Annotated in this window: 43 protein-coding genes (1 of these 43 running past the window's edge); 24 read left to right on the forward strand and 19 right to left on the reverse strand. The window is 52.9% G+C overall.

Annotation, left to right across the window (positions count from 1 at the left end):
• Positions 1–59: 59 nt before the first annotated feature.
• Positions 60–1,301, forward strand: a complete 1,242-nt coding sequence (locus IK012_RS07700; protein ID WP_290952716.1) for an exonuclease SbcCD subunit D — start codon at positions 60–62, stop codon at positions 1,299–1,301.
• Positions 1,298–4,117, forward strand: coding sequence for an SMC family ATPase (locus IK012_RS07705; protein WP_290952719.1), 2,820 nt, complete (start codon positions 1,298–1,300; stop codon positions 4,115–4,117). Before IK012_RS07700 ends, IK012_RS07705 begins: the two co-directional genes overlap by 4 nt.
• A 6-nt stretch (positions 4,118–4,123) precedes the next feature.
• Here the strand turns inward: IK012_RS07705 and IK012_RS07710 are convergent, their stop codons facing one another.
• Both IK012_RS07710 and IK012_RS07715 read right to left on the reverse strand, forming a co-directional pair.
• Positions 4,124–4,447 carry a DUF3392 family protein gene (locus tag IK012_RS07710; RefSeq protein ID WP_173379159.1) on the reverse strand — a complete coding sequence of 108 codons (324 nt, stop codon included), beginning with the start codon at positions 4,445–4,447 and terminating at the stop codon, positions 4,124–4,126.
• An 18-nt stretch (positions 4,448–4,465) separates the two neighbouring features.
• Positions 4,466–5,680 carry an SGNH/GDSL hydrolase family protein gene (locus IK012_RS07715; RefSeq protein WP_290952721.1) on the reverse strand — a complete coding sequence of 405 codons (1,215 nt, stop codon included), beginning with the start codon at positions 5,678–5,680 and terminating at the stop codon, positions 4,466–4,468.
• Positions 5,681–5,726: 46 nt separating this feature from the next.
• On the opposite strand from IK012_RS07715, the gene IK012_RS07720 reads away from it, so the two are divergent.
• Positions 5,727–6,392, forward strand: coding sequence for an AraC family transcriptional regulator (locus IK012_RS07720; RefSeq protein WP_290952724.1), 666 nt, complete (start codon positions 5,727–5,729; stop codon positions 6,390–6,392).
• Between the two features lie 13 nt (positions 6,393–6,405).
• Here the strand turns inward: IK012_RS07720 and IK012_RS07725 are convergent, their stop codons facing one another.
• Entirely contained in the window at positions 6,406–6,795 is a 390-nt protein-coding gene (locus tag IK012_RS07725) for a cupin domain-containing protein (protein WP_290952726.1), read from the reverse strand.
• A gap of 181 nt (positions 6,796–6,976) precedes the next feature.
• Here IK012_RS07725 and IK012_RS07730 point away from each other — a divergent pair, with 181 nt between their 5' ends.
• Both IK012_RS07730 and IK012_RS07735 read left to right on the forward strand, forming a co-directional pair.
• On the forward strand, positions 6,977–7,168 hold the full coding sequence (locus tag IK012_RS07730) for a hypothetical protein (protein WP_173379154.1): 192 nt from the start codon (positions 6,977–6,979) through the stop codon (positions 7,166–7,168).
• Between the two features lie 118 nt (positions 7,169–7,286).
• Positions 7,287–8,048: a hypothetical protein gene (locus tag IK012_RS07735; RefSeq protein WP_290952729.1), complete on the forward strand. Its 762-nt coding sequence runs from the start codon at positions 7,287–7,289 to the stop codon at positions 8,046–8,048.
• A 12-nt stretch (positions 8,049–8,060) separates the two neighbouring features.
• On the opposite strand, the gene IK012_RS07740 is transcribed toward IK012_RS07735, so the two are convergent.
• From IK012_RS07740 to rpe, 6 genes are all read right to left on the reverse strand, one after another.
• Positions 8,061–8,537 (reverse strand): hypothetical protein, encoded by a 477-nt coding sequence (locus tag IK012_RS07740; RefSeq protein WP_290952733.1) that lies wholly within the window; start codon positions 8,535–8,537, stop codon positions 8,061–8,063.
• An 861-nt stretch (positions 8,538–9,398) separates the two neighbouring features.
• Positions 9,399–10,859: an adenosylhomocysteinase gene (ahcY, locus tag IK012_RS07745; RefSeq protein ID WP_290952736.1), complete on the reverse strand. Its 1,461-nt coding sequence runs from the start codon at positions 10,857–10,859 to the stop codon at positions 9,399–9,401.
• Positions 10,860–11,028: 169 nt separating this feature from the next.
• Positions 11,029–12,780 (reverse strand): DUF4153 domain-containing protein, encoded by a 1,752-nt coding sequence (locus IK012_RS07750; RefSeq protein WP_290952739.1) that lies wholly within the window; start codon positions 12,778–12,780, stop codon positions 11,029–11,031.
• Between the two features lie 68 nt (positions 12,781–12,848).
• Positions 12,849–14,654 (reverse strand): DUF4153 domain-containing protein, encoded by a 1,806-nt coding sequence (locus IK012_RS07755; protein WP_290952742.1) that lies wholly within the window; start codon positions 14,652–14,654, stop codon positions 12,849–12,851.
• Positions 14,655–14,711: 57 nt separating this feature from the next.
• Positions 14,712–16,799, reverse strand: coding sequence for an FISUMP domain-containing protein (locus IK012_RS07760; protein WP_290952745.1), 2,088 nt, complete (start codon positions 16,797–16,799; stop codon positions 14,712–14,714).
• Positions 16,800–16,874: 75 nt separating this feature from the next.
• On the reverse strand, positions 16,875–17,522 hold the full coding sequence (rpe, locus tag IK012_RS07765; RefSeq protein WP_290952748.1) for a ribulose-phosphate 3-epimerase: 648 nt from the start codon (positions 17,520–17,522) through the stop codon (positions 16,875–16,877).
• 140 nt (positions 17,523–17,662) lie between these two features.
• On the opposite strand from rpe, the gene IK012_RS07770 reads away from it, so the two are divergent.
• The 5 genes from IK012_RS07770 to IK012_RS07790 all read left to right on the forward strand — a co-directional run bounded on the left by IK012_RS07770 (position 17,663) and on the right by IK012_RS07790 (position 23,524).
• Positions 17,663–18,058: a glycogen-binding domain-containing protein gene (locus IK012_RS07770; RefSeq protein WP_173380266.1), complete on the forward strand. Its 396-nt coding sequence runs from the start codon at positions 17,663–17,665 to the stop codon at positions 18,056–18,058.
• A gap of 157 nt (positions 18,059–18,215) precedes the next feature.
• Complete coding sequence (gene lysA, locus IK012_RS07775; RefSeq protein WP_290952752.1) at positions 18,216–19,475, forward strand: diaminopimelate decarboxylase; 1,260 nt, start codon at positions 18,216–18,218, stop codon at positions 19,473–19,475.
• Positions 19,476–19,712: 237 nt separating this feature from the next.
• Positions 19,713–21,191: an amidophosphoribosyltransferase gene (locus tag IK012_RS07780; protein WP_290952755.1), complete on the forward strand. Its 1,479-nt coding sequence runs from the start codon at positions 19,713–19,715 to the stop codon at positions 21,189–21,191.
• 152 nt (positions 21,192–21,343) lie between these two features.
• Positions 21,344–21,664: a nucleotidyltransferase domain-containing protein gene (locus tag IK012_RS07785; protein ID WP_173379745.1), complete on the forward strand. Its 321-nt coding sequence runs from the start codon at positions 21,344–21,346 to the stop codon at positions 21,662–21,664.
• 6 nt (positions 21,665–21,670) lie between these two features.
• On the forward strand, positions 21,671–23,524 hold the full coding sequence (locus IK012_RS07790) for a penicillin-binding protein activator (RefSeq protein WP_290952758.1): 1,854 nt from the start codon (positions 21,671–21,673) through the stop codon (positions 23,522–23,524).
• A gap of 10 nt (positions 23,525–23,534) precedes the next feature.
• Here IK012_RS07790 and IK012_RS07795 read toward each other — a convergent pair whose 3' ends face one another.
• On the reverse strand, positions 23,535–23,774 hold the full coding sequence (locus tag IK012_RS07795; protein ID WP_173379743.1) for a hypothetical protein: 240 nt from the start codon (positions 23,772–23,774) through the stop codon (positions 23,535–23,537).
• A gap of 410 nt (positions 23,775–24,184) precedes the next feature.
• On the opposite strand from IK012_RS07795, the gene IK012_RS07800 reads away from it, so the two are divergent.
• Positions 24,185–25,126 carry a lipopolysaccharide assembly protein LapB gene (locus tag IK012_RS07800; RefSeq protein WP_290952770.1) on the forward strand — a complete coding sequence of 314 codons (942 nt, stop codon included), beginning with the start codon at positions 24,185–24,187 and terminating at the stop codon, positions 25,124–25,126.
• Between the two features lie 93 nt (positions 25,127–25,219).
• Positions 25,220–25,831, forward strand: a complete 612-nt coding sequence (locus tag IK012_RS07805; protein WP_173379742.1) for an NYN domain-containing protein — start codon at positions 25,220–25,222, stop codon at positions 25,829–25,831.
• 352 nt (positions 25,832–26,183) lie between these two features.
• Here IK012_RS07805 and IK012_RS07810 read toward each other — a convergent pair whose 3' ends face one another.
• The gene (locus tag IK012_RS07810; protein ID WP_290952773.1) at positions 26,184–27,038 is read right to left on the reverse strand and encodes a hypothetical protein; all 855 of its coding nucleotides are present in this window, start codon (positions 27,036–27,038) and stop codon (positions 26,184–26,186) included.
• Between the two features lie 236 nt (positions 27,039–27,274).
• On the opposite strand from IK012_RS07810, the gene IK012_RS07815 reads away from it, so the two are divergent.
• The 10 genes from IK012_RS07815 (at position 27,275) to IK012_RS07860 (ending at position 47,613) form a co-directional block, all read left to right on the forward strand.
• Complete coding sequence (locus IK012_RS07815) at positions 27,275–28,411, forward strand: ABC transporter substrate-binding protein (RefSeq protein ID WP_290952776.1); 1,137 nt, start codon at positions 27,275–27,277, stop codon at positions 28,409–28,411.
• Positions 28,408–29,211, forward strand: a complete 804-nt coding sequence (locus IK012_RS07820; RefSeq protein WP_290952779.1) for a cyclic nucleotide-binding domain-containing protein — start codon at positions 28,408–28,410, stop codon at positions 29,209–29,211. The genes IK012_RS07815 and IK012_RS07820 overlap by 4 nt, the downstream gene beginning before the upstream one ends.
• Positions 29,212–29,250: 39 nt before the next feature.
• On the forward strand, positions 29,251–30,276 hold the full coding sequence (purM, locus tag IK012_RS07825) for a phosphoribosylformylglycinamidine cyclo-ligase (protein ID WP_173384640.1): 1,026 nt from the start codon (positions 29,251–29,253) through the stop codon (positions 30,274–30,276).
• Positions 30,277–30,476: 200 nt separating this feature from the next.
• A complete protein-coding gene (locus tag IK012_RS07830; RefSeq protein WP_290952784.1) occupies positions 30,477–31,835 on the forward strand; it encodes a glycosyl hydrolase family 5 in 1,359 nt (452 codons plus the stop codon).
• 9 nt (positions 31,836–31,844) lie between these two features.
• Entirely contained in the window at positions 31,845–33,230 is a 1,386-nt protein-coding gene (locus tag IK012_RS07835; protein WP_290952787.1) for a glycosyl hydrolase family 5, read from the forward strand.
• Positions 33,231–33,361: 131 nt separating this feature from the next.
• Positions 33,362–33,718: a hypothetical protein gene (locus IK012_RS07840; protein ID WP_290952790.1), complete on the forward strand. Its 357-nt coding sequence runs from the start codon at positions 33,362–33,364 to the stop codon at positions 33,716–33,718.
• An 85-nt stretch (positions 33,719–33,803) separates the two neighbouring features.
• Positions 33,804–34,724, forward strand: a complete 921-nt coding sequence (locus IK012_RS07845; protein WP_290952792.1) for a hypothetical protein — start codon at positions 33,804–33,806, stop codon at positions 34,722–34,724.
• A 346-nt stretch (positions 34,725–35,070) separates the two neighbouring features.
• Positions 35,071–35,952 (forward strand): hypothetical protein, encoded by an 882-nt coding sequence (locus IK012_RS07850; RefSeq protein WP_290952795.1) that lies wholly within the window; start codon positions 35,071–35,073, stop codon positions 35,950–35,952.
• A 21-nt stretch (positions 35,953–35,973) separates the two neighbouring features.
• Positions 35,974–46,929 carry a LamG-like jellyroll fold domain-containing protein gene (locus IK012_RS07855; RefSeq protein WP_290952797.1) on the forward strand — a complete coding sequence of 3,652 codons (10,956 nt, stop codon included), beginning with the start codon at positions 35,974–35,976 and terminating at the stop codon, positions 46,927–46,929.
• 15 nt (positions 46,930–46,944) lie between these two features.
• Complete coding sequence (locus IK012_RS07860; RefSeq protein WP_290952800.1) at positions 46,945–47,613, forward strand: hypothetical protein; 669 nt, start codon at positions 46,945–46,947, stop codon at positions 47,611–47,613.
• Positions 47,614–47,617: 4 nt separating this feature from the next.
• Here the strand turns inward: IK012_RS07860 and murJ are convergent, their stop codons facing one another.
• From murJ to IK012_RS07880, 4 genes are read right to left on the reverse strand one after another with little or no spacing between them, the layout of a single operon-like run.
• Positions 47,618–49,210 (reverse strand): murein biosynthesis integral membrane protein MurJ, encoded by a 1,593-nt coding sequence (murJ, locus tag IK012_RS07865; protein WP_290952803.1) that lies wholly within the window; start codon positions 49,208–49,210, stop codon positions 47,618–47,620.
• 42 nt (positions 49,211–49,252) lie between these two features.
• Positions 49,253–50,638: a hypothetical protein gene (locus tag IK012_RS07870; protein ID WP_290952805.1), complete on the reverse strand. Its 1,386-nt coding sequence runs from the start codon at positions 50,636–50,638 to the stop codon at positions 49,253–49,255.
• Between the two features lie 35 nt (positions 50,639–50,673).
• The gene (locus IK012_RS07875; protein ID WP_290952808.1) at positions 50,674–52,008 is read right to left on the reverse strand and encodes a glycosyltransferase; all 1,335 of its coding nucleotides are present in this window, start codon (positions 52,006–52,008) and stop codon (positions 50,674–50,676) included.
• 1 nt (position 52,009) lies between these two features.
• Positions 52,010–52,510 carry a hypothetical protein gene (locus IK012_RS07880; protein WP_290952811.1) on the reverse strand — a complete coding sequence of 167 codons (501 nt, stop codon included), beginning with the start codon at positions 52,508–52,510 and terminating at the stop codon, positions 52,010–52,012.
• A 58-nt stretch (positions 52,511–52,568) separates the two neighbouring features.
• Here IK012_RS07880 and IK012_RS07885 point away from each other — a divergent pair, with 58 nt between their 5' ends.
• Both IK012_RS07885 and IK012_RS07890 read left to right on the forward strand, forming a co-directional pair.
• Positions 52,569–54,413, forward strand: coding sequence for a DUF4954 family protein (locus IK012_RS07885; protein ID WP_290952814.1), 1,845 nt, complete (start codon positions 52,569–52,571; stop codon positions 54,411–54,413).
• A 9-nt stretch (positions 54,414–54,422) separates the two neighbouring features.
• A complete protein-coding gene (locus IK012_RS07890; protein WP_290952817.1) occupies positions 54,423–54,971 on the forward strand; it encodes a M48 family metalloprotease in 549 nt (182 codons plus the stop codon).
• Positions 54,972–55,048: 77 nt separating this feature from the next.
• Here IK012_RS07890 and IK012_RS07895 read toward each other — a convergent pair whose 3' ends face one another.
• The 4 genes from IK012_RS07895 to IK012_RS07905 all read right to left on the reverse strand — a co-directional run.
• Positions 55,049–56,485, reverse strand: a complete 1,437-nt coding sequence (locus tag IK012_RS07895; protein WP_290952820.1) for a hypothetical protein — start codon at positions 56,483–56,485, stop codon at positions 55,049–55,051.
• Between the two features lie 66 nt (positions 56,486–56,551).
• The gene (locus IK012_RS13600; protein ID WP_367273784.1) at positions 56,552–56,788 is read right to left on the reverse strand and encodes a winged helix-turn-helix transcriptional regulator; all 237 of its coding nucleotides are present in this window, start codon (positions 56,786–56,788) and stop codon (positions 56,552–56,554) included.
• 153 nt (positions 56,789–56,941) lie between these two features.
• Positions 56,942–57,658 (reverse strand): hypothetical protein, encoded by a 717-nt coding sequence (locus IK012_RS07900; RefSeq protein ID WP_290952823.1) that lies wholly within the window; start codon positions 57,656–57,658, stop codon positions 56,942–56,944.
• Positions 57,648–57,671 carry the final stretch of an ATP/GTP-binding protein gene (locus IK012_RS07905; RefSeq protein ID WP_290952825.1) on the reverse strand. 1,350 nt of this gene lie beyond the right edge of the window, so only the last 24 of its 1,374 coding nucleotides appear in the window; the start codon falls outside the window, past its right edge; its stop codon occupies positions 57,648–57,650. The genes IK012_RS07900 and IK012_RS07905 overlap by 11 nt, the downstream gene beginning before the upstream one ends.

Below are 57,671 nucleotides of genomic sequence, written 5' to 3' on the forward strand. Positions count from 1 at the left end.
ACCGCCACTTTGCCGCGAATGTGGGTGCGGCGTTCTATCTGTAGTAGGCGTTTGTACCGATGAAATTCATCCATACTGCCGACTTGCACATTGGTAAAATAGTGTGCGAGCATTCGATGCTTGATGAGCAGAGGCATATATTGGCGCGCATCCTGGAGGCTGTCGACAGCGAGAAGCCCGATGCGGTGCTCATCGCGGGTGACGTTTACGACAAGCCGGTGCCTTCGGCCGAGGCGGTCGCGGTGCTCGATGATTTTCTGGTGGAACTTGCCGCGAGAAAGGTGCGCACGTTCGTATTGAGCGGGAACCACGATTCGGCGGAGCGTATCGCCTTCGGCGGGAGGCTCATGGAAAAGAGCGGCGTGCACGTGTCCCTGGTTTACGACGGGAAATTCGCGCCGGTCACGCTCAGCGACGGTGAAGGCGAAGTGGACGTTTGGATGCTCCCCTTCGTGCGGCCGGTGAATGTCAGGGCCTGCCTCGCGGGCGACGACGAGCGCGACGCGGTGAAGGATTACACGTCGGCCGTGAAGGCGGCCATCGCGCAGATGCATTTTACGCCGGGGCGCAGGAACGTGCTGATCGCCCACCAGTTCGTGACGGGCGCGGAACGCAGCGAGTCCGAGGAAAACGTGGGCGGGCTCGACAATGTGGACGCTACGGTTTTTGCCGCGTTCGATTACGTGGCGCTCGGGCATATACACAAGCCGCAGAATGTACTGAAGGGCGACGACGGTACGGTGCGTGCGCGTTACAGCGGCACCCCGCTCAAGTATTCGCTTTCGGAGGCGGTGCACAAGAAGTCGCTCACGGTGGTGGAACTGGGCGCATCCGCGAATGCGGTCGATGTTGCTGGTGACTTGTTTGCTGGAAAAGCTTTTGCGGACGGTGGAATGCGCGCGGCCTTGCAGATCCGTGAAATCCCGCTGGTGCCGTTGCACGACGTGCGCGAAATCCGCGGGACATTTGCCGAAATCGTTTCTCCGGAATTCCGGAATGCGCAGGTTGCCGCGGGCAACAAACTTGACGATTTCGTGTACGTAAAGCTCACCGACGAAAACGACGTGCCCGACGCGGCGCAGAAGCTGCGCGGCATTTACCCGAATTTGATGATGCTCGCCTACGACAACGAGCGCACGCGCAACCAGGCGGATGTCGGCATTGCGGAAGCTGTCGACGAAAAGAAACCGATGGAGCTGTTCGGCGAGTTTTTCGAGGGCCGCAACGGGCGCGCGATGAATGCGGAAGAAACCGAATTCGTCCAGGATTTGATCAACGGCATCTGGGGGGACAACGGATGAGACCTACCAGGCTTGTGATTTCCGCATTCGGCCCGTATGCCGAAAAGACCGTGATAGAGCTGGACAAGCTCGGGACGAGCGGACTCTTCTTGATTTCGGGCGATACGGGTGCCGGCAAGACGACGATTTTCGATGCGATTGCTTTTGCGCTTTTCGGGACGGCGAGCGGGAGCAGCCGCAATGCGAGCGGTGACTACGCCAAGCATTTCCGTTGCCTGAACGCGACGCCCGATACCCCGACATTCGTGGACCTGACTTTCGCCTATGCGGGCAGGGAATACCGCGTGGTGCGCAATCCCGAATACGAACGCCCCAAGATGCGCGGCGAGGGCATGACGAAGGAAAGCGCGTCGGCGACTTTCTATTACCCCGAGGCCACCGGCAAGGTGGGGCCCGCGAGCCGTACGGTAAGCGGCGACAAGGCGGTGACGGAAGCGGTATACAGTATCATCAGGGTGACCGGCGAGCAGTTCTCGCAGATCGCGATGATTGCGCAGGGCGACTTTTTGAAGTTGCTGCTCACGACGACGGACGAGCGTATCGATATTTTCCGCCAGCTTTTCAAGACGGACAAGTTCGAGAAATTGCAGATTGAACTCAAGAGGCAGGCGCTTGAACTGAAAAACAAGTGCGGCGAAAGCGAGTCGCGTGCCTGCATAGAAGTTTCGCATGTGGCATGCGACGAGAAGTCCGTTTTCGCCTCCGACATCGAGGGTGCCAAGAATCTCGCTGCGGAAAGGCGCGTTGCCGACTGGAACGAACTTTGTGAATTGCTCGAGAAGGTCGTGAACGAGGATTCCTCCGCGGTCGATGCGATGAAGGAAACTCTCGACAAGTGTGCGGCGCGTATGACCGCGATGAACCAGGAACTCGGCAAGGCGCGGGGCATAGAAACTGCACGCAAATCACTTGACGAGGCGAAGCAGAAGCACGCTAAGCTTTTGCCGGAACTTGAGCCGCTTGCGGCAGCGCTGGCGGCGGCCGAGGCGCGTAAACCCGAATGCGAAAAGTTGCAGGAAGAGGTCACGACCTTAAGGAACTTGTTGCCGGAATACGGCCGGCTCGAAGAAGCCCGCGGTATCATAAACGGCAAGGAACGCGAACTTGCGAGGGACAAGGAATCGCTTGAATCCAGAAAGAGGGATTTCGAAAAAAGGAACGGCGAAATCCAGAAGCTCGAAGAGGAATTCAAGGGTCTCTCCGATGCGGGCGAGAACAAGGCGAAACTCGACGCGCAACGGGAATCTCTCGATGCGCGCAAGAAGCAGCTCGTGCTGGTGGGCAACACGGTAAAGGAACTCGATACCGCCGAAGATGCTCTCCGCAAGGCGCAGGACGAATACCTCGTTGCCGATAGCAAGTATAGACAAAGTAACGATATTTACGAAGCGAAAAATCGCGCGTTCCTGAACGAGCAGGCGGGCATTCTGGCCGAAACGCTCGAAGAGGGCTCCCCCTGCCCGGTTTGCGGGTCTACGGCGCACCCGCATAAGGCTTGCAAGTCGGTAGAAGCGCCGACGCAGGCGGAGCTCGAAGAACTCAAGCGCAATGTCGCGGGCCTTCTTGAATCATGGAACGCCAAGGCGGGTATAGCCTCCAGGGCGAAAGCCGCGCGCGATGCCAAACGCGAAGAACTCGAGAAAAAACTTGTGGAACTTTTCGGTGAATGCACTGTGGAAGAATGCAAGGAAAAAATCCGCAGTGAATTCGACAGCGTGAAATCGCAGTTGATCGAAGTCGTGGCGAAACTCAATGCCGAGAATGTTCGCGCGGCTCGCAAGGCCGAGCTGGAAAAATCGCTCCCCGAAATCAAGGAACAGCACGAGAAGTGCCGTACCGAAAACGAGAACCTTGCGAAGGATGTCGCGGCGGCCGAGGCGGAACTTGTAACGCAGAAAAAGCATGCCGAAGATGCGGCGAAAAAGCTCCCGTATGCGGGCAAGGCCGACGCCGAGAAGGTCATTCGCGAAAAGCAGGCGGCGGTCACCAAGCTGCAGGGCGATATCAAACTCGCCACTGAAAAGCTGAACGCGTGCAAGGAAAACCTGAAGGAACTCGAAGGCCGCGTGAAATCGCTCGAAGGCCAACTGAAAGATGCTCCGCAGTACAACCTCGAGGAACTGGAAACCAAGTGCAGGGCGCTCGCGGATGAACAGCAGGCGCTCACGCAATCCTGGAAAACTGCTTCGGGAAGGCTCGAGCAGAACAGGCGCTCGCTCAAGGAAATCCGAGGGATTGCCGAAAGCCTGGGCGTGCTCCTGAAGAAGCGCATGTGGGTCGAGAACCTCTCCGATACGGTGAACGGAACGCTCTCCGGCAAGGACAAGATGATGCTCGAGACCTACGTGCAGGGCGCATACCTGGACCGCATTTTGCGCAAGGCGAACACGCGATTCTTGCGACTTTCCAACGGGAAATACGAGCTGGTGCGTCGCGAGCAGGCTTCCAATAAGCGCAGCCAGAGCGGGCTCGACCTGAACGTGATCGACCATACCTGCGGCAAGCAGCGCGAAGTGAAAACGCTCAGCGGCGGCGAGAGTTTTTTGGCGTCGTTATCGCTGGCGCTCGGCCTCGCCGACGAGGTGCAGAGTTCTGCTGGCGGAATCGAACTTGACACGATGTTTATCGACGAAGGTTTCGGTTCGCTCGACGAAGAAATCCTGAGGGTCGCCATCGACACGCTGCAGAACTTGGCGGGCAGCAACCGCCTTGTGGGCATCATCAGCCACGTGGAAGGTCTCGAGAACAGGATAGACAAGAACGTGCGCGTGCAGAAAGACGCGAACAATATCAGCCGCGTGAAAATCGACGTGTAGCGGAGTCTAGATGTCCTTGCCGCTGCGGGCGCAGAATGCGAGCACTATGAACGCCGCCGCGATAATCCCGATGAGCGCCAGGTCGGCCTGCCCGTGCAGAAAGTACTTGATCAGCTTCACCAGCTGCGATGACAGGAACGCGTAACCCGCGCTGCACAGCAGCACGAAAAGTGCGAACCGCCCGAGGAAGGGGATGCTCTTCGTAATCTTCTTGAAGTAGCCGTTGATGTGCTCGCCGTAGATGATGAGCAATGTGGCGACAAGCCCCACCGAGATGGAATCCATGTGGAGGCGCAAGAAGTTTGCGAATTGGTGAATGTAGGGCTGCATGGGAGAAATATAAATAGTTTACTGGAGCAGATTTTCGGGGACGCATTCGGCCATGGCCTCGTACGCCTTGGCGCTTGGGTGCAGGTGGTCTCCCGAGTCGAAACCGCCCGCGAATCGTTTCGGGTCGTCGTGCCCGCGCACGGCCATGTCGAAATCTACGCAGCCGTCGAATTCCGGCGAGGTCCGCAGCCATGTATTGAATGCGATTCGGATGATGTCGCGGTTTTCGTTGTAGGTGCGCCAGCCGTATATGGGCAGGAGCGTGCCGCTGTATACCTTGAGCCCGAGCTTGCGCGCATGCTGAATGTAGAGCGTGCGCACCCCGTTGATGAGGTCATCTGCGGTGGGCATGTCGCTCCAGGGGCGGAACTTGTTGACTTCGACGCCGACCGGATGGATGATGTCGTTGATGCCGTGCTGCACGATTACAGTGCGGGCACCGGCGACGTTCATTTCGATGGGGAATCGCGTGGCGCCCTTGAGGCCGTATGCCGCGTACGTGATGCAGCTGTATTCGCGGAGGATGCGCGTGCCGCTTACCGCGCGGCGGATGATGGCGACGTTGTCGAAACCTTCTCGGGCGCAACGCAGCGTGAGGTAGTCGGGCCAGTCCTGAGCCGTGATGGAATCGCCGAAGCACACGAGCGCGAAGTTCTTCTCTTCGGTAAGGATGTCGACGGTATTGAGGAAGTAAATCCAGTTCGTTTTGCGCGTGAGGTCGTCGGGAAGGCTTGCCGCCTTCGCGAAGTTGCCGTAGCTGTACTTGCCACCGGAAAGCGGGCCCGTGATTGCCGTGCCTGCGTTCATCTGCGTGAAGTCTGCGAAGTAGAGGCTCACGTTGAAAGTTTCACCCGCGGTTACGTCGAATGCGATTTCGTCGCTCAGGATTTCTTCGCCCGCGGGGATTGTCCCGGAAGCGCTGCCGTTGAATGTGATGGCGGTCGGCGCATCTTGAGTCGGCGCATTTTTAGCCAGCGCAGCGCCTGTTTCGCCGGCAGCGGACTGCGCGCCGTTTATAGACTGCGCGGCATCTTTAGCGATATACGCCTCGCTGATGGTCACGGGTTCCGTGCCGGTGAGGTTCGAAAAATGGAACCGCAGCTTGTTGCCCGAAAAGCATGCGCGTATCGGGTAGCGCAGCGTTAAATCTTTTGCGTAGGTCGCTTCCTTGCGGTCGGTGATGGAGGTGGCGTTACCCCAGCAGGCCACCCATTTCGAAAACTTTTCTGGCATGGCTAAAAAATAACTAATTTGGAACCGCTTTTCTAGATGGTGGTAAATGTCCGAGATTTCGTACAGCAAGAAGAACGACAGGATTGAATGCGTCCGCTACAAGGACTGGCGAAAATCGTACCCGCCGCACACGCATACGGGGCACTTGACCGTAGGCTACATCGAAGAGGGTTCGATTTGCCTGGTGATGAATGGCGTCACAGAAATCTACGGTGCTGGCGACAAGTTCCAGATTCCGCCCGACGTGCTTCACGAAATCAGGATGGTCGACGGCCAAAGTTATTCGATGGTCGTGTTGTGCATCGCGGTGGATGACGCTGCCAGCGGCGGTGCATTATCTGGTGCGCTGTCCGGCGCATTCGAAAGGGAATACGAAGATGCTGTCGCGCGCCTGAGCGAACTGCGCAAGAGCATCCTCGAAAATCCCGAGAACATTTACCTGATAGAACAGATGGCGCATGACGCGTGCATCAGCCCGTTCCACATGATTCGCGAATTCAAGAAGGCCTTCGGCCTCACGCCGCACCAGTTCCAGATGCAGTGCAAGGTCCGCAAGGCCCAAAAGCTGCTCGCCGAAAGGAGCGCGTCCGAAGTGACATTCGATGCCGGGTTTTACGACCAGAGCCACATGGACAGGTGCTTCAAAAAAGTAGTCGGGCTTTCGCCCAAAGAATACAAGAAGGCCGTAAAGCCGGCGACGGATCCCGATTGATGATGCGCTGTTTTTAGCATAGTGCCGGGATGAATTTTGCGAACAGGTAAAGCCCGTCTTCACCCGCGTTGACCTCGTGCGGGACCTTCGCGGGCATAATCGAAATTACGCCGGGAACGTATTCGATTTTGGCTCCGTCGTTCACGCATGTTCCGCTGCCCGCGATGACTTCGTGCGTCTCGAACTGCGTTTCGTGAATGTGGTTCCTGATGCTTTTGTTCGGAGCGATTCGGACGAGGTGGTAGCTGAACGTGCCGCCGGTCTCTTTCGAGGTGATGATGTGCTTGAGTTCGACGCCTTCGAAAGTCGGGTGCTTGTTCCAGGCGAGGTCCTTGAATGCCTTTGCGTTGCCGGGGAGCCTGAGTTCGCCATTGTTGAATTTTTCGAAAAGTTCCTTAGTCATTGTATAACTCCTTATATGTTTTGTGCACCGCAGAATGCGCTGCGCTTGCACCCGAATTCTATATAGAAGGAGCTTTTAAAAATTGGATAAAATTGCGAAAAAAGACTCGAAAATGTCCGCATGGCGGCAAAATAATGTATTTTATAGTTAGTTCGTAATTCTCTTGCCGGAGGTAGTGAATATGATGGATTCATCTAATGAAAAGCAAGGTGTCGAAAAACAAGATGCTGAATTGCAGGCGAAAAAAGCGCGGGCCGAGCGCATAAAGAAAATGCGAGGCTGGCTTTCACCGCGCGATTCCGTGGCGGACGATTTTTCCGCCGAAGACGAGGCGCTCTATTACGGCAGCGGACACTCGGGGTGGAATCGGTAATATTCGATAAATATTTTTTTTTCAAAAAATATATCAAAGTAGTGGTTTGGTTTGCGGCATGATTTGTATCTTGTCGTCATTGTGATTTATACATAATGGTTAGAGGGGATACCTTAATATGTTCAAAAAAATCATTCTTGCAAGCATGCTTGCAGTCGTTTCGTCATTTGCCGATGAGGATGAGTACAAAGTTCTTGAAGCCCATAAAGGCCGAGTTTCGTTCGGAACGAGTTATCGTACATACGAAGTCAGAGATGTAAATTACCATTTAGTCGATATAGGAGTTAACGCTCGATATACTGTAATTCAGAATTTGGAACTTGCGCTCGATATTCCGTATAGAGTGTTTAACTATTGGAGTGGAAATGATGATTATATGGTAGGGTTTGGAAACCTGTCTTTTTCAGCAGCTTACCAATTTATCTCCAAAATGAATGTTTTCGCTGGTGTATCTGCCCCTGTAGAAGATTTATCCAATGATGCATGGACATTCAACGCTGGCCTGCGATTTTCAACGGAGATTAACCGATTGATAGATTTTGGAGCGCTACTCGGAGTTGTCTCTGCTACTAAAGGCAAAGATGATTATGTGCCTGTAGTAGGAGTTGCTGATGCGAAGCTGTTTTTTAACGTCACACCGCAATTTACTCCGTTTGTAGGAATGACTTTTAATTTCCAAGAACAAATTCCTGTTTACGATTCCAAGCGTTTACACAGCAGAGAATCTATTTACTTTGGGTCTAGCGTTGGAGCGGATTATAAATTTAACGACGTTGTGGGTATTAATGCTACGGTGGGATTACACAGATATTTTGGCTTAGGCGATCTTCCCAGTTTTTTTATAGCTGATGCAGCCTTCCACGTTTTCGTTTATTTCTAAAACAGCCTTAAATCAGGTAAGGTTTTTCCACTTGAAAAATAGAGTCTTCAATTTCTGGGCGTAGAGTTTGGTCTCTTCTGGGTTTACAAAGAACGTCGCGGCGCAAACTACGAAGAACGGATTGAAAATCATGCCGAGAACCGCACCCCATACATAATATGTGCCGAACATGTTTTCGCGGACATAATCCCAGGTGCTCCATGAAATATAGACGAACGCTATTATGGAATAGATTTTCAAGACTAGCGTGTTCTTCTTGACGAGGGCGAATGTTCCCGCTGCGATGGGAATGAGGATCATGACGATGATGTCTGCGGAGAGAGAAAAATTCAATATCGTTTCGATCAGGTTGTTTGCGGCATTGACCAAAAAGTATGCAGTGCAGAACCGGAACAGGCTCGATGAGATAAAAAATGCGGCAATATAGACGACAAGAAGTGGGTTCACGAAAATGTTGGTGAGCGCTTCAAGGAGGTGATGGTATCCCATGCCTAAAGGTAAAAGATATTTGAAGAAGTGTACGGCATAAGAAATGGCGCCAATAGGAATCATGATTATTGCAACAACCGCAAAGATTTTCAAAAGTCGCGGACTCTTTTTTACGAGTGCGATTGTCGCCGCAATAATGCAAATACTACTTAATAGAATTTGTGGTCCATAATTGGAAAAGAAAGGTTCGTCTTCTGTTTCTAGGGTGAAGAATGGTAATAACGTACACGCGAGGCTGTCCAATCCGTTAACGATCAGCACAATGGCGCAAATTCTGAGCAAGGCAAGATTCATATTGCAATCAAAATAAAAAATTTTGTATATTAGGAACAGCCGGTTAAGTTGCCGAGGATAAAGGCTGGGCAAGCGAACAGGAAATGATTTCCGATTTGGCCAAGTTCAGACGCTTTAGGAAGAGGGGCTGTCGCTAACGTTTTTTCTTAAATCGAAAAGAAATCTTTTTGTGAGCGCTATTGTCGTACTTCGCTATGGCGTATAACCATGCCGCCATATAAATAATTAGGCAAATGATGGCATTTAAAGCTAATATATCATCGTCATTTGAGCCGAGATATTTTTCTATTGCTAGGATTGCATACATGGAAAACAAAAAACATAGCCATACCACTATTTTTGACAATTCATGAACAATTTTATTCTTGTTCTCTAGCTTGTACATCCATCCCATTAAAACGATTAGGAGAAACGACACTAAAAAAGTGTAAATGTACAAGATAAGTATCGATAAAAATATCATTTGGATTCTCCGAATAAAATAATACAAAAAACTCCCCCGGCGATGCCGAGGGAGTTTTGCTATAAGGTGGCCCCGGCACTATGGCCGGGGTGACAAATCAGGGATTAGTAGCGGTAGTGTTCAGCCTTGTACGGGCCTTCCACGGGCACGCCGATGTAGTCGGCCTGGGCCTTGGTGAGGGTCGTCAGGTGAACGCCGAGCTTTTCCAGGTGGAGGCGAGCGACCTTTTCGTCGAGGATCTTCGGGAGCGTGTACACGACGCCGCTTTCGTACTTGATGCCTGCGACAGTCTGCTTGCCCTGAGCGTTGAGCCAGAGGTCGATCTGAGCGATGGTCTGGTTCGTGAAGCTTGCACTCATCACGAAGCTCGGGTGACCGGTAGCGCAGCCGAGGTTCAAGAGGCGGCCTTCGGCGAGCACGAGGATGCTGTGGCCGTCGGCGAAAATCCATTCGTCGTACTGCGGCTTGATTTCGTTACGCTTGATGCCCGGAATCTTCTTGAGGCCAGCCATGTCGATTTCGTTGTCGAAGTGACCGATGTTGCCGACGATGGCGCGGTTCTTCATCTTTTCCATCTGGGCGGCGGAGATGATCATGGTGTTGCCGGTGGTGGTCACGAAGATGTCGGCCATGCTCACGACTTCGTCGAGGGTCTTGACTTCGTAGCCTTCCATGGCAGCCTGCAGAGCGCAAATCGGGTCGATTTCGGTGATGATCACGCGAGCGCCCTGACCGCGGAGGGACTGGGCGCAGCCCTTACCCACGTCGCCGTAGCCGCACACGACTGCAACCTTGCCGGCCATCATCACGTCGGAGGCGCGGTTGATGCCGTCGATCAGAGAGTGGCGGCAACCGTAAAGGTTGTCGAACTTGGACTTGGTCACGGAATCGTTCACGTTGATGGCCGGGAACTTGAGACGGCCAGCCTGGGCCATCTGGTACAGGCGATGCACGCCGGTAGTGGTTTCTTCGGAAACGCCGCGGAGAGCTTCGCGGGCGCGGGTCCACTGCTTGGGATCCTTTTCGAAAATCTTCTTGCAGGTGGCGAGGAATACGCCCCATTCTTCGCTGTCGGTGGCCGGGTTGAACTCGGGAACCTTGCCGGCATCTTCGAATTCTGCACCGCAGGTCACGAGCATGGTGGCGTCGCCGCCGTCATCCACGATGAGGTCGGCGGTCTTGCCGTCGGGCCACACGAGGGCGCGGGCGGTGTTTTCCCAATATTCTTCGAGGGTTTCGCCCTTCCAGGCGAACACGGGCACGCCCTGCGGATTTTCCACAGTGCCCTTCTTGCCGACCACGACGGCGGCGGCGGCGTTGTCCTGCGTGCTGAAGATGTTGCAGCTGACCCAGCGCACGTCGGCACCGAGGTCGGTAAGCGTTTCAATCAGGATGGCGGTCTGCACGGTCATGTGGAGGCTACCCATAATGCGGGCGCCAGCCAGCGGCTTCTTGCCGGCATATTCCTTGCGGAGAGCCATGAGGCCCGGCATTTCGGTTTCGGCGAGGTCGAGTTCCTTGCGGCCTTCGATCGCAAGGTTGATATCCTTGATTTTGTATTCCATAAAAAAATTCCTTATTTATGCACAAATATAGTTATATGCATATTTCGCGTCAACTCGCACGTTGTCATCTTTGCGAAGTATGGATCCTATCGTGATTCTATCGCTACGCTCCAGAATGACAGTGCTAACCAACAATTAATGACTACTGACCAATGACCAACAACTAGATTTACTCCATAAACAGTATCCCGACGAGGCGCAGGTCTCTTTCGCGTTGGTGCTTTTCGTTTTCCCATTGGCGGAATCTGATGTTTTCCACTTCGAATCTGGCGCCCTCGGTTTCGAGGACCTTTATGTCCTTATCAAGCCAGCTTTGTTTTGGTATGTAGAAACTGAAAACCGTGCTGCTTGTCGAGTCTATGTCCTTGAGCGGGTAATCGAAAAACAGTGTGTCGTTTCGCGTCACGAGGTCTTCGTGTTTGAAAGTGTAAACCACGAATGCGAATTTGCTGAAATTTTCGGGCGTCGTGTGGACACGGTCGTTTTTAATAGTCTTGGTAATTGTGCGGTATTTTTTGGAAATGTCCGCAAGGTCGCTATTTTCGGGGAAGAACTGATACAGTTTTTCGGTAGATCTTGCATGGAGTGCTTTTACTTGGTAGGCGACGATGCTTGCCTTGCGCCCGTCTTTATCCCAAAGGTCCGAGAAAAATTTTTTCGTGTCTTTTTCGCTGAGCGGGTATGCAGTGTAGCCTTCGCTGACTAGTGTTTTCTCGATGTTCTTGAGCCAGACGTTGCGGGTAACGCTTGTTGCGCTGAAGGGGCCTATCAAGGATACCGTAAGTATCGCACAGAAAATGATGATAACATATTTAGTTAGAATGATTTTGGGGATGCAGTTAAGTATAGCGAATATGCATAAGAAGATGCAAAAGCCTAATGCAAGATATAGGTTTGCCGTAATACCGTGTTCAGAAATTCTTTGGATAATTGCGATGGTTGCCGTAAAGATGGGGAAAATGCAAGTGTAGGAAAGGACCCTAGCGATTGTCTTTTCGGAAGAATGTCCGGGTTGTATAGTCGCTGGATAATATTTGTTTTGGATGATGAGTACGCAAGCTAAGACGCCGACTGCAAGGAAAAAGGTTGTTTTTGTTGGAAACTCCCATTGCAGCAGGGCTATGATGTCGCAAATATGGACGATGACGATGAAAATGGAGTAAAGCGGTAAAAATATATGTTTGATGCTGTCGAAAGAAAAACTGAACTGCCTTGATTTTATCTTCAATTTTATGGTGGTTACAAAATTTTCTAATGTGGGTGTTTCTTCGGTGCGTTTGTCGATGGATGGTAAGCCCGCCATGCACAGGATGGGGAACATTGTGAAAATGATTACAAACCCAAACGAGGCTGAATTGGAGTCTGTATTGTTTGATATGGAGTTGATTGCATTTAGTAGTGCAAATGATGCGATGCTAAATAAAATTACAATAAAAAGAGATGCGAAGATGGAGTCGCTTATTTTGTTGCCAAATGTCCATAGAGCGTTGTCGTTCTTTTGATTCCAGAATGGTCCGTAAATCAAGGCGATTCCAATAAGGCTGTAAATGCAGATGGTTATATGCCCTATGGTTTCTTTATCACCCCAGTTGTCTGCAGAGATAAAACAAAGGCTGAGTGTCACCGAAATGACTAGCCAACTCACGCTCGTAAGAATTTGCGGCATCTTGCGTGTGCTTTTTCGAGATTCCTGGATGAGCGATGTTGCAAGAGCGATGAACATGGCTGCGACAGGGTAAATAAGTAACCATATATCAAGGATTCGGCTAAAGGTCGTTCTTGTGGGGAATACCTTGGGTAACCCATCAACGCAGAATATGAACGCAACTGATGTCAAGAACGCAAACGCGATGGCGAGGGGGAACCGCTTGAACGCGGCCAAAATCAAGCTTGGGTATTTTTTGAATGTGTCAAGTACCATGATTTTCCTCTTTGAATTCTTCGGCGCGCATTAATCCGCATCAACCTGCGTCAACCGAGGTCGCGCGCTTATTCCACAAACAATATTCCGCGGATGCGTAGCGTCTTGCTGCTCTTCGACTCTTCTTCCGCATGCAGGTATTTTATCCCGAACGTCGCCCCGTCGGTCTTGATTTGCCTTATGGAATCTTGCTTGAGCGTCTGCCTGTCGACGGTGAAGCTGTAGACGGGCGCGGGCGCTTCTTCGCAGGCATCGGTCGAGTCGCTTTGGCAACTGCAGCCGCTGTCTTCTTTCAGCGAGATGCGGAACGTGAGCGTGTCGCCCGCGAATTCGAATTCGTCGTTGTTGAAGTAATGATCTATGGCGACGGCGCCCTTCGTGCCGCGGGGAACCTGGAGCATCGCCTTGTCGGGGTACTCTATGCTGACTTCGAACTGGTCGAACGGTTCTTCGCCGGTGCTGTCCGAACCTTCATTGCAACATACGTCTTCGGTGAGGTCGTTGGTGAATGCGTAGTCGTATCTGGTGATGTTAATATATTCCGCGATGTCTTTGTCGGGAATGCGTGCAAGTTCACTTATCCGTGAAACGAGAAGTGCCGATTCCTTGTCGCCCTTTTGCCGCAAGTCCCAGACAAACTGCCTGGAGTCTTCCTTGCTCAGCGGGAACTCGGTGTAACCCTGTTCGGCAAGTGCGCTCTTGACGCTTTCCATCCATACATGGCGCGTGATTTTTGACGCCTTCAGCGGGGAAACCATGAAGATGAACAGTAATGCGCAAAAGATGACGGCGATGTACCTGGACTTGCACTTGATTTTGTCGATGAGGAATATGGTGATGATGACATAGAAGAATATGTTGACCACTACGGCATAGATGCGCAGTTCGGAGATGCCGTATTCACTTATCCTGCGGATGAGCCCGACGGACATCATGACCACGAGGGGGATGCACGCGGCGGGGAAAATTTTCAGGAGCTTCTTCTCGAAGGTGGAACCGGGGTGGAGCCGCGCGGGGTAAAGGACGGTGACGAGCGCGAGCATGTAGACCATGAATCCCGAGACGAAGTACGACACCATTCCCTGCGGCATGTCCCACAGCAGGATGAACTTGGCGATGTAGGCGTAGAAGAGGAGGATGGCGAGGGTGAGTACCGGCACGAAGAGGAAGCGGATGGTGCTCGTTACGAACTTGCTTAGTTTGGGCGTTTCGCTGTGGCATTCCTCGATGGAGGGGATGCCGGTGAAGTACAGTATGGGGAAGACGGTGCTCGCGCAGAAGTAGAAAATGTAGAAATACACCTTCTCATCGAATTCATGTTCGAAAAGTGCACCAAAACAGAAGACGAGCGCTTCTACGGATGCGAGCAAAATGCCTGCCACCAGGGCGGCGACAAGCAGAGCCTTGATGTTCTTGAACGTAAAAATCCAGAAGGCGTTTTCGTCTTTCTGTTTCCAGAATGGTGCGATGAATAGGCCAAGGAATACGGCTACATATATGAAAAAGATTGTGTTGGGTACGAACTCGTTTGAGAAAAAATCTGGTTGATAATCGGTGAAACCGAAATAGACGAGTGCTGTCGAGATGATGAACCAGGCGGCGCTGGCGACAATCTGGGGAACATTGCTACGTTTGTTTAGGGATTCCTGGACAAGCGATGTCGTGAGGGATATGAGTATTGCCGCGATGGGATAAATGCCGGACCATATAATGAACTTGGCTATCGGCGAACCGACAGCGATGTCGATGTATTCGAAAAATTCGGTGTCAACGACAAGCGAGAAGAAAGTGAAGAGGGCGAACGCCGATGCGACCGGGAACCGCCTGAATGCGCTCGAAATTTGGCTGGGATATTTTTTGAAAGCGTCTAACATTTGTTCTAAATATAAGATAAGTTGCCCCGGCGCTGAGGCCGGGGTGAAAGTGGTCGCCTACTTCTTTACGCAGCGTACTGCGAAGAATGACAGATTGGTGAATGCCGCCGGTTCTGTATCGGGAAAGACATTCTGGTAGGTTCGCGGATTGGTGTAGTATCCCCAGAATTCAACTTTGTAGAACGATATATTGGCGACAAGTCGATCCTTTTTCTCATTCGTCTCGTTCATCCAGAGGAGCGCTGAGAATCCTTGCCAAGGTGAATAGGGCTCATCGGTATCGATAATTCGTCCGCTCAGTATAAAGCTCAGCCCGTATGTATCGGGTGCCGAATAGTTGCTGCCCGTGCCGCCGAGCTGCGATAAGAGATGCTCGGTTTCGGGTTGCCTTGTGCCGAGCGAGACTATGTCGCTGGAATCCGGGAGGTTCCAGCCATCGGGGCAAACTTCGCCCGCGACGTTTATGCTGTAGTACCGCCCGACATTCTTGCAGCTGTCCGCGAGGCAGCGGGTTTCTTTTGCCAGCACGCTGCTTGAAAATCCGGCGTACTTCATGTTCTCCGCAATCCACGTGCGGCCCTTGAAATTGATGGTGTGGTAAACGTAGTTGTCGCGCGGGTCCTTGAAGCTCCCGTAATTGATTTCGGGGTTGAAGTAGTAATCGGCTGGGTATTCCACGTGCCATTCGTAGGTGGGGCGCCATGTCTTGTCGTAGCAGATGTATTCTACATACCCGTAAGTGTTTTGGGCTTTTATTTTTATGCGCTTGTTGTCGGTGTCGCAGGGCCTGTTGTAGAACTCGCTCCATTTACCGTTCTGGCAGACATAGTACATGTTCGGGTCGGTATTGCTTGTTTGCGTCTGCCCGTCGGTTGAGCATTCCGCCTGTGCCATCTCGAGGTCGTTCTTGCTGGCGTAATCCCAGCCTTCGTCCATGCAGGGGGCGTCAGCATTGTAGAAGTCGTAATGCCTGCAGAAGGGTTCCTTGCGGCACACATAGGTCTTGGTCGGGTTGTCCGGGTTCGTGTACAGTTTGCCGTGCTCGTCGCAGGGCACATCGAAGGTTTCCGCATCGATAGTTTCCGCTACGTACCAGCCCGAGTCGAGACTGCATACAAACGATTGGCTGATGGGCTTGCCCCCGTAGAATACGTCCTTGCCTTCCTTGTCGCACTCGATCCCGAAGGTTGTCTTTTCCATTGCGTTGGCGCCGTCCCAGCCCGAAGCCCTGCATGTGAAGAGTTTTTCTGCGGAATTGTACTTTGCCTTGACGGTCGTGCCGATTTTGGAACTGTCGCACTTAGGCATATCGTAGCACTTGGTGTTGACAACCTCCACAATCCTTGACGGGATGAGCAGCGTGCCCTTGCAGTTCCTAGAATTGTACATGGTATATTCGTAAAGGATGTGTCCGGGGAATCCGTTGCCCGTGTATCCGGTCAACGGGAGTTTGTCTTCCGGGGTCTCGGCGCGGTCGGCGAAGTTGCAGTAGTGCTCCTTCGAGAGGGTGCCGGTTTCCGTGAAGGTCGCCTCGACGCTCTTGTAGAACTCGGATTTGACCGTGCCGCCGAAGATGTAGTTGATGAGATTGCTGATGAACTTCGACTGGTCGGGCTGCTCGATGAGCAGAGAGTCGATTCCGAGCGCCGCGAACAGTTCTGCCTGTGCGGTGGTGCGAGCTTGCTTTAGGGTGAGTCCCGTCTCTATGAGTTTTTCGGTGCGGCCCGAAATGAACCTGCTGAGCATGATGGTGTTCTCGAGGGCCTGGGTAACCACTGTGCTGTCTGGGCAGTTGATCATTCCGCCGCCGCCAAAACCGCCGCTGCTGGGAGGGTTGAATATGAGATTGTCGTTGTTGATAGATTGCTCTATAATGCTGTAGCTGCTCGAACTGGCGACTATGCTGATATTGCTTGAACTGCCGAACCCGAAGTGGTTCGAACTGGAGGAGGTTTCGGTGCAGTTGTTGCAGGGGATGGTATCGTGGATGTTTGTTTCTTCTGTGGTGCCGCCGCTAGAGGAGCTTTCATCGTTGGCAAGGGCGTTGTCGGTTTCCGTGGAACCGGCGAACATTTGGGAACAGGCAAAAAACGCCGTAGCGAACGTTACGGAAATGGCCGAAAAAAGAAATTTCCTGAAATTCATCCCTGTTCTCCTCTTCAACCCTATAATTTATCATATATGAATAGGGAAATCAAGAAAAGAACAGAAAATTTACAATTATTGCACTTTTTTGACGAATTCTCGGCATACGGCCTCGGGATCGGGCTTGCCGAAGATGGCGGAACCCACCACGAACACGTTTGCGCCCGCTTCCTTGCAGTCGAGGATGTTGTCGAGCTTCACGCCGCCGTCGATCTGGATGTCGAGTTCCGGCTTCATCTGGCGGAGCTCGCGAATCTTGTCGAGGCAGTACGGGATGAGGCTCTGGCCGCCGAATCCGGGGTTCACCGACATGATGAGCACCATGTCCACGATGTCGAGCACGTACTTGATGGCTTCGAGCGGGGTCGCCGGGTTGATGGCCACAGCGGGCTTCACGCCGAGTTCCCTGATCTGGTGCAGCAGGCGGTCGAGGTGGTTCGTGGTTTCGGCGTGCACGCTGATGATGCTGGCGCCTGCCTTCGCGAACTCGCCCACGTAGTTCTCGGGATTCTCGATCATCAGGTGGCAATCGAGCGGGAGGCTCGTGCCCTTGCCGATGCATGCCGAGATGCCCGGTCCGAAGCTGATATTTGGTACAAAGTGCCCGTCCATGATGTCGAGATGGACGAGACCCGCGCCGCCTTTTTCGATGGCCTTGACGCCGTCACCGAGTGTGAGGAAATTCGCGTTTAGAACGCTGGGGGCGATAATTTGCTTCAACATGCCTAAAAAGGTAGAAAAAAGCCGGCTCGGGCGTGCGCCGGTATCGGGAAAATCGATAATTAACGATATTATTTTATATCTAGCCACGAAACTTATTTTTTACTAACTTTATCCGAGTTATTATTAGCAGGAGATGAAAAATGGCTAAGACAACAACAAACAAGGCCGCCAAGGCCCCGGTGAAGAAGGCCGCCGCAAAGCCGGCTGCCGAAAAGAAGGCTTGCACCAAGGCTTGTGCAAAGCCCGCCGCCAAGAAGGCTGCCCCGAAGGCCGCTGCCGAGAAGAAGGCCCCGGCTCCGAAGGCTGCTGCGAAGAAGGTCACGGTTGAATTTATCGCCGATTGCCCGCTCGCAACGACCGTTTCTGTCGCCGGTACTTTCAACAACTGGGCTGTCGACAAGGACATGCTCAAGAAGGACAAGAAGACCGGTCTCTGGACTGCCAAGATGGCTCTCGCTGCTGGCGATTACGAATACAAGTTCGTGTGCGACGGCAAGAACTGGGACGCGGGCGACAACAAGATCAAGCACGTCTAATCGCGCTTTTTGCAATAACGGATGCGCCGGGCCAATCGCTCGGCGTTTTTCATTTTGTGTAAAGAGTGGCGCGGGCCGGCAAATCGTGCGGGCCCTTCCTGAAATTCTCTAGTAACTGGGAACTAAGAACTTGGAACTATTTTCTATCTTTGTCCCCATGAATTATTCTATCCCTCAAGAAGTTTTTGTCAAGGCTGCCGAACAGTACGGCACCCCGCTCTGGATTTACGACCGCGCCACCATCGAGAAGTGCGTGAAAGATGTCCAGGTTTTTGACACCGTTCGTTTTGCCCAGAAGGCATGCCCGAACCTCTCCGTGGTTTCGCTCATCCGCAAGCTCGGCTGCGTCGTCGACGCCGTCTCTGCCGGTGAAATCGTCCGCGCCCTCAAGGCCGGATTCAAGGGCGGCCAGCAGAAGGGCAAGGCTCCCGAGATTGTCTACACCGCCGATATCTTCGACAAGGATGCCCTCGAGCTCGTGAAGGAACACAACATCGCCGTGAACGTGGGTTCGCCGGACATGATCCAGCAGCTCGCCGATTTCGGCGTGAAGTCCGAACTTACCATCCGTGTGAACCCGGGCTTCGGCCACGGCCATTCCCGCAAGACCAACACCGGTGGCGACCTTTCCAAGCACGGCATTTGGCACGAACAGATCAAGGACTGCATCAAGCTCGCGCAGGCGAACGGCATGTGGATTACCGGCCTGCACATGCACATCGGTTCCGGCACGGACTTCGAACACCTCGCGCAAGTTTGCGACGCCATGGTCGATGCTAGCCGCCGCCTGGGCAGCCATCTCCGCACCATCAGTGCAGGGGGCGGCCTCCCGATTCCGTACCACGAAGAGGAAAAAGGCAACCGCATCGACGTGAACGCCTACTACAAGCTGTGGGATGACGCCCGCAAAAAAATCCAGCAGAGCATCGGCCACGAGGTTCACCTGGAAGTCGAACCGGGCCGTTACTTGGTGGCCGAGAGTGGTTACCTGATGGCTGAAATCCGCGCGGTCAAGAAGCAGGGCGACAACCTGTTCTACCTGGTGGACGCCGGCTTTACCGACCTGGTGCGCCCGAGTTTCTACGGCAGCTACCACGGCATTTCCATCATCGCCCGCGACGGTCGCGAACTGAACGAGACGGTCGATGCAGTGGTGGCAGGCCCGCTATGCGAATCCGGTGACGTGTTCACTCAGGAAGAAGGTGGCTTCGTCGTGACGCGCAAGCTCCCGAAGGCGAAGGTCGGCGACTTGTTGATTCTCCATGACGCGGGTGCCTACGGCGCCGCCATGAGCAGCAACTACAATAGCCGTCGTTACGCTGCCGAAACGATGTACACGAACGGCGAATTGAAGGTAGTGCGCGAACGCCAGAGCTTCGAACAATTATTGCAGAACGACCGCATTATCGATTTATAAGCGGCGTATAACTTCGTTGCTTGCCTTTTCGCGTACTTCTATGTACGCCACGAAGGCTCGCGCCTTGTTCTACTTGCTTCTAAATCAATAATTAGATGCGTTTTTTTTTGTTGCATCTCGATAATTAAAACATTGAGTTTCAAAAATCGGGCGGCGCCATGGTGCGTTGCCCCTTTTCAATTTAAAAGGAAATTTCTATTTTTCGCCCCGTAGAACATACCCTTCCAAGGAGCTTTTATGGGCGGCTTTTGTGGTGTTGTTTCCAAGTCAGATTGCGTATGCGATCTTTTCTTCGGGACTGACTATCATTCGCATCTCGGGACGCATCGCGGCGGCATGGCCGTGTTGAAGTCCGACGGAAATTTCCATCGTTCCATCCACAACATCCAGAACACGCCGTTCCGCAGCAAGTTCGAACACGATTTGGCAACCTTCGCCGGTAACGTCGGTGTGGGCGTCATTTCCGATACCGACCCGCAGCCGCTGGTGATGAGCACCAAGCTCGGGACTTTTGCGATCGTGACCGTGGGCCTCATCGCGAACATCGAGGAACTGAAGGAAGAACTCTTCCACAACAACTGCATGCAGCTGCAGTACTCCACCACTAGCGGGATGGTCGGCCCGACCGAAGTCGTTTCCGCTCTCATCGCGACGCAGGCTTCCATCGTGGATGGCCTCAAGTATGTGCACGAGAAGGTGAAGGGCAGCTGCTCCGTGCTGCTCATGGATAGCACGGGCCGCTTCTACGCGAGCCGCGACAAGTGGGGCCGCACGCCGATTATCCTCGGTAAGAAAGAAGGCTCGATGATTGCCGTGCAGGAAAGCTGCGCGCTCCCGAACCTCGGCTACGAGTACGTGCGCGACATGGGCCCGGGCGAGGTGGTCGAGCTCACTGCTGAAAAGGACATCTGCCTGGTCGAACCGCGCAAGAAGATGGCCATCTGCTCGTTCCTCTGGGTCTACTACGGTTACCCGGCCTCGAGCTACGAAGGCCGCAATGTGGAAATGACGCGCTACCGCTGTGGTTCCGCGCTTGCCAAGCGCACTCCCACCGAGGCCGACGCCGCCTGCGGTATTCCGGATTCCGGCACGTCTCATGCTCTCGGTTATGCGCACGAGGCCGGCGTGAAGTTCGCCCGCCCGTTCGTGAAGTACACGCCCACGTGGGCCCGCTCCTTTATGCCGCAGGACCAGCGCCAGCGCGAACATGTGGCTTCCATGAAGCTCATCCCGGTTCCGGGACTCATCCGCGACCGCCGTCTCGTGTTTTGCGACGACTCCATCGTGCGCGGTACGCAGCTCGGCAAGCAGGCCGCCAAGCTCTACTCCCTCGGCTGCAAGGAAACGCACATGCGCATCGCCTGCCCGCCGTTAGTTTATCCGTGCAAGTTCATCAACTTCTCGCGTTCCAAGAGCGTCTACGACCTCATCACGCGCCGTTACATCCGCGAAAAGGAAGGCGAGAACGCCGATATCGCGAAGTACACCGACCCGGATAGCGAAGCCTACCAGGGAATGGTCGAATACATCCGCAAGAACCTGAACTTGACGACGCTCGCGTTCCAGCGCATCGACGACCTGGTTCATGCCATCGGTCTCCCTGCCGAACAGCTCTGCACCTACTGCTGGAGCGGTAAGGACTATGCCGAGACGGGTGACTGCTACCATTGCCCCTGCGAAGATGGCGAATGCCACTGCAAGGAGAAGGACAAGTAAGGTCCTTGGCATAGTTTTTTGAGAATGCGTCCGAGGCGGCATGCCCCGGATGCATTTTTTTGTGCGTAATTTGCGGATTCCCTGTGGCGTCTGCGGTGCGTTTGCTCCCCCGCGGCGACCGGCTCTCCCTTTTTAACTATATTTGGCACACTATGGCACTATGCTTAGAAACTGAACAGCTGGAAACAGTCCAGCGGATTCTCGCCCTCCATTTCGACGGGTTGGAAGTTTGGGCTTACGGCCCCCGGCTCACGGGCGTGGATCTGACTCCCGAAACAGAATTGGACCTTGCGGTTATCGCCGAGCGCCCCCTGTCGTTCGAGGCTATGACCGCCGTGGAAAAGGCCTTCGCCGATAGCGGCCTCCCGTTCAGGGTGGATGTCATCGACTGGGTCAAGCTCCCGGAATCCATGCAGAAGAAAATAAAGAAAGAACACGAAGTGGTTCAGGCCGCTGACGAAGAAGCTCGGTAGATTATTATGAATCGACTCACAACCCTCCTCCTAGTGTGTGCGCTTTCGGGTTCGCTTTTTGCCCAGGACGATATTTCCAGGGCCAAGGCGATGATTCGTGACGGCAGGTATGCCGAAGCGATTGCCCCCCTCCAGAAAATTGCCGATTCCAAGAACTTCCGCAAGCACGAAGGCGCTCAGGCCTCTGTGCTCCTTACGGAATGTTACCTGCGCGAGCACAGGCGCGATGACGCCCTGAAGCTTGCCTCCAAGTTCCTGGAATACCACATGGCATCCGAGTACCGTGAACGCATGGAACTCGCCCGTGCCATCGCGCTCGTGGAGAAGGGCTCCGTGTACGAGGGTGTCGAGGCCATGCTGCGCATCCTGGCCTATACCAAGAATCCGGCCGCCAAGGGCCACACCAAGGAAGTCGCCATCCAGACGCTTGCCGCGAGCCTCCTGAATGCCGACCAGCTCCAGGCGCTTTTGGAAAAGTACCCGGTGGACAAGGACGTTGTGGGCTGGATCCAGCTGCAGATGGGTCGCGAATGCCAGAATGTGAAGCGCTACCGCGCCGCCCGCTACTGGTACAAGAAGGTTGTTAGCGGCGGTGTTGCCGAAAACCTTACCGCTACCGCCCAGCAGGGCCTGGAATCCATCGAGGGTCTCGGTGCCGGCATGCCGACGGTGCTCGTGCTCGCTCCGCTTTCGGGCGACTTCGCCGAGTTCGGTACGGCCGCGGTGCAGGGCGTTTACCTCGCCCACGAACAGGCGGGCCTTGCAGGCAAGGTGCGCATCCGCACTGCCGATACCCGCGCCGATGCCTCCATCGCGCTCATGCGCACTCAGCAGGCGGTTAACCAGGACAGCATCGTCGCCGTGATCGGCCCCATCATGAGCGCCCCCGCGGCGACCGTGGCCGCCTGGCTCGGCAGCAACTTCCAGAATATCCCGATGCTCACGCCTACCGCGACCGACGACGGCATCGCGAAGATGGGCCCGAACATTTTCCAGGTGAACATCACCATGGACAACCTCGCCCACAAGATTGCGGACTTCGCCACGAAGTGCCTCGATATCCGCGAGTTTGCCGTGCTCAGCCCCATCGGGGACTACGGCTCGGCGATGTCCCAGAGCTTCACGCGTGCCGTGGAGCGTCGCGGTGGAAAGATTTCCGCCTTCAGGAACTACGTCGAAGGCCGTCCGGATTACTCCACCGAGTTCAAGCTTCTGCGCGACGTGCGCTTCAAGCAGGAAAACCGCAGGCGCAATATCGCCCGCGGCGCGTCTGACCTGGATGCCGTTGGCGCCCGCGAACGCCGCGACTACCTGGCCGATTCCACCATGGAAATTCCCGGCATCTTCATCCCGTCGACGAACCCGGGCGATGCTGGCCTCATGGTCGGGCAGGTCGCCTACAACAAGATCAAGGGAACGATGCTCGGTACTTCGGGCTGGTACGGCCGTGAACTCCTGATTCAGGGCAAGCACCTGGTGGACAGCACGTACTTCAGCGTGCCGGGCCTGGACCTCTCGGGTAACAAAGAAGCCTACGAGAACTTCTCGAAGGCGTTCAAGGAAAAGTGGGGCGAAGCTCCGGCCGAAGACAAGGTGAGCGGCCTCAGCTACGACGCCGCCAACATCGTGTTCTCCGGTATCCAGAAGAAGGTCGAGAGCCTCACGAAGTACCTCAACAACACGTCCGTTTTCCAGAGCGTGTACGGCGAAATCAAGTTCACGCGCGGCGCGAACACGAACACCAAGGTGGTGACCGTTCGCAAGGGCAAGTTCTACGTGATGGAAGGCTGCAACCTTCCGTCCAATGCGCTCCCCTCGGACGACAAGAAGAAGGACGACAAGAAGTCATCCAAGAAATAGCGCCGGGCGCCTAGCCGGCGTCGGCGTAATCGTCATCGAAGTCGATGTTCGGGCCCGCGATGCTTGCGGCCACGAAGTCGGCTGATTCTCCCGAACGGTATAAGGACTGCAGGCTCGCATCGTCGATGAGCGACTCGAGCGAAATGCTGCTGATGGCTCCCAGTTCCTCGCGGATGCGGTTCTTGAATGCCTGGAACCCGGAGTTGATCAGGTAGAAGGATATCGCGGATGTCTTATGGATCGGTTTCATGTTTTCCCCCATACTGTTTCGCAATGTTCTACGGTATGCCGTGCCGGTCTTGCCCTGCCGTGGCTGTTGGTGGCACGCATGTTAAAAGATTGTTGATTACCTGTTTCTATTATACCTTTTGCGCCCCTCTCCAGACAAGTGACAGCCGTCAAATAGCGAATTTATAATATTCCACAATGTCGCGCAAAAAACGTGTTTTTCGTACGAAAATGGAAGAAAATGGGAACGCCTAACATGGTGAACATCAACACGATACGCTTTGCGCATTTTGTTAGTTTGTTTGTAACAAATGAAACAAGAAAAGCTATTCCACTTTGGATTAATATTTCGCCGCTTTGCGTGCGCCTTTGGCCGTTGCGTGCGCCTCTTTTGTATATTTGGGAGCGTTGAATCATTGTGGATTGATTGTCATGTACCGTATATTTCTTGTCGCTTTGACTTTTGCCTCGCTCGCCTTTGGCGGGTCGCCCGCGCCTACGCTTTCGCTTCCTTCGCCTATCGCGGAAATCGCTGAACGGGTGACCGAGCGTAACATGGCGCTCGATTACGACAGCGCCTTCGCACTTGCGAAGCAGGTGAGCGCGAAGAATGCGGGCGTGGGATGCGTGCTCGAGAACGTGGTGCTCGTGAGCCGCTACGACGACCTGGGCGATACGGCCGCGCTTGAATCGGCGGGGAAGAATCTCGAGAAGTGTGCGTCTACCGGGCTCTGGGAAGCCGTGCGCAAGTTCGAACTCGGTTACGTGCAGATTGAACTGGGCCATTCGGTGAAGGGCGCCATGACGACGCGTTCGGGTGCTAAGTTGTTCGAAGAATCGTCCGAGCTGGATGCGCAGGCCTTCTACGCCCTCTACGCGTACTACATGGACAAGAGTTTCAGCTGGCTTCCCTTCAAGACGGATCGCCGCGTCGAGTACCTCGCCGTGGTGGATTCCGCCGCTTCGGTTTCCAAGCAGTTCTGGCCCCTCTTCCTTACCTCGCTCGCCTGGATGTACTACGACAAGGGCGATTACAACGCGGGGCTCAGGATATTGAAGGTGGGCTTCGGCAAGGCGCCGAACCATCCGGTGCTTCTGCAGCTCAAGGCTGACATGCTCTACAAGCTCAAGCGCTACAAGGAAGCCGCGGACATCTACGAGAAGAGCGCTACCGATTACCTTGCACGTACCGGGAAGTCCATCCGTTACTGGTGCGCGGCGCTGAACCTGGTGCGCATCTATGCCGACATGGGCGACAAGGAGAAGTCCGCTCGCTGGAAGAAGGCGCTCGACGATCCGGAATACAAGAGGCTCGAACGCCGCATGCCGGAATCGCTCATGGACGACCTCGAAAGCAGGGACCTGCTGGATTAGTTTTGTAAAAACTGCACGTAAACAAAAAATTTACGGCTCATTTTGGGGGGCAAATCCGTTTTAAGGATAGAGACACTTTAAAACGGAGTACCCATGAAAAAAAGTCCGCTGAGGCTGTTCTTCTTTGTGGACGGCTATACGCTGAAGAAGGTGAACGAATTCTACAGGTTTCACCACCCTTACCACTCGCGAATCGATTTCCGCTCGCTCAAGAACTGGGCGCGCCACGAGGCCCTGCGCGTGTTTGCGCCCGGCAGCACCTACGCGGTGATGGACTGCCACTACTACCACCCGTACAAGGATCCGCACATGTACGGCGGAACGTGGGGCCTTTCGTGCTTCGAGCGGGAGCTGCGTTTCGCGGGATACCAGATACACTACTGCGACCAGGTGGGGCCCGAGGGCGTGAGGCCGAACATGGCCCTGCTCGAGGATGCGCTGCTGTTCGCGAGCTACCGCAAGATGGACGCGGTGGTGCTGCTCAGTACGCAGGGGCAGTATGCGCCGCTGCCTGACAGGCTGCGCATGATGGGGCTCCCGATGCTTTTGCTCGGGTGGCAGTTCTCGTACTCGAAGGAGAACCGCTTGGTGCGCTGGAAGACGGACCCGTACCTGCAGGAGCTCGCCACCTTCTACGTGGCGATGGACCGCGTCGCCGAGAGGGGAATCAGCGCCGCCGACGGTGGCCTGTTCTGCGACGGATAGCAAAAGCCCCAGTTGTTGAACTGGGGCGGTTGAAAAGTTACCGGAGGTTCAGTCCCCGAAACGACGAGTGCTCGGGCATCCGTGAGCAACAAACGCCTCGTATTGCGATTACATCGCATAAACCGGCGCCTCAACAATAGAAACAAGTAAACTTTTTTCTGCTGTACTCGGCTTAGGTTTATTTAACGAGGCGTGGTTGCGAGAGCGAGTGAGAAACCGGAGGTTTCAACACCTAAAATGTCGAACGAGCGGTCTTCTGTGAACGGAAAAGGCTCGTATCAACGAGCCTTTGCAGTGAGAGAGCACGAGCTACCGGAGGTTCAGTCCCCGAAACATCGAGTGCTCGGTCTTATTACAACTTATCGGCTTGCTTGCGCTGCCAGTCGCTCTTGAACGTCCAGGTAGCGCGCACACCCACAAACCAGGTGTCGCCGCTATTATCTGTATCGTAGGGCTTGTTCACGAGGACGTGTTCTTCAATCTCGATGTCGCTATAGTCTACATGGCGGTAGCCGCCGTAGATACCGATGGCGATGGGGTTGATTTCCAGGCGGAGTTCGAGTTCGCCGGTGACGGTCGCATCCATGGTGCTGTAGTAGCGGTCGCGGGCATTTACGAAATTGCCGCTTTCTTCGACAAAGGTGAAGAGGGATGCGAAGTGGAAGTTGATGAGGTTGAAGCCGACACCGACGGCGGGGATCAGGTTGATGACGGTGTTTTCGCCGAAGAGCTTCCAGCCGAACATCCAGTCGACACCGTAGGTGAACCACTTGACGTCAAACAAGGGGGCCTTCTGCACGTCGCCGCTTTCGATGCTGGTAACGTTGTAGGTTTTGGACGGGCGTTCAGAAATCTGGGTCGGCATGGCGTTGATGTTGAACCAGGTGAGGAACTGCTTGTACTGCGCACCGATGTTCATGTGCAGTCCGAGGTAGTAGTCGTAGAATTCGGCGTATTCGAAGGAGCCGTGATAGGTTTCTTCTGCGTGGGTCTTTTGGTTTTCCATGACGATACGGCCGTTGTAGCGAGCAATGGTGTTCACATAGTTGTGAAAATCCCCGAACATGCCACGGTAGTCGGCACCGACGGAGATGAAGCCGCGGACGTGGTTCTTTTCGTAGAAACCGTTCTCCGAATCCGCGAAGGCGCTGGTCGCGAATGTGAGTGCGCACAGGAGCGAAACCAAGTAAACTATTTTTGTCTTCATACAAGACTCCGTATAAGGAATTGACGATGTATAAAATACATTATGTTTTGCGAATGTGCATCGAAATTTTTCATAAGATGTTAAAAATCAACGATTTACGTGCTTTTTTGAGGGCGTTCCTGGGGGGGCGGTTGGGCCGAATTGTGCCTGGGGTCGCCTTGCCGGGGGTCGTTTGCCTCGCAATTTGTGCCTGCGGGGGGGCGGATTCCCCGGAGGCGAGGGCCAAAGGGGAGGCCATGTGCTCGGATTCCGTGCAGTTTTCCCCGCAGTTGTACAGCAATTTGTTCCGCATGGGCAGTTCCTGCGGCCAAAGTCTGGTCGAAATCCGCTCCGAAGTGGGGCGCGATACCCTCGTGAAGCGCTTCGTGCTGGCCGATTCCGCCTTCGTTGCGGATACGGCGAAGCTCAGGCGGGTTTCGGCGGGCAAGGAATGGCGGGGGGCGACCGTCGTCCGGGTGCCGGTACGCCGTGCGGTGGTGCTCTCGTCGGCGCAGCTCGGGTTCATGCTCCGCCTCGGGGTCGAAGACCGCATCGTGGGCGTGGGCGCGGGCGCCTACATCGTGGATAGCGCGCTTGCCGCGAAGGTCGCGCAGGGCAAGGTGCTCGAGGTGGGCAACGGGCCGCAGGTGTCGCTCGAGAAGGTAATCTCGCTCAAGCCCGACCTGGTGATGACGTTTGCGACGGGCGGCGCGTACGACGATTACGACAGGCTTTCGACCCTCGGGCTTCCGCTGATGCTCACTTCCGAATGGCAGGAGAACAACCCGTTCGCGAAATTCGACTGGATTAGTTTGTTTGCAAAACTCTTCGGCGCGGAAGCGCGGGCGGCGCAGATTCTGGAGCCGTATGCGCAGGTGATTCCCGAGATGGCGAAAAAGGAAGCGGACCCGCTTGTCGCCTGCAGGGAGAACGGCCCGCGCGTAATCGCGGGCATGGCGTACGGCGGCGTGTGGTATGCGCCCGGCGGAAGGAGCTACACCGCGAGCCTTATAAGGCAGGCGGGCGGCTGCTACCTGTGGGCTGGCGATACCACCCGCGAGATGAAGTTCTCGCTCGAGGAAATCTTCGCGGTGGCCGACAGCGCCGACGTGTGGGTGAACCCGGGAATATACGGGACGCCCGATGACATAATCGCGGCGGAACCGAGGCTCGGTCGCATCAGGCCGTTCAGGGAGAAGCGCGTGTGCCAGAACGATGCCCGCAAGAGCGCTGGCGGCGGGAACGACTTCTTCGAGAGTGCGGTCTCGAGGCCGGTGGAACTGGTCCGGAACCTCCACGAATGCGTTTTCGGCATAAAAGAGGGCGAATCCGGCACCATCTCGGAGGACCCGCCCTACAAATGGTATAGAAATATTTATAATTTTGCATTATGATGAAGTCGACTACTGGTATTGGTGAATGGATTGCCTCCAGCTACGAAGCGAGTGTTCCGTTTTTGCAGCAGGTGCCGCGAGATTGTGCTGACTATTTACTGCTGAATGCGCAGATTCGCGAGTATGACGCTGGCGAAATCATCGTGCAGGGCGGCGTGGAAGGCGAGTACTTCTGCGTGATGCAGAGTGGTCGGGCCCAGGTTTGCGGACAGATTCTGCCGGACGGACACTATACCGTAGTCGCCTATATCGAGAGTGGCGCGTGCTTTGCCGAGATGTCCATCCTGTGTAACGAGCCTACGAGCAATACCATCATCGCCGCCGAAGACGGCTGCACGGTGCTGCTCATCCCGAAGGCCGAATTCGTGAAGTTCCTCGACAAGAACCCGAATATCATGGTGTACCTTTACAAGGTCGTTTGCGACAGCCTCCGCACGAAGAACAAGGCGTTCGACGAGTTCCAGCGGCTTTCGCTCCTTGCCTCGGGCACGGTGCTCCCCTTCATCGATTTTGCGCAGACCATGGAAAAGAGCCGCATCACCGGTACGGTGATTTGCGAATCCCAGTTCGGGTCCGGCTTTGTGGCCTTCGAGGACGGCCGCATCTGCTGTGCCAAGTGCGGCAAGCATACCGGCCAGGATGCCCTCGAGGATATCCTCTCTTGGGGCGACGAGTCCATGTACAAGCTCGATACGCACCTGATGCCGGGTACGGTGAACATCAACCAGATGGCCGATACCACGAGCCTCATTCTGGATGCGCTCAGGAATATTGACGAAAAACAAGGTGCCCGCAAGTAGGGCAAAACATAGTGCCCGATTCTGGGCAAAGGAAAGAAGATGAATTACGCAGACGCAGGAGTATCCTTGGCACGTGCCGACGAAGCAATGGTCGGTGTCAAGAAATCCGTACGTACTACATTCAACCAGGGCGTTCTGGGCGACGTCGGCAATTTCGGCGGCCTCTTTACGCTCAACCACCTCGGCATGAAGGACCCTGTTCTCGTGAGTTCCGTCGACGGCGTGGGCACCAAGCTCAAGGTCGATATCGAAATGGGCACGCACGAACTGCCGGGCCAGGACATCGTGAACCACTGCTGCGACGATATCCTCGTGCAGGGCGCGCGTCCGCTGTTCTTCCTTGACTATGTGGCTACCGGCCGCTTGGAACCGGGTGTCATGGACAAGCTCGTCGCCGGTATGGCCAAGGCCTGCCGCGAGAACGACCTCGTGCTCATCGGCGGTGAAACTGCCGAAATGCCGGGCTTCTACGGTCCGGGTGACTACGACATTTCCGGCACCATCGTCGGCGTCGTGGAACGCGAAAACATCATCGACGGCAAGAAGATCAAGCCGGGTACCATCATCCTCGGTCTGCCTTCCACCGGATTGCATACAAACGGCTACTCGCTTGCTCGTAAGGTGCTCTTCGACGTGGCCGGCTACAAGGTCGATACCCTCGTCGACGGCATGGACAAGACCATCGGTGAAGCGCTCGCCGTGCCGCATCGCAGCTACTACCCGAGCCTCATCGATCTTTGCAACAAGAAGATCATTCAGGGCCTCGCCCACATCACGGGTTCGGGCTACCAGGGCAACATCCCGCGTATCCTCCCGGACGATGTCGACGTGATCATCGACCGCACCACGTGGGATCCTCCGATGATCTTCAAGCTCATCCAGCAGGCCGGCTCCGTGGAGAAGGACGAGATGTACTCTACCTTCAACATGGGTATGGGCATGCTCATCTTCATCGACCCGGCTGACAAGGCCGAAGTCACTGCCCACCTCGAAGCCAAGGGCGAAAAGTGGGTGCAGATCGGTGAAGTCGTCGCCGGTACCAAGCAGGTGAAGTTCAGGGACTAATTGCACCAATGGTGCATTTGTAACTCGAAAAAGGCGTCCACGATAGTGGAGCCTTTTTTTCGCGGCTTTTTTTTGCGTAAAACTGTGAGGTCAAGCACGCCCGGGCACATTTTGGGAACATATTAATGTTTCAAATTGCTTTTTTGCGTGCGTAAGTGGCCCCACGAATATATTTTTAAGGTTGTATAAAAGGAAGTTCTATGAAAAAACGTATTACGAAGCTTATGATTGCAGCGGGTGCTGTGGCGCTCGTGTGCGCCTGTTCCGACGACCCGTCCAATAGCATGGGTTCTGAAACCTGCAATTCGCTTACCGGCTGCGATGGTTCCAGCGCGGTGATTGACCCGAACTCCAGCGCGACAATCAACCCGAATTCTAGCGGCACCGTTATTCCCGGCTCCAGCACGGTTGTCGACCCGAACTCCAGCGCGACCGTTCCTGGCTCCAGCACGGTTGTCGACCCGAATTCCAGCGCGACTGTTCCCGGCTCCAGCGCTTCGATTGACCCGAACTCCAGTGCGACCGTGCAGGTTAGCAGTTCCAGCGACGTTCCGCGCGACGAAAACGGATTCCCGACCATCGAATCTTACGGCCCGCCTCCTGAGGCCTACACCAAGGACATTTTGAACAACGGAAAAACAGGTTGGAGCAGCCGTTACTGGGATGCTTGCAAGCCGCACTGTTCTTGGCTCAGCAGCGTCGATACCACGAGCGAAGAAAAATACCAGGAAGGCATGACCGTGGCGCGTAACTGCAACATTCACGACGTGGAAGTCCCTGCCTTTACGCTTGGCCATGCGGTACAGCAGTACTGGATGGGCTACGAAGGCACGAACAGCGCCTGTGTGAACTCGAATGCCGGCGGCACTTACACCTGCACCGACATGGCTCCTATCCAGGTGACCGAAAACCTTTCTTACGGCTACGTGGCTGCTCCGGGCGCACAGTTCGGCGGCGGTTGCGGCAAGTGCTTCCATTTGCAGTTTAACGGTGGCAACCATGCAAACGACGTGAAGGCCACGCACAAGGCTCTCAAGGGCAAGCACATGATCGTGATGGCATCCAACATCGGTTACGACGTGGAAGCCGGCCAGTACGACATGCTCGTGCCGGGCGGTGGCGTGGGTGCATTCAACGCGCTCTCTACCCAGATTGGCGTGCCTGCAAGCGGCCTCGGCGCAAACGGCGGCGGATTCATGACGGAATGCCAGCAGAGCCTCGGCTGGGATAACACTGTGGAAGCCTACCAGGAATGCGTGCTCAAGAAGTGCGACGAAGTATTCAAGGATTGGCCGAACCTGCTGCGCGGCTGCCGCTGGTATGCTGAATGGTACATGACCGCCGACAACCCGACCTACAACTGGGAAGAGGTGGAATGCCCGCAGTACCTGATTGACCATTACATGACCTCGTTCAATACGACCAGGGAAAACCGCTGGCGTTGGAAGGATGACTGGTCTGACTACAAGAAGGGTGACGTGCTCGATACCGTTTACTGCTGGAAGGATGGCGAAAACCCGAACGATCCGAACGGCAAGGGCGCTGGCTGCGCTCCGTAACGAGGATTTATGAAACGTAAACTGTTTGGCTCGTTGATTGTGGCAAGTGCAGTCGCCATGATTTGCGCTTGCGGCGATGATACTGGTTCGAGCAATGCACCCGACCTGATGGGCAACGAGCCGGGTTCCAGCGTGATTGACAACCCGGCTTCGTCCGGCGCGGTTAATCCGGGCTCTAGCGCGGTTGTTCCTGGTTCTAGCACCACGATCGACCCGAATTCCAGCACTTCGGTCAACCCGAATTCTAGCACGACCGTTCCGGGCTCCAGCGGCTCTGTCATCGGTTCCAGTGCCGATGCGGGTCCCGAAAGTTCCAGCAGCAAGGAACCGGAACTTGACGCGAGCGGATTCCCGACTCTTGAATCTTACGGGCCGCCTCCGGCCGAATACACCAAGGACATCAGCGCTACGGCGAAGCGCGGTTGGAATACCCGCTACTGGGACGCCTGCAAGCCGCACTGCTCTTGGCTTAGGGAAAACCCTAACGATGTGACTCGTGCGGACACGTCTTCCGATGCGGCCTACATTGCCGACTTTGGCACTGCGCGTAACTGCAACATTCACGACGTGGAAGTCCCTACCTTTACCTTGGGTGACGTATCGAAATCCTGGTTCGGTTACAACGGGACCAGAAGCGCTTGCGGCGACGAAAAGGAAAAGGGCGTGTTCACCTGCACGGACATGGCGCCTATTGCCGTGAACGACACTCTTTCTTATGGGTACGTTGCGGGTACTGCCGACAGCAAGTGCGGCAAGTGCTATCACCTGCAGTACGACGGTCACTTCGCGAACGAGATGGAAAACAACCCGCCAAGGGAAACTCACCGGGCGCTCAAGGGCAAGCACATGATCGTGATGGCCTCCAACATCGGTAACGACGTGGCGGGCGGCAATGCTAATCTTCCGGCAGGCCAGTTTGATTTGATGGTGCCGGGTGGTGGCGTGGGCGCCTTTGACGCCCTCACTGTCCAGGTGAACAAAGGCCGCGACTTTAACTGGGGCGCAGGCTTTGGCGGATTCTTGACCGAATGCCAGAACAAGCTCGGCTACGAGGCTACTCTCGTCGCGTACCAGACCTGCATCAAGGATATGTGCGACGCGGCTTTCGGCGACGCCGGCCTTCCGAACCTTTTGCGCGGTTGCCACTGGTTTGCCGACTGGTACAAGGCTGCGGACAATCCGACCTACTACATCGAAGAAGTGGAATGCCCGCAGTACCTGATCGATCATTACATGAGCCGATTCAACACCACTACGGTAACCAACATCAAGAAGGTGACGGACTGGTCCACTTACAAGGAAGGCGACGTGCTCGACACGCTCCATTGCTGGAAGGCGGGCGAAGCTCCTCCGGAAGACGGTTGGGTCAACCCGAGCGCCGGCTGTGCTCCGTAAGTAGACAAAAATTTGGATAAAGCCCCGTCTCGCACGGGGCTTTTTGCATTCTATCCTTGCTTTTTGCCGGATTATCGCTAACTGCAAATTAGGTTATTGGCAAATAGATTCTTTGACCTTATATTACGAGCATGAGAGTGTTGAAAGTTGTTATTTGTGTATTGCTTGCCTTGAGCCTTGTGGGCTGCGCCATGAGCAGGAACCCTAATCCCATGATTCGTTATGGGGTGAATACTGGTGTGGCTTTGTCGGGTCCGGGCCTTATCGCCTTGTGCGTGGCCGGGGCCGTGGCGGAAGAAACTGGCCCGGATTCAGAATGGGGTCAATTGGCCTTTTGGGGAATTGCCGCCGCTGCTGGCGGTTTTATGGTGGGCGCAGCTTTGGGCGGGACGGTAGGTTTTTTCAAGTGGATGTTCAACGGGTTTAAAGACGACAATGTTGAATCGGCTTACGATCTGCCAGAAGAAATAATGCCGCCCGCCGAGTGATGTTTTGTAATTTGTCTGTTGACCCCGATCAGTCGGGGTTTTTATTTTTGATTTGCGGGATGTGAATGCGTTAGGAGGATTCCTTATGAGAAACGGAATGAACAAGTTGTTGACCGTGACGGCTGTGCTTGCGAGTGTTTGCATGTGGGGGTGTACGGATGTGGATTTCCGTTGGGAAAAAAATCGCAGTAGCGAGAAAGTTGTTGGTTTCGTTGATGATTCTCTTGTAATGGTGGGCGATTATCGGTGCTGGCTGGAAACAAGAGATTATTGGTTTGCGCTGAATGAGGAATCGAGTAACTGTGGTCGTGAACGTCTGTGCGTTTATAATTATCGTGTCCAAGAAGATGGTCCGAGATGGTGTGATTCGCTTTCTAGCAAAAAGATGACGGGTATATTTGCTGGACAAATGACGGATTCCGTGATTTGGGGCGGTGAAGTCTCGAAATCAGTTCGATTGTGGAAAATTGGCGAGAGACCGCATGAAATCAAATTGACAAAAGAGAGCGATGGTTGCTCCGTAGAGTTTAGGATAAGCTCGTTAAAGCCGTGGCTAGACGGAACTTTCATTGGAAGGAGCGGTGAATCCCTGGCTGCTGATGGCGATACATGCAATTACGTGGTTTTGGATACGCTTTTGAGGAGTCTGACCTACAAGCGGCTGGACAAGGATTTGGAATGGATAAAGAAGTGTGATGACGTGAGAGCGTGGGGCGAGGATGTGTATTGCTTGTGGAAAAATGATGATAAATCTGGTTTCTATTTAGAAGTGAATAATCAAAAAAAGGATTCTGTGCTTGTTGCAAATGTACCGCATACAACGGACTTGTGGAAGTCTTTTGAATTTGGCTTTATGGGGGATATGCTTTATTTTGGACATAATATTAATTCTATAGATGTTGAGAATAAGCGGATTATCATATACCCAAATATCAAGGCAAAAAGCGCCTTTAATTATGTAGATGAAAATAACAATAATGTGAATTATGAGTTTGTTCAAGAATGATTATGCGTAATCTATTGATTTTTTTTCTTGCGTCAACGGCGTATATTTGGGCTGTTTCTAAACCAATGGAGTCCATTGAAAATTACAATGGGTAATAATTGAAGTCAAATCCAATCCTTTGATTGGATTTTTTACAATATTTTTAGAGGACTTTGTAATAACAAAGTAAGTTTTGCGCTGGTTGTAAATCAAATCAAAGGCAGTCTATCGTCAATTTAAGAACGGCTATCATGAGTTTACAAAAACATTCTTGATGTTGCGTTGCGGTTTATGTAAATTTGTATTGGTAAATTGCATGAAAAATCATCCCTTTGGGCGATGTGTGAATGCGTTAGGAGGATTCCTTATGAGAAACGGAATGAACAAGTTGTTGGCCGTGATGGCTGTGCTTGCTTGCGCATGCATGTGGGGGTGTACGGATGTGGATTTTAAATGGAGTGATGGTCGGGGGACTCCGTTAATCGCCGGTTTCATAGACGATTCGTTAGTTGTTGCGTACGATTGCAGAGAGTGGCTTGAAACTACGGAAACCTGGTCCATCGGGGACGGGTATAGCGAAAAATCGTCATGTGGCCATGATCGATTGCTTGTCTACAATTACCGCGTGCAGGAAGATGGTCCGCGTTGGAGTGATTCCCTTACGAATAAAAGCGGCGGCTACCGATGGTACCAACTGACGGATTCCATTTTTTGGCGTTGGGAGGGGAATAACATTCTTTTATGGAAGCTTGGCGGGACTGCTCATGAGATGAAAATTTCAAGAAAGAATGAAGGATGTTCGCAATCTTCTAAAATAGAACGAATGCATCAATGGCTAGATGGGACATTTATTGCACTGGGAGGAAATCTTTCTGCGGGTAACGACAGTTGTCAATATGCGGTGCTGGATACGGTGGCGGGTACGCTGACCTATATGCGGCTGGATGAGGATTTGGAATGGATTAAGAAGTGTGATGACGTGAGAGCGTGGGGTGAGGATGTGTATTGCTTGAAATTTGATAAAGAGGAGAGAACGTCCTCGTTGTTTATAAATGATAGCTTGGGACACGTTTTGGAAAATAATTATTTCTGGACTGCGGGGGCTGTTTTGCAATTTCAGGGGCATATTCTCTTATTGGAACGAGATGTTTGTCAGTTAGAGAATGGAGAAATTAAGTGCTTTGCATCAGCTTCGTCTAATGGAATTTCTTTTAAGAATAAAGATGAAAATGTGTACATCACATATTAGCGTTTTGAAAAAGGTTGAATAATGAAGCGATTGGTTGTATTTCTTTTTTTGATGGCTTTCCCTTCTATATCTTGGTCCATCCCCAAGCCGATGGAATCCATCGAAAACTACAATGTGCTTTTGGTGCATGGCGCATATGGATCTGATAAAGGCATTTCTGAGAATACGGACTATGTCTCTGCTTATGAGGATACGACTTTTTTGGGTAACGCTACGCTTGGGGATTACACATCGAATAATCGAATCACGAAGTGGATTGCTGAAAAAATATTTGAAGAAGATGTGAGTGAAAAGAATTACGAGAATGCTCGTAATTCCTATGTGTACAACTGGCGCTCATTCACAAATCCGGCGAATACTTCGCTGAATAACGCTCATGAAATGGGGGACCGAACATGGAATGTCCTAACAAATGGCTCCTCTAAATTCGGAAAGCGAAGATCTCTGTTTGAAGAAGCGCAAGAAGTGAAAGCCCGGTTTGTTATAGATCCAAATGATACTTCAAAGGACTTATATGGCCAAGAAGCTCTTGATTCTATACGCAATCATTCCGATTTTTATCGTCAACTACCTTCCCGCTATATTCTTATCGGCCACTCAATGGGTGGCGTTGTATCCCGCGAGTATGTGCAAGGTAACTTCTACAATGGTGATGTAGACAAGATTATAACGCTTGATAGCCCCCATGAAGGAACAGGGGCGATGAATATGACAGTAAAAATGAATGCAACGAGTGACATTTGGGGACATTTTGGAGACAACCTCAAATCCACTGTACTTTCCGTTGTTCCGCGGATGCTTGTGTTGGGGAATCTCGGCGATATTGGTTTTGCCATCTCTTCCATTTCCTCGAATTTTCTGAAGAAAGAAATTGGAGATCTTCTTGCGACAGCGTTTGCCCCTGAGTGTTATGTTGAAAGTGATTCTCTAGTCCACTATGTGGATCCGAAACAGACCGGTTTTGGGACCATAGACTCCTTGAATCATTTGCATTATGAAGCGGATTCCATGCCCATGATCAGAATTTTATCCGGACGACATGGAATGACCTTTTCGGATCCAGGCGATCTTGATGAAGGTTTTGTTGGCGGAATACGCACTTTTATTCCTGATTACGCAGCAATGCCATATTTGAACTATAATGCCCAACTGGAAGGATCGGGCGATATGTCTGCAAGGTATGTCAATGCTTTGACTTCGTTTATGATGGGCTATGCGGGTATTCCTGTGCAAAAAAATGGTAGTAGCATAGTTCCCGATTCTTCTAGCAATGGTTCTGGAGTTAATGTTCTGAATGATCCTATGGTTGATGTTGAGCGGGCGTATTTCAATGCGGCTCCGCGTGCCTCAGGCACTCTAGGTGATGTTGCTGTAATTATTGAATCCATAACTAATCAAGTGAGAGATTTGGACCTTACATTGGGTTATATATGCCCTCCGTGTGCAAGCGCCACAAAAGTTGCACTCGGCTTTGCTGGCGCAGAACAGGCAGCACCATCCATAATCCCTGCTGCCATAGCAGGATTTTTTGATTTGAAGGAGTCTCATCAAATACCATTGTATCGAATTAATTTGGATACAATGAAGGCCGATGCCAATACGTATTCCCTGCAAACAGGCGCATCAACTTACACCCCATACCTTATGGAAGATTTCCTTTACGAGCGCCCGTTCGTAAACCTTGCGTTGAACGATATCCGTACATTGAATATGCTTTCCCCATTGAGTCCGGATTCTATCGAAAAGTCGCCTTTGAACCGCAATTGCTATTATATTGGTTCGAAATCCGGTAAGACATGTGCCATCGGCTTGTTCAGTCGTAAAGACACCTTGAATTCTTTCCAGCAGGAACAGAACCTTTCCGCCTTGACTCCGCTCCTTTTCAAGTCGGAATCGGATTGGTCCAAGATGGGCGTAAAGGTTGACCGTTGGGAAATGGTGGATGGTTTGCATCCCGATGGGTCGTTGAACAAGAAAGGGGTCCCTATCCGCCATGTGGAACGTTACGTGGTTCCCGACAATATCGTGGCGCAAGACTTCATTGAACAGTATTCGTTCGTCATCGACGACTTGATGCCGCACCGCATGCGTAAAATCTATATGAACTTCAATTTCCAACAGGAACTCGCTTGGGAATGCGATATAGAAAAGGATCCTGCTGATAATACTGCCTGTAAGGTATATAAGAGAAAAGTCGGGACGCCATGGCCGGCAGAGCCGCAGATGACTGTTCGGCACCCTGTGTTAAAAAATGGACGGTTTGATTTTAATGCGAAGGATTATTTTAACGAAAGATTCGGTGATAACCTTTCCGCTATACAGAAGGGAAACCAGAATACAATCATCATATCTCTCATAAACAAGATTGGACTTTCGAATACGCAGCGATTCAGCTATCTGTTCGGGACGGCCAGGGATCCATTTCAGCCTAGCTGGCCATTACAGGATATTGTAGTGAACAAGATAGAAGGGTTTGGTGGAACCGCGAGCTATCAAGGTCTTGGCATTGTGGGTGCGAAGGATTCTATTTTCCGTTGCTTGGATAAAGATTGCCGCTCGACGAATTCCGTTACCTCGAGGAGTGCGATGACCATGTCGGTTACGCAGGCGGATAATCATTTTGCTTCGGGCCAGGTTGTGAACAATCCGGCGGAGGGCCAGTTCTTTTGGGCCTTCAATGCGATAGTCGATAACAAGGGTTCGCTCGATAGCAACGATGTGAGCCTGGTATCCTTTGTTGTGGATACGACAGCCCCGAAGTTCTCATTGTGGACGGACAATCACAGCGTCAACCCGGATAGTTCCGTATTTTTAGCCCGTGTAAATGTAAATGACGATGGTTCTGCAACTTCAGGGAAAAAGGATGCCGCCGACATTCGTGCCATGCGCTGGATACTGGAACGGAAGAACGGCAGTGTATTTAACAAGGTTGCGGACCTGCCTTATCTTTACGATGTCGCATCGAAAAATTTCGCCATAGGCTGGGATGGTGTTGACAAGAAATCGTTGACTGACGGCGTTTACCGTGTGAAGGCGACAGCGATAGATTACGCCCTGCCGAACATGGATGCCTATGACGCGGTGAACGCCCTTTCCGAAAAGATTATTGGTAAGACCGTAAGCGGAACGGATTGGGACAATGTCATCCTCCACCATAAGCTGAATGTGGCCCGTGATTCTGTGGAATTTCTCGTGGATAGGACTGCGCCGTCTCTGCGAGGGATTGATCTGGGGGTAGTGCCGGTAGAACTGGGAAAAAATCCCAAATATGCATTCCTGCCGAAACCTGCACGTCAGGGGAACCAGTACGTGTATGTTTCTAAGGACAGTCTCTTGAACATATCGTATACTGTCTATGAAAAGCAGGAAGACCATAGAGCAACGCCTGTATTCATCAACTGGAGCCTCACGCATATGCCCGACAGCAATGCGGTTGAACATGCCGGAGATTCAATATGGATTACTAATGATACGATTTCGGGAATGTGGGGTGAAAAAGCGGAGCTTTTGCTGAAGGATGGAGAATATCGTATATCCGCCGTCGTTCGCGATCAGGCCAAGAATGTGTCGACTCCGACGACGGTGCCGAAGAGATTACGTATTGACCGCACTGCACCGCAGGTTGAAAATGTCATAAGCACGCTTCCTGTGTATGATTATGCGTCTAACAAGCCGTTCAAAGCTTCCGTCACGGTGTCTGAAGGCGGAGATGTTGCCGTCAATCGCACCGGGATGAGGTGCAGCTACAGGGTTATCGGCGGGGGATCCGATAATACCTGGCGCGAGATTTCCGATTCCGATTTGCATTCAGGAACGCATGCGTTCAATGTGGACGTGAATTTGATAGGGAGAAATGACGGAAAACGCTATCTCGAAACTGCTTGCGTTGACATGGTAGGGAATGTCGGCGTGGCGACAAGTTTGTTCCATGCTGGCAAACGGCATCCGAATATCGTCTTCCCGACAGAATCGGATTATTTGCAAATGCCGGTTATTCCGATTGTGGGCATTGCCCCGCCTGATTTTGGCGATGCAGAAAATACCGCTGTTTATCGCCTGAGGTATAGGGAAGAAAATTCTAGGGATTGGAAAACGGACAAAATCATGACTGTCGCTTCTAACCGTTCGAAGGACAAAGCGAACATATCGAAGATTGCACAGAGCAATGAGGGGGTGTTGGGGTATTTCTACCGCGACTCCATCTACGACAAGCGATATGTTATAGAGTTGGGAGTCAAGCCTTGTGAATATTGTAGCTGGCGTACGGATTCTGTTCGCGTGACTTTGGGTAAAATCGTAGCAGACAGTATAAGGCCCGCTGTTGCGTTCAAGATATCGAAAACGTCCATGGTTATCGGGAGGGATTCTGTAGATATGTCGCTCCGTGTGACAGGGAATGCTTCGGGGACGTACATGTTGCGTGTTTATGCAGAAGACGAGAGTGGTGCCGGTATTTTTGATAAGTCGGTTGAGCGTGCGTGGGCGAATCCGTATTATGGCGAGCCATACGATGTGACTGCCGGTTTGACTTATGATGCGACAAAGCCCCCTGTGGGAGTGTGGTTTTATCAGGTTGATAGCCTGTATCACTTGAGGTGGTCTGGCTTGCCGGATACTTCTGATTTGCGCGTTTTGTTCCTTGGCTCCACTTTTGGTGAAACGTGCTTGGCGTTGAGAGGGGAAAATATTATGAATCTCAACAAGGGGTGCCGCGTTGAACCGCTAAATAATCATTCCTTTGATGTTGCCTCGGAATATTTGAACGATTATCCGCTGCTGGTTTTGCCGACGTATACTGATAGTGTCATGATTCTTTCGGGAGAATCGGGGCATGTCGTAATGGAATCTAAAGGCTCGTTCAGGGTTGTCGGAAAAAATGTTGGCATGGTGGGTTCGCATAATATTCCGGTGTATTTTGGATCTAGCGAAATGGCTGGCCTGCCTATTTCGGGACAAAGCGTCGGTGCAGATGATGTGAATGTGCTGAAGAATGGATGGAATATACATCCGAACAAATTCAGTTTGTCGTTTACCTGGGATGGATCCATGGATTCGAAGTCTTTCCCGGCTGAAGGAACGATGAAAGTTTACGCCGAAGTGACCAGCCTTGATGGAGGAAATGCTTTTGCAGACGTGAAAATGCAGGAAATCGCCCTGAGTCCGGATACCTTGAGGATAGCTTTGGACAGCTTGCTTCCAAAATTCTCGTTGAGGGATCAAATTGGTTCGGTGATAACGCTGCGAGCTGTAAGTATACCCTATGGCATTCTTTATAGGGATGCACTTGTGACCATTAAAATTAAAAATTCTTCGGGCATATATGTTAGGACTTTGCTGAAGGATGAATTTGTCAAGGCGCACCCGGATGAACAGGCTCATTCGGTAATTTGGAATGGAAAGAATGACGAAGGCAATCCCGTTGACGTCGGCACTTATACAGTCGAAATTTCTGCACGTCCGGCTGCAAATGCTAATGACACCACAGAAATAAAGCAGGCCTTTGCTATGTTGCCGGTGACCGCTGGTAGAACACTAATCGACATGACTCCAGGAGATCGGTCACATACGGATTCTGTAAGTATCTATGTTTCTGAAGCGGTAACTGATTCGAGTTCAGGGAGAGTGATCAACAGGTACGAACCTATTGCCGACTTCATTGTGGATGCAGAATTGAGGGGTAAGTATCTCCCTGAGAACGCTCGCACGGCGGAACTCGTTACGGAGTTCACCGGAACGCAGCACCCGCTGCGTTTTTTACCGGAACGTTTTAGCTTAGACATCAAGAGGCAAAGGGAACATTTGAAATTGGTTGCCGTTTATTGGGTGGATCGATGGATTCAATCATGTTCAGATATTTCCTGTGATACGACAGGTTCTAAAAAAAATGAACCGCTTGTTGACGTCCAGGAATTCAATTTCAATGCGCACCACTTGCAGGATACTATAAATGTTAATTATGATGCGCCGGACACATACGGCTATTTGGGAATAAAGGATTTGCAATTGTATGGTGAACAAACAGGATTCCACATGTTTGTTATTTCTTGGAAGGATTATGCGCAGTGGAGGGAAAATAACGTTTGGGAAAGTAATCCTGAGTTTTTCCTGAAAATGAAGGAGGATTTAGGTGAAAATATCTTATGGGATATCTCTAATGCGGGTGTAGATGAAGTTGTTATCCCAGCTCCCAGCATGGGTGGGTACATACCGTTGTTCCCGCAAGATCTGAAGTCTTGCGGACCGGATGGTAACCCCTTTATAGTGGAACTTGTCGGAAATTCTGAGAGCAATTTTTATGACAACAAAGGAAAAATAAAACCGGATAAATGTGAAAACGAGCGCTACAGGACACTGAATTTCAACATTGTTCTATCGATTCCTTCTGTTTACTGGAATGCAGACATCGATTGTGATAACCTTGTGAACCGAACTGTCCACTTTGGTTCGGATAATGAGTTGCTTTATGATGAGTCTAGTGGATATTTCCATACGCTTGCGGCAAAGAAAGCGAATTCAAGTAGGGCGGTAAATTTATTTGATGGGTCGCATTGGCTACGTGAATCGGCTTATGGTTTTTTGACTCCGTTCGAGGTGCAGCATTTGCCGTTCTTTAGTGTTAATGATTTTAATGAGGAAAATCTATTCCGCTTCCCAGATGAGTATAACGGTTATGCCCAAAAATCTCGATTTACATTGAAATTTGGAATGGATCAGAACGATGCTCTATATAGAAGTCGGCACTTTGTTGCACACGTGTTCGCTCCGCTGGCGGGGTATCCGCTAAGCCTAACGAATAATGGAGACAGCTTGGTGACTGAGTACATGGATGCTGGTGAGATAGATTTTTATGTCAGCATGAACAAGACTTATGGTGCCGTACTTGCTGAAAATGCCGATAAACCTGATACGGTCGTATATCCTGCAAAGGGTGTAAAACCGGCGAATAAGGAAGAAGGTAAATATTACCTGCTTGGTTCAAAAATACATCATTACTATAATGACTATAGCGATAGTGCCTGGTTTAGGTTGTTTACCTTGGGCGGGAATTCGGCAAGCTATTTCAAGAATCTTTCCAATTCAGGCGCATCTTCTGAAAATTTCTACAAAATACCTAATTCGCCAAATGATCCGGATTCGTTGAATTTGTTGATTCCTGATATGTCAAAGATGACGACAGACAATACTCTTATCAGGCGCTTGTCTCAGGATGTGTTTTTTGATCCAGATTCCTATGACGAGAGTACGAATAAATTTAGTGTCAATGTGGCACTGCCGGCTCCGATAAGCGGTGGTATTGAAGTGAAGGATACGACATACCTTAGGGTCGATGGTCTCCCGACTGTACAGAGCAGTTTTGCCAATGATACGCTCTATATAGATGCGGTTGATTGGGCACAGAATGTGCGCTACCGCCGTTCCCTGGATTCTACGTTCCAGTTGCCGGAACGATCCAGTGCCGTAGAACTGCCGTTGAGCCATCTGTACCGATATCAAAGCGATGTGACGAGTAGGACGTTCTCCGATAGCAGCCTGTATTTTGGCGAAGCGACCTCGAAGGAATGGACGCGAAACAGGTGGATTAAGGATGTCGATGTCATAGCATCGAGATTGACGCATCTGGATGATTCGGAACATTCCCATCTAAATGCTGTCAGGAATGCAGGTACATCGTCGAGCCTGAATATTCAGTACAGAAATGAAATCAACGAAAATCGGCCTTTGGAGTTAGTTGAGTTGCGGGCGAATTTGGTTCGTGGCAAATATCGTCTGCAGTATTTGAAAGATTCGGTGTACTATACGATTGTTGATACGGTCATTGAAACAAATGGCAATTACAGGCTTGCCTGGTTCAATGTGAATAGATTGCAGGGAAATACCCAGTTCCTTTTGACATGGGCCAATGATACGACCGAAGAAAAATATAGTTGCAGCCATTATAACTTGGTTGTAGGAAAACTTGTCAAGAAAAATACGCAGGGCACAGTTTCTTCTTTGTTTGGGGAACTTTCTGTTTCGTTCCCTGAAGGCGCCCTTAATACAAACGATGATTTTACGGTTCGGACAACTGGTGCTGACAAATATGATTTCAGTGTTTTCAATGGTATGCCTATAACAGGGCCCATCATGGAAGTGCTTCCGTCAATGACGTTCCATAATAATGCCTTGCCGCGTATACAAATAAAAATATCCAAGTCCGAAATGGTTAATATGAAGGTCACGCCGAGTACATTGAAACTTTACAAGGTTGACTTTGCCAAAAAGATGTTTGTCCCATTGGACAAGGTCCTGTACGGCTATCTAGATAAAGACGGGCATGCAGCGGTTGCCAATGGGTTCGATACGGCGAAATGCGAAACTTGGAATGATTCTACATGTTATCCGGGTAATGATGATTTGTGGGAATATATCTTGATTTCTGGCGTGACAAAGACATTCTCGATTTTTGCCGCGATTGATTCAAGATTGGTTGAAAGTTCTGGTTTTGATCTGGAAATTCTGCCTGTTGTTGCGACTACGCCGGAACGCGATATCCGAATAAATGGTTTGGCTAATTTTGACCTGTATGTCGATAATGATTCCCTGTGGAGTGACAGTAACGATATAACTCCGGTAAAGCTTTTGCCGTATACTTTAAACGCTGACGGGATTGTGCATGTGCAGTTGCCAAGACGCGGGACAGGGATAGATACGAACTATGTATTTGTCATTGCTAGGAACGATACCGCTCAATTGCCTTTAGCTCCTGCCGTTGCCCGCGCATTGACTGTCCCTACTGAATTTGCGTGTTCTGTTCCGTCTGATTCCGTATGGCTTGGCCTTGATAACGGCTACATGGCGTATGGAGCGACTTGTAACCAGCCTGGCAATGGAACGCTCTCGTTGTACTTGAATAATAAACTTGTGACGGAAATACGTTCTGAAATTCCGGATACCATTATTTACGATGGCTCGAGAAAGATAGGGTCGTCTGTCGTGGGAAAGATTGGCAAGGGCGTGTATGAATCGCGTTATTTGGGAATGTCTGTTCTGGGGAACGAGATGCAGATGGTTGGGCCGAAGGTTTATACTGATTCTGCCCGTCCTAAAGTATCTCTCTGGAATGTCGCAGATTCCTCGGATGTCCTGAGCAGAATCTTTGTGGTTTCTGCGAAGATTGAGGATTCTGAATCGGGAATTGCCAAGGTTGAAGTCCGTCCGACATTAGGCTCTGTGCCGCTTAAGGCGGTTATGGTACAGCCCGATTCTAATGGAATGATATCGGCTGCAATTCGGTTGAGTCGTAAGCAACTGTCAAATTGCGTTGGATGTAATCTCGCGATTACCATGCGAACGGAAGATTATGGCCATAACTATGAAGAAGAGACCTACATGTCCCAGAGCCTCTATCCTTATCCGAAATCGCTGGCATTGTGGTACCCTGCAAAGGAAGGCATTGGATGGGTTTCTCGAGAAATGCTTGGAACGCAGCATGATTTGAATTTGTCAATGTACAAGCCTTGGCTTAGCAATATCGGCCTGTATTTCTATCGAGACAGGGATAGGGCGGTTGGCAACGGGAATGTCTATATTGGAACTTCCAATTCGTATGCATTTGAAGCTCGTGTGAACTTCGGCTATCCTCAAGACAGTGAATGGCGTCGCGTTATGGGCTTTTCTGGTGCTGACCTTGATATGGAAATCCAAGTCAGGAATCGCGATTTGCGTCTAGTAGAACAGGGCCGTGGTTGGGTCGCAGAGAATGTGCTGCCTCAAGAAAAGGCGTGGAGCCATGTTGTTGTCTCTGTAGATGCTGACAATGTTAATTTCTATGTAGATGGAAATTTGGTGGCGACAAAAGTATCGGGTATTACTGCGAACCGCGAATTCAATGGAATATTCTCGATAGGTGAAAGTTCGACCATGGAAAATTTTGTCGGTCATATTGCGGATGTCCGTTTTTATCTGTCTGCCTTGAGCGACGAACAAGTGATGGAGTTGTCGAAGCCGGTTTCGGACGAGGGCGAAGAAGCTCAGTTGATAATCGTTAATGTGAAAGATATGGACATTACAAGCGGGTTCAATCGTCTGTTTACCTGCTCGGTTGCCGGCAATAATTTCTTCCGTTCGACGGGTGCGAATGCGAAATTGAATATGTCGGTTGATGTTGCCCATGCTGGAAAATACAACCTTGTGCTTTATGCCCGTTCCGCAAAATTGAATGGAGCCGAAGTAGAGTTCGGAGGCTCATCAAAACAGAAAGGGACGATACCCTTGGCTTCTGTATGGAAGGCTTATATGGTTCCTGATGTCGCTCTTGATCTCAGTTCGGGATTGCAGAATCTGGAATTGTCTGTACCTGCCGGGGTCGATATCGCTGGCTTGGCCTTGGCTACGGAGAGTATCCCTGCCTCGGATATTGCATGGAATGTGACGGATGATGACGGAATAACGCCGATGCAATCTGCCAAAGTCAAGACGTTTGTGCGTTATGAAGATTTTGCCAACACGGCGATGTTGCGCCCTCGTATTCGTATTGAGAATATATCCGGCGAAGTGATTAATGGTTTCTCTGTACGATATTATTTCCGCGGAGAAGCACCTTCAATGTGTCAGACATCAGCGTTTTTCCCGCAAGATGGTTCTGCACTATCAGTTCATTCGGAAAGTAATAATACTGGATATGTTGAATGGAAATTCCCGGATGTCGTGATTCAGGAGAATGGAACGCCGTTTGCTGGCGCTGGTCCGCATTTTGGGTTGAATACCATTGGTTGGGATAACTGGTATTCAGACGATGATCCGTCTTTCGTCCCAAATGCAGCTCATAGCTTTGTCGAAGACAAGGGAATAATAGTTCTCGATAATGATAATAATCTGATAGGAGGCTCTTGTGCTGAGATGGAGGATGAAATCGAGGATTCTGGGAATAACGGCTGGATATTGACATATGGAATTAACTTTGGTACGCCTGCAAAAAAGACGTGGGTAAAGGATTAAAGCAAGGTAAGCATTATGAAAAGAATGGTTAGATTTGTGGGTCTTGGAATTTTGCTGGTGGCAACGCAGTCGTTCGCCTTGGATTTGAAGACTGTATTTAACAATCAGGCGAAATCTGCTTTTCCGGATACATGCGAAATGCAAATTCGGACTCTGATTACGTTCCCGAATCAAAAAACTCAGTCTATCGATATGTCCGTGATTAATGCAGGCAATGATAAGTCTATGATGACAATTTATTCCCGTGCTTTCAGGATGAAGACCATTCAGAACGGAAATAGAATAAAGGTCATTGATTTGAAATCGGGAAAGACGCTTCCGTCTCAAAATGTAAAACAGCAAAATCCGGCTGACATAAATAAAAATATGGGTACTCCTGCCGATTATAAAAATCCGGTCAAGGAAGGAAATCTTTGGAAGATTGTTCCTAAGGACGAAACTAAACCGATTCTATACTATTCCGCGGCAAAGAAGCGGGTCGTAAAGATGGCGACGCAGATTAACGGGGCGAATACCGAAAGTTCGTTTGAATACTGCGACAATTCGTGTACGCTTCCCGGTACACTCAAGAAGGTTGAAATAAAAACTATTCTTGCCGATGGAAATACGACCAAGATAGTGATGGATATCATGGAAGCGGAAAGAAGAAGGGTTCTTCCGCCCAAGATGTTCGATATGGATTAGGGCTTTACTTGGCCAGGTGAAGCTTGCGGAGCACCTTGCCGAGGAGTTCGTTCAGGATGTCCTTCGCGTCTTTGCTGCCGAGGTAGCGCTGGATGATGAGCGTGAGCGTGAATAGCGCGATGCCGGCGGCGCAGGCGTAGATGACGAGCAGTACAAGGCTCGTGTTGCGGACGAACTCGCCGGAGACGCGGTCGAGGCCGATGGCGGCGAATATCATGATGCCGAAGGCGACGAGCGCGCGGCCCATGTTGAGGAGCGCGTCCTTCATGCCGTCGGTGCCGTTCTTCTTGGCCCACATGAATATCATGGAGAGCACCTGCAGTATGGCGCCCGTAGCGCCTACGATGGGCACGCTCTTGATGCCGAGTCCCACTTCGGGAGCGCCGAGCAAAATGTACGCGGGAATGGTCGCGGCGAAGATGCCGGTGTTGAGGAGGGTGGGCACCCACATGCGTTCGCAGGCGTAGAAGCTACGCACGAGAACCGCCTGCAGGCAGAGCCCGAGGCTTACGGGCAGGTACCAGCGGAGGATTTCGGAAATGGCTTCGGTGGTTTCGCGCTGGAAGGCGCCGCGCTCGAACAATATGCGCACCGCCGGGAAGCTCAGGGCCCACACGGCGACCACTGCGGGGATCAATATGCAGAACATGCGCGAGAGGCTCTTCCAGATTTTGCGGTTGAGCTGCGGGAAGTCGCCTTCTTTTACGAGGCGCGCCATGTCGGGGTAGCTCGTGACGCTTACGGAGAACCCGAACACTGCCACCAGCGTGTACATGACGCGGTAGGCGTAGTTGAGGCTCGAAATGCCGCCGGTGCCGAAGTTCGCGCCGAAGCTCCTGATGATGAATTCGAGCCCGAACATGGAGCCCACGCCGAGCGACATCGGGAGCATCATCTTGAAGTAGCGCACGATATCGGGATGGGTGGGCTGCACGATAAGCTCGTAGTGCACGCCGCCACGCCGGGCGCCGAGAATCTGGAGCGCGAAGAAGCCGACGAAGGCGCCCACCGGCACGCCCCAGGCGAATCCTTCCAGGCCGTAATCCGTGCCGGTGTACTTGCCGAGCGCGATACCCGCGATGCCGCCGAGCACGATGGCCACGTTGTAGATGAGGCCCGTGAGCGAGGGAATCAGGAACTGCTTGCGGGTGTGCTGCACTGCAACCAGGATGCTGCCCACGAAGATGAACACCTGGCCCGGCAAGATAATGCGGCCATAGTACGTGGCGCGCTCGATAAGTTCCGGCGTGGCGCCGTCTACGGTAAGCAACTGCAAGAGTTCCTGCATCCAGATGAATGCGGGAACCACGAGAATCAGGAGCGCGATGCCGAAGGTGTTCAGGACGTTGCTGAAGAATTTCCAGCCGCCCTTCTCGTCGCCTGCCACCTTGTAGCCCGTGAAAATCGGGATGAAGATGATGGAGAGGAATCCGGTACTCACCACATGGTTCAGGATGTCCGGAACCATGAAGGCGAGGTCGAGCGCGTTCTTTTCGAGAGAGACGCCCGCTGCGTGTGCGAGCAGCATTTCACGGAAAATTCCGAGAACGCGGCTCAGGAGCATGGATACGGCGACAATTATGGCGGCTTTGTTCATGACACCATAAGATAGAAAGTTATCGCGCGTACCGGGCTATGGTTACGGGATGTTGTTGGGCGTGATTCCGTATTCGCGTGCGGCTTGCAGGAAGAAGACGATGGAACTGCCGTTCTCGAAGTTGCCTTCTTCCTGTTGCTTTACGAATTCGTTGGACGCCGATTCGTAGGCGTCCTCGAATGTCGCGTTTTCATGAGCGAGCATGGTCGTTTCGAGGAATCCGAGCGCCGTGCTGCCCTTTTCGCCGGCCCAGCCGATGAACATGTGGTTCGTGGTGATTACGATATACACCTGGAACCCGATGGCTTCGAGGACGGATGCCACGAGGTACGAGAACTCGTTGCATATGGCCTGCTTGCTGCGGAGCACTTCGATGGGGTAGTTTACCTTCTGCCCGATGCTGCCCGCGCCGTTATTTTCGATGTAGTGGATTTTGCGCTTCTGCAACACTTCGAAAACGGCCTTCACCACGCGCGAGGAACTCTGCATCATTGTTTCGTCTTCGGGATACTGCTGATAGACCTTGAGCGTGTTTCCCGGAAGGAGCGCGGCCACCTCGTCGAGGATTTGCGGGATGGAGTCCATGTTCGGGGTTACCCACACGGCCGAGTACCATTCGCGATTCTTGACGCCGTCGACTTCGCCGCCGTTAATTTGCATGGGATTTATGGTCACCTGTTCGGTGGCGGAGTAGAAGAGGATTTCGTGATCGTTTTCGAGCGCGTAGGCTTCGACCTGGATGCTCGCCTTCGTCGGGGTCGTAATTGCGAGGAGGGCGTCGTTGTTGAACTTGAAGACGGGGGTGAGCGTGATTGTGGCGTCGGGGTTGAGGGAACCCGTGACGGTAGCCGTATCGGTGAATCCCTCGATCCAGGACTTGACCATCACCTTTTTCCAGCGGCAGGAGGTCGAGACGGTGCGGTCGCATGTTTGGCGCAGGCCCACGCCGATAGGTATGCCCGATCCGTTGCCCTCTTCACCGGCGAATTCCCTGTACATGAGCGGGTAGAGGTTCGCGAAGGCGCCGTTGATGTTTGGCTTGATCGAAGCGATCCAGCCGGCGAGAGTGTGGATCACGTCTCGCGAATAGATGTCGGTGTAGACGCTGTCGTAGAGCTTTTCGTAGAGCGAGTCGTAGTCGGCGAGCTTGAGGCTGTCGAGGAGCGCGTCGCGGACGGAATCCATCCAGGCGTCGGCGAATGCGTTGTTGAAGAGGACTTTGTAGACCGTGTCGACGTAGGGTTTGGCATAGAGGCTGTCCCAGAGGGTGCCGGTGATTTCCTCGCGGAGCACGTCGGCGAGCGAGTCAACGTTGACTTCGGCGGCGTCCTTGCCGTCTACGCCGTCCACGCCATCTGCGCCGCTACAGGCGCCGAGGATTGCGAGAGCCGATACAATCGCTACTTTCGTGAAAATTTTTTTCAGCATTGAGTCTCCTTCTTTTTTTTTGCTTTTTTAGCAATCTATGTTTTTTTCGCCGTTCCGGCAACCCTGTTGTAGGTTTCGATTTGCCGTGCGACGATACCATCCCAGGTAAAACATTCGGCGATGCGCCTGCGGCTGCCTTCGAGCAGCTGCTGTACGAGCGCGGGGTCGCTTTCGAGTCGCTTGTATGCGTTTGCGAGGGCCTGCGGGTCTTTTTCCGGCACGAGAATGCCGCTTTCGCCGTCCACGACTACGTCGGGGATGCCGCCGACGTCGCTGGCCACTACGGGGAGCCCGAGTTCCATCGCCTCGATGAGCACGACGCCGAGGCCTTCGGTATCGCCCTTGTTGTCGACGATGGCGGGAAGCGTGAACACGTTCGCGGTCTTGTATTCGTTGGCGAGCGCTTCCGGCGAAAGCTTGCCGGTGAAAATGATTTCTGCGGGCCCTTCGGCATGACGTGCGGCAGGTGTGTCCACTGCTTTTGCCAGTTCCTTCAGTTTTTCCGTCAGGTCGCCCACGCCCACGATGCGGATTTCGAACTTGTCGCGGGGCAGGTACTTCGCGGCCTCGATGAGGTAGCAGATGCCCTTGCGCTCGATGTGGCGGCCTACGAAAAGAATCTTGAACTTGCCTGTTACTTTGTGCGGAACGGGGCGTTGCGGGGTGCCCTCCACCATCCGGGGACCATGCGCACTAAGCGATGAATCGCTAAGTGCTGTCCGCCCGCTAGAAGGGGTAGCGGATGCCGCGTCTGCGGCAGGAGCGAGGGGGAGGCTTCCCCCTTCCAGTGTAGTCCCGTACGGGCTCCATTCCACGTTCACGTTGCGGAGCGCCTTGATTTTGCCCGCGGTAAAGCTCGAGTTCGCGAACACCGCCTGCGCCTGGCCGATGGCGAATTTGAGGAACGGCTTCACCCATTTCTTTTTGCGGATGAGCAGGAGTTCGGCCCCGTGGAAATTGAGCACCAGGGGGATTCGGAAAAGCTTGGCGGCGCCGAGAGCGATGTAGGCGTGCGGGAAGGGCCAGTGGGCGTGAATCACGTCGGGCTTCCACCTGCGGCAGATGGAGAGACACCTGAAGAACCCGCTGATGATGTAGGGGATGGCGAGGAGTTGCAGCCAGGGCTTGCTTGCCATCTTGGAGGGGGCGCCTTCTTCGTGCGTGAGGATTTCCCAGCTCGCGGGCGCGTAGCGGAAGCGGTTCACTTTCACGCCGTCGATTTCGTGGCTCTTGAGGCCTTTGTAGGCGGGCGCGAGTATCTGGATGCCGATGCCCGCTTTTTTGAGGTGAGCGACGGATGCCCTTAACCACGGGACTTCTGCGTCTTCGTGGAACCTGGGGTAGACGGAGCCTATGACGAGGACTTTCATCTTACGTTGCGGAGGTGGCGGAAAACGCGTTGGCGAGTTCCTGCGATACGGCGGAAATGGCGTTCAGGTCTTGCGCGTCGGCGATGCAGGTGGGGTAGACGATGGGCCTCACGGTGTTCGCGAGTACGGTGACTGTGGACGGGAGTCCCAGGCTGTCGGCCATCTGGAGGATTCTGCCCCTCACGCGGATCCAGCCTTCGATCTTGGAATCGAGCAGGAGCATGCCGAGCCCCGCGTCGTTCTCGAGGAACCCGAGGATGTCGCTTCCGCGGTTGTTCTTGTTCAGCGCCGAGAGGAAAACCTCCCAGAATAGCGAGCTCTCTTCTTCGGTGGGGAGGATTTTGCGTATGGACGAAAAGTCGAATTCTATGTAGACGAAGGAACTTTTATCCTCGTCGCTGCGGATAATTTCTTCCTGGCAGCGCCTTTCGAATATTTCCGACGTGTAGATGGAAATATTAAAGCGGTGCTTTCTAATCAATTTGAAGAGTTCTTGCTTCATCGCACACGTAAAATTAGTCTATTTTTTGAATATGCAACGTTTGCTCAAATTGAAAAAAGTGCTGAAGAACAGTGTTTTGTCGTCGCTCTCCGAAGGATTGAAGGCGGCGAAGGCCAACGGCGGAAAGTTCCGTTCCCTTTCTGCAGAAGAAATCTCTGCGCTCGAGAAGGACGGCAACCGTTGTGAGGACTGGAGCCGCGTCCAGGTCGACGCGAATTTCGCTCCCGGCCGTATACGCAATTCCGTTTTCATGGGCGACGTCCGCCTGCCCGCTTTTTACGGCACGCTCCTTTTGCCGGGCGATGTCTCGTTCCCGACGGGAATTTACGATAGCCTCGTGTACAACAGCATTGTCGAGAACGCGCTCGTGTACAAGGTGGGCATGCTCTGCAACGTGCTGGTGCGCAACAGCGCGGTGGTGCAGAACGTGGGTTCGCTGGTGAGCAGCGGCAAGATTAATTACATGATCGGTTCCTCTATCGCGGTGGGCAACGAGATGGGTGCGCGCAAGGTGCGCGTGTTCCCGGACATCACCGCCGACCTCGTGGACGTGCAGCTTTTCCACAAGGGCGAACCCGACGTCGAGGCCGCGTTCGACGAGCAGCTGAAGCTGTTCCGCGAAGAGACGGCGCTGCCGTTCGGCGTGGTGGGCAAGGGAGCCGTGGTGAGCAACACGAACATTGTCCGCAACAGCTGGATTGGTTCGCACGCGCGAATCGAGGGCGCGTCCAAGATTCGCAATACGGTCATTTTGAGTTCGCTCGAGGAATCGACGCACATCTACGATTCCGTCATCATCGAGAATTCCGACGTGCAGATGGGCGTGAAGGTGCATACCGGCGCCGAGGTGCAGGGCAGCGTGCTCATGAGCCGCGTGAAGGTGGGCTGCAAGGCGATTGTCAAGTCTTCCATTCTGGCGCCGTGCTGCCATATCGAGGAAGGCGAGGTCAACAGTTCGTACGTGGGCCCGCTCGTGCAGATGCATCACCATTCGCTTTTGATTGCGGCGCTCTGGCCCGACGGCTGCGGCAATATCGGCTACGGCGCGAATGTCGGGAGCAACCATACGGGACGTATGCCCGACCAGGAAATCATGCCCGGGCAGGGGATGTTCTTCGGGCTCGGCGTGAACATCAAGTTCCCGGCGAACTACCGCGAGTCTCCCTACACGCTCGTCGCGAGCGGGGTGACGACGTTGCCGCAGAGGCTCAAGTTCCCGTTCTCGCTCATACGCCCGGGTGACCCGCAGCTGATGGGCGTGCCCGCGCGCCTCAACGAGATTGTGCCCGGCTGGAACTACACGCGCAACGCCTATGCGCTCGACCGCAACTTCTTCAAGTATTCCCAGCGCGGCAAGGGCTGCGTGTCCGCCTCGTTCTTCGGCATGTTCCATCCGGAGACGGTGCGCCAGGTGTTCGACGCCTACAACCGCCTGCAGGTGACGCAGGTGCGCGACTTGTACACGAAGGAACATGTCGACGGCCTGGGCGAGAATTTTATGCGCGAACGCGTGCGCCAGGATGCGCTGCATGCTTACAGTGAGTACCTGGAACGCTACGTGCTCGAATTGCTGATTGCGCTTGTGGAAAGCGACGAGACGCTGTTGAAGCAGACCCCGCGCGAGCTGCGCAAGCTTTTGACCGGGGATTTGAACCGCGACGTGGCCCGCGTAATCGCCTTGCCCGATACGCTCGACGAACTGGTGAAGCGCTACCGCATTCTCGAGAAGAACTGGTTCGAGAACGTGTTCCACGGGCTCGACAAGGATATCGAGCGCGGCCGTGAAATATTCGACGACTACGACAGCGCGCATCCGGTGGATACCGCCTTCTTGGAGTGGGAAAAGGCCCGCTTCGAGGAATCGGTGAAGCGCCTTTCGAACGTGCTCAAGAACATCGGGTAGTTTTTCCGCATGCTCCTCGTTATTCTGCTTTGCCTGGAATTCGTGTTGCGCCTCGTGCTCGAGGTGCGCGAGTGCCGTGCCGTGCAGGCCCGCGTAAATGCGTTTACGGTGATGCGCCTGATTCCGCTGGTAAACGATATCGTGCCGCTTCCGGAAAACCGCGAGCAGCCGCAGGTCGGCAACTTCGTGGCGATGCACGAGGAAGGGCACAAGAACCTGCACCATTCCATTCTGCGGAACTTGGTGAAGGTCGCCATCGCGCTTGTGGCCATCTGGTTTTTGGCCGCGTTGATGGTCCGCTGGCAGGCGAATTTTGTGGAAGCCGTTTTGTGGCTGCATTTGGCCGCGATACCGTTCCGCGTGTTCTTCCATTTTTACTGCTGGACCCAGGAATACGAGGCCGACGGTTACGCGTTAAAGAAGACCGACAAGAAGATTGCGAAGAACGCCTTGCAGGAACTTGTGCGCTGCGAGTATCCGCATACGCCGCTGTTCGCGCTCGTTTATAGGGAGCACCCGACCGCGGTGCTGCGCAAGAAGAGATTGCTGAATAAGTAGAGGGACGCGCGAAGATTGCGCGGGTATAAAATGCGCGCCCTGTATTATAAAGTGCGCGGGTTTAAAATGCGCCGGCTCTAGTTGGTCTTTTTTTCGCGGCCGACTGCGAGGATAATCGCGTTCACGATAAATGCCGCAACCATCAGAAAATCGCCCGTATGCGCGCCGAGAGCTCCTGGCAGCGCGGGGCAGAACTTGCCTGCGAGTGCGAGCGCGCCGCCCGCGATGATTGCCGCCGCGACGAACTTCGGTTTTGCCTTGAGCCCCAGGAGCCCCCACAGGATGGGCACCGTGAAGGCACCCGCATAGACGGCGAGCGCGAGCAGCAGCGTCCCGATGATATCCGTGAACACCAGCGCGATGAGAAGCGCCACGATGCCGTTCAGCAGGATTACGACGCGCGCCTTCGCGAGCTGCCCCAATGTCATCCTGGAGCCGCAGGCGATAGGATCCATGGCGCTCTTGTTGCCGCCAACACCCAACAACCCGCAAATAATCACCGAGCTGCTGAGCAGCGTGGTATCGGCGCTCGAAAGCACCACGCTCAAAAGCGCAAGCGCAAACAGCGGGATAAGCGCGGGCGGGAACACCGCATTCGCGATTGCCGTGATGCGAGCTCCCTGCACTTCGCCGAGACCCGCGCCATAGACCGCGAGGAACCCGATGACGAACGCCACCGGGATGAGCGTGCAGGCCGCAGCAGCGATGGCCTTCTTTGCCGTCGCGACATCCTTCGCGCAGAACATGCGGCTGAAAATGTCGGGCCCCGCAGTGTACGTGGTGCCGTAGGTGAGAATCAGCAGGAACAAGTCGAACGGCGTGAAGTTCGCATGGAACGGGAACGGCGGTATGTTAACCGCGCTTGCGGCATCCGATGCGCCTGCCGTGGCGAGCGTGCCCGCGGTCTGCGTGATGTCGGTAACCTGCGAAGCGTCAGTGAACAGCGCGAAACCCGCGAGCACCAGCAAACCGACGATGATCAGGCACGCCTGGAAAAAGTCCGTGCGCAGAATGGAGAACTGCCCGCCCGCGAGCGTGTAGCCCGTGAATACCGCCGCCGCCGTAATTGCCGCCGCCGTGTAGCTCATCGGCGTGAAAGTCATCAGGAGCTTTGCCGCCGCGATAATCTGTGCCGCCACGATGCCCGTCCAGGCGACGGGAATCACGATGGATGCGACGAGCCGCGGGCCCTTGCCGTAAAGATTTTCTACCAGGTCGGGCAATGCGTATTTCCCGTGACTGTATGCCCGCGAAGCAAACGGAATGAGCGCCAGGAGCCCGAGCGCACCCGTGAGCATGAACCAGCTCGCGGCCCCGCCGAGCCTCGTTCCGGAATCGACTGCACCGATGACGGCCGACCCGCCGAGAATCGTGGCCACGAGACTCCCCGCGACCGCCTTTGCCGACGCACCCTTGCGCGCCACGAAAAAGTCGGGAATGTCCTTCACGCGCCGCGCACTGCGCACCGCGATCACCACCAGGACAACGAGATAGACAATCAATGCAATGTTCACGATGTACCCCGCGAATTAAATCCGCTGGCAAAGATAGAATTTAAAAGTGGGGGCTGATTTGTTTACCTAATATCGTTCGTTTATTTCCCAGTGCCCGCCCCGATCTCCTCCAATTCGAGATATTTGACCGGAATTTTCGAGACTTTTTAATTGCCATTTTACTCCGCTATCAGATATCCCACAGATTTCTGACAGCTCTGACCTAGTCACATTTGGATTGTTCGATATTGCGTCAAGTATTTTCTGGGCAGTTTTCTGGGTAGTTTTCTGGGTAGTTTTTTGCCTGTCACGTTTAGTAGCAATTTCCGCAGAAGGAAAAGCTAGTACTGCCTGGACAGTTGGGGTAACAAAAGGTCACTGAGCCTGCCGAAGTGCTCGTCGAAGTGACCGAGTAAAAATGAAGGGAGCTCGTGTTCAGTGGTTGTCAAGTATTCTTTGACAACCACTTTTTGGTTATTACATAAACGCTAATCCGAAATTCGTGCGTCTTTCCAGAGAGTTTTTTCCCACCTGGATTTCTTTCCATGATTCCTTGTGATTTTCCGTCAGGGATAATTCTGGCTTCATCTTATACGAGAAATCAGACTTCGAAATGAAGTCGATAAAATCGGGAATGCTTTCCCTGTAGTGCAAGGCGAATTTTATGGCGTCGTTCTCTTTGTCCTTGTCGTTGGAATTCTGCTTGTTGTAAAGTACGTGGTCCAAGTTGCAGGACATGTAATAGGCGTTGTAGGGGACTTTCCAAATCGTCGGAGTGCTTGACAAACGCGAAAGGTTCTTTGCCTTTCTTGAATTGCGCTCGATGATATTTTCCCGAACAGGGCACAGGATTTTATCCAGGGTGTAGAAGGGGGCATCTACATCGCCTTGCACAACATAGTCTTCTGTAACGAACGCTCCATCGGTATCTACGATGTGGATGATGCATTCAAAGTGCTCCGGTTTCAAGCGATAGGAATCTGCCCACTTCTTGACGACCTCGGCGATCTTCTTCGTGATGTCTGATGAACCGACTTTTTGGCGCGTGTCCTTGTCGTATTCCGTAGTGATATCGCAATGCATCACGTGGGTATAGACTGTATCCTTGTCAAAATGGCGGGAAAGGAGCACGCCGAGGGCGGTTTCGTCGGAAGGCCCTTCTACGATTACGAATACGACTTTTTTACGAGGCATTGGACCCTCCGGC

This window comes from Fibrobacter sp. (genome assembly GCF_017551775.1).
Taxonomy (GTDB): Bacteria; Fibrobacterota; Fibrobacteria; order Fibrobacterales; family Fibrobacteraceae; genus Fibrobacter.

What these genes read in the sequence shown, in the direction of transcription:
- IK012_RS07700 (WP_290952716.1), top strand. Translation starts at nt 60, where the DNA reads ATGAAATTCATCCATACTGCCGACTTGCACATTGGTAAAATAGTGTGC.
- IK012_RS07705 (WP_290952719.1), top strand. Translation starts at nt 1,298, where the DNA reads ATGAGACCTACCAGGCTTGTGATTTCCGCATTCGGCCCGTATGCCGAA.
- IK012_RS07710 (WP_173379159.1), bottom strand. Translation starts at nt 4,447, where the DNA reads ATGCAGCCCTACATTCACCAATTCGCAAACTTCTTGCGCCTCCACATG.
- IK012_RS07715 (WP_290952721.1), bottom strand. Translation starts at nt 5,680, where the DNA reads ATGCCAGAAAAGTTTTCGAAATGGGTGGCCTGCTGGGGTAACGCCACC.
- IK012_RS07720 (WP_290952724.1), top strand. Translation starts at nt 5,727, where the DNA reads ATGTCCGAGATTTCGTACAGCAAGAAGAACGACAGGATTGAATGCGTC.
- IK012_RS07725 (WP_290952726.1), bottom strand. Translation starts at nt 6,795, where the DNA reads ATGACTAAGGAACTTTTCGAAAAATTCAACAATGGCGAACTCAGGCTC.
- IK012_RS07730 (WP_173379154.1), top strand. Translation starts at nt 6,977, where the DNA reads ATGATGGATTCATCTAATGAAAAGCAAGGTGTCGAAAAACAAGATGCT.
- IK012_RS07735 (WP_290952729.1), top strand. Translation starts at nt 7,287, where the DNA reads ATGTTCAAAAAAATCATTCTTGCAAGCATGCTTGCAGTCGTTTCGTCA.
- IK012_RS07740 (WP_290952733.1), bottom strand. Translation starts at nt 8,537, where the DNA reads ATGGGATACCATCACCTCCTTGAAGCGCTCACCAACATTTTCGTGAAC.
- ahcY (WP_290952736.1), bottom strand. Translation starts at nt 10,859, where the DNA reads ATGGAATACAAAATCAAGGATATCAACCTTGCGATCGAAGGCCGCAAG.
- IK012_RS07750 (WP_290952739.1), bottom strand. Translation starts at nt 12,780, where the DNA reads ATGGTACTTGACACATTCAAAAAATACCCAAGCTTGATTTTGGCCGCG.
- IK012_RS07755 (WP_290952742.1), bottom strand. Translation starts at nt 14,654, where the DNA reads ATGTTAGACGCTTTCAAAAAATATCCCAGCCAAATTTCGAGCGCATTC.
- IK012_RS07760 (WP_290952745.1), bottom strand. Translation starts at nt 16,799, where the DNA reads ATGAATTTCAGGAAATTTCTTTTTTCGGCCATTTCCGTAACGTTCGCT.
- rpe (WP_290952748.1), bottom strand. Translation starts at nt 17,522, where the DNA reads ATGTTGAAGCAAATTATCGCCCCCAGCGTTCTAAACGCGAATTTCCTC.
- IK012_RS07770 (WP_173380266.1), top strand. Translation starts at nt 17,663, where the DNA reads ATGGCTAAGACAACAACAAACAAGGCCGCCAAGGCCCCGGTGAAGAAG.
- lysA (WP_290952752.1), top strand. Translation starts at nt 18,216, where the DNA reads ATGAATTATTCTATCCCTCAAGAAGTTTTTGTCAAGGCTGCCGAACAG.
- IK012_RS07780 (WP_290952755.1), top strand. Translation starts at nt 19,713, where the DNA reads ATGGGCGGCTTTTGTGGTGTTGTTTCCAAGTCAGATTGCGTATGCGAT.
- IK012_RS07785 (WP_173379745.1), top strand. Translation starts at nt 21,344, where the DNA reads ATGGCACTATGCTTAGAAACTGAACAGCTGGAAACAGTCCAGCGGATT.
- IK012_RS07790 (WP_290952758.1), top strand. Translation starts at nt 21,671, where the DNA reads ATGAATCGACTCACAACCCTCCTCCTAGTGTGTGCGCTTTCGGGTTCG.
- IK012_RS07795 (WP_173379743.1), bottom strand. Translation starts at nt 23,774, where the DNA reads ATGAAACCGATCCATAAGACATCCGCGATATCCTTCTACCTGATCAAC.
- IK012_RS07800 (WP_290952770.1), top strand. Translation starts at nt 24,185, where the DNA reads ATGTACCGTATATTTCTTGTCGCTTTGACTTTTGCCTCGCTCGCCTTT.
- IK012_RS07805 (WP_173379742.1), top strand. Translation starts at nt 25,220, where the DNA reads ATGAAAAAAAGTCCGCTGAGGCTGTTCTTCTTTGTGGACGGCTATACG.
- IK012_RS07810 (WP_290952773.1), bottom strand. Translation starts at nt 27,038, where the DNA reads ATGAAGACAAAAATAGTTTACTTGGTTTCGCTCCTGTGCGCACTCACA.
- IK012_RS07815 (WP_290952776.1), top strand. Translation starts at nt 27,275, where the DNA reads ATGTGCTCGGATTCCGTGCAGTTTTCCCCGCAGTTGTACAGCAATTTG.
- IK012_RS07820 (WP_290952779.1), top strand. Translation starts at nt 28,408, where the DNA reads ATGATGAAGTCGACTACTGGTATTGGTGAATGGATTGCCTCCAGCTAC.
- purM (WP_173384640.1), top strand. Translation starts at nt 29,251, where the DNA reads ATGAATTACGCAGACGCAGGAGTATCCTTGGCACGTGCCGACGAAGCA.
- IK012_RS07830 (WP_290952784.1), top strand. Translation starts at nt 30,477, where the DNA reads ATGAAAAAACGTATTACGAAGCTTATGATTGCAGCGGGTGCTGTGGCG.
- IK012_RS07835 (WP_290952787.1), top strand. Translation starts at nt 31,845, where the DNA reads ATGAAACGTAAACTGTTTGGCTCGTTGATTGTGGCAAGTGCAGTCGCC.
- IK012_RS07840 (WP_290952790.1), top strand. Translation starts at nt 33,362, where the DNA reads ATGAGAGTGTTGAAAGTTGTTATTTGTGTATTGCTTGCCTTGAGCCTT.
- IK012_RS07845 (WP_290952792.1), top strand. Translation starts at nt 33,804, where the DNA reads ATGAGAAACGGAATGAACAAGTTGTTGACCGTGACGGCTGTGCTTGCG.
- IK012_RS07850 (WP_290952795.1), top strand. Translation starts at nt 35,071, where the DNA reads ATGAGAAACGGAATGAACAAGTTGTTGGCCGTGATGGCTGTGCTTGCT.
- IK012_RS07855 (WP_290952797.1), top strand. Translation starts at nt 35,974, where the DNA reads ATGAAGCGATTGGTTGTATTTCTTTTTTTGATGGCTTTCCCTTCTATA.
- IK012_RS07860 (WP_290952800.1), top strand. Translation starts at nt 46,945, where the DNA reads ATGAAAAGAATGGTTAGATTTGTGGGTCTTGGAATTTTGCTGGTGGCA.
- murJ (WP_290952803.1), bottom strand. Translation starts at nt 49,210, where the DNA reads ATGAACAAAGCCGCCATAATTGTCGCCGTATCCATGCTCCTGAGCCGC.
- IK012_RS07870 (WP_290952805.1), bottom strand. Translation starts at nt 50,638, where the DNA reads ATGCTGAAAAAAATTTTCACGAAAGTAGCGATTGTATCGGCTCTCGCA.
- IK012_RS07875 (WP_290952808.1), bottom strand. Translation starts at nt 52,008, where the DNA reads ATGAAAGTCCTCGTCATAGGCTCCGTCTACCCCAGGTTCCACGAAGAC.
- IK012_RS07880 (WP_290952811.1), bottom strand. Translation starts at nt 52,510, where the DNA reads ATGAAGCAAGAACTCTTCAAATTGATTAGAAAGCACCGCTTTAATATT.
- IK012_RS07890 (WP_290952817.1), top strand. Translation starts at nt 54,423, where the DNA reads ATGCTCCTCGTTATTCTGCTTTGCCTGGAATTCGTGTTGCGCCTCGTG.
- IK012_RS07900 (WP_290952823.1), bottom strand. Translation starts at nt 57,658, where the DNA reads ATGCCTCGTAAAAAAGTCGTATTCGTAATCGTAGAAGGGCCTTCCGAC.